The organism is Microbacterium sp. SL62, from assembly GCF_026672635.1.
GTDB classification, from domain to species: domain Bacteria; phylum Actinomycetota; class Actinomycetes; order Actinomycetales; family Microbacteriaceae; genus Microbacterium; species Microbacterium testaceum_A.
In genome coordinates this window covers 3,011,297-3,067,199 of sequence record NZ_JAPPRM010000001.1, presented here as the reverse complement: position 1 = coordinate 3,067,199, position 55,903 = coordinate 3,011,297, and the positions used below count along the sequence as shown (strand labels likewise).

Annotated in this window: 52 protein-coding genes, 1 tRNA gene and 1 pseudogene (2 of these 54 cut by a window edge); 36 read left to right on the top strand and 18 right to left on the bottom strand. The window is 70.3% G+C overall.

Annotation, left to right across the window (positions count from 1 at the left end; genetic code table 11):
• Nucleotides 1-41: the end of an XRE family transcriptional regulator gene (locus tag OVA26_RS14705; protein ID WP_268104617.1), read on the top strand. 1,438 nt of this gene lie to the left of the window's left edge; only the last 41 of its 1,479 coding nucleotides appear in the window; its start codon lies beyond the left edge, outside the window; its stop codon occupies nt 39-41.
• 330 nt (nt 42-371) lie between these two features.
• On the opposite strand, the gene OVA26_RS14700 is transcribed toward OVA26_RS14705, so the two are convergent.
• A complete protein-coding gene (locus OVA26_RS14700) occupies nt 372-1,013 on the bottom strand; it encodes an endonuclease domain-containing protein (RefSeq protein ID WP_268104616.1) in 642 nt (213 codons plus the stop codon).
• A 446-nt stretch (nt 1,014-1,459) separates the two neighbouring features.
• On the bottom strand, nt 1,460-2,083 hold the full coding sequence (locus OVA26_RS14695) for an amino acid deaminase (RefSeq protein WP_268104615.1): 624 nt from the start codon (nt 2,081-2,083) through the stop codon (nt 1,460-1,462).
• Between the two features lie 125 nt (nt 2,084-2,208).
• On the opposite strand from OVA26_RS14695, the gene OVA26_RS14690 reads away from it, so the two are divergent.
• Genes OVA26_RS14690 through OVA26_RS14665 form a run of 6 tightly spaced genes read left to right on the top strand, consistent with a single transcriptional unit; the run spans nt 2,209 to nt 7,163 of the window.
• Nucleotides 2,209-2,895, top strand: a complete 687-nt coding sequence (locus OVA26_RS14690; protein WP_268104614.1) for an HAD family hydrolase — start codon at nt 2,209-2,211, stop codon at nt 2,893-2,895.
• Nucleotides 2,896-2,920: 25 nt separating this feature from the next.
• On the top strand, nt 2,921-3,898 hold the full coding sequence (locus OVA26_RS14685) for a phosphate/phosphite/phosphonate ABC transporter substrate-binding protein (RefSeq protein ID WP_056230395.1): 978 nt from the start codon (nt 2,921-2,923) through the stop codon (nt 3,896-3,898).
• Entirely contained in the window at nt 3,895-4,713 is an 819-nt protein-coding gene (phnC, locus tag OVA26_RS14680) for a phosphonate ABC transporter ATP-binding protein (RefSeq protein ID WP_081349777.1), read from the top strand. The genes OVA26_RS14685 and phnC overlap by 4 nt, the downstream gene beginning before the upstream one ends.
• The gene (gene phnE / locus OVA26_RS14675; protein WP_268104611.1) at nt 4,710-5,504 is read left to right on the top strand and encodes a phosphonate ABC transporter, permease protein PhnE; all 795 of its coding nucleotides are present in this window, start codon (nt 4,710-4,712) and stop codon (nt 5,502-5,504) included. The genes phnC and phnE (OVA26_RS14675) overlap by 4 nt, the downstream gene beginning before the upstream one ends.
• Nucleotides 5,501-6,325: a phosphonate ABC transporter, permease protein PhnE gene (gene phnE / locus OVA26_RS14670; RefSeq protein ID WP_268104610.1), complete on the top strand. Its 825-nt coding sequence runs from the start codon at nt 5,501-5,503 to the stop codon at nt 6,323-6,325. Before phnE (OVA26_RS14675) ends, phnE (OVA26_RS14670) begins: the two co-directional genes overlap by 4 nt.
• Nucleotides 6,315-7,163 carry a MurR/RpiR family transcriptional regulator gene (locus OVA26_RS14665; protein WP_268104609.1) on the top strand — a complete coding sequence of 283 codons (849 nt, stop codon included), beginning with the start codon at nt 6,315-6,317 and terminating at the stop codon, nt 7,161-7,163. The genes phnE (OVA26_RS14670) and OVA26_RS14665 overlap by 11 nt, the downstream gene beginning before the upstream one ends.
• Before the next feature lie 123 nt (nt 7,164-7,286).
• Here OVA26_RS14665 and OVA26_RS14660 read toward each other — a convergent pair whose 3' ends face one another.
• Nucleotides 7,287-8,816, bottom strand: a complete 1,530-nt coding sequence (locus OVA26_RS14660; protein WP_268104607.1) for a PucR family transcriptional regulator — start codon at nt 8,814-8,816, stop codon at nt 7,287-7,289.
• 92 nt (nt 8,817-8,908) lie between these two features.
• Here OVA26_RS14660 and gabT point away from each other — a divergent pair, with 92 nt between their 5' ends.
• The 14 genes and pseudogenes from gabT (at nt 8,909) to OVA26_RS14590 (ending at nt 22,481) form a co-directional block, all read left to right on the top strand.
• Nucleotides 8,909-10,258 carry a 4-aminobutyrate--2-oxoglutarate transaminase gene (gene gabT, locus OVA26_RS14655; protein ID WP_200914195.1) on the top strand — a complete coding sequence of 450 codons (1,350 nt, stop codon included), beginning with the start codon at nt 8,909-8,911 and terminating at the stop codon, nt 10,256-10,258.
• A 93-nt stretch (nt 10,259-10,351) separates the two neighbouring features.
• A complete protein-coding gene (locus tag OVA26_RS14650; RefSeq protein ID WP_268104606.1) occupies nt 10,352-11,812 on the top strand; it encodes a flavin monoamine oxidase family protein in 1,461 nt (486 codons plus the stop codon).
• The gene (locus OVA26_RS14645; protein WP_268104605.1) at nt 11,809-12,681 is read left to right on the top strand and encodes a universal stress protein; all 873 of its coding nucleotides are present in this window, start codon (nt 11,809-11,811) and stop codon (nt 12,679-12,681) included. Before OVA26_RS14650 ends, OVA26_RS14645 begins: the two co-directional genes overlap by 4 nt.
• On the top strand, nt 12,678-14,240 hold the full coding sequence (locus tag OVA26_RS14640) for an APC family permease (protein WP_144786089.1): 1,563 nt from the start codon (nt 12,678-12,680) through the stop codon (nt 14,238-14,240). Before OVA26_RS14645 ends, OVA26_RS14640 begins: the two co-directional genes overlap by 4 nt.
• A gap of 22 nt (nt 14,241-14,262) precedes the next feature.
• Entirely contained in the window at nt 14,263-15,624 is a 1,362-nt protein-coding gene (locus OVA26_RS14635; RefSeq protein WP_268104604.1) for an NAD-dependent succinate-semialdehyde dehydrogenase, read from the top strand.
• A gap of 229 nt (nt 15,625-15,853) precedes the next feature.
• Nucleotides 15,854-15,926 (top strand) — tRNA-Trp (locus OVA26_RS14630).
• Between the two features lie 42 nt (nt 15,927-15,968).
• Entirely contained in the window at nt 15,969-16,244 is a 276-nt protein-coding gene (gene secE / locus OVA26_RS14625; protein ID WP_056230372.1) for a preprotein translocase subunit SecE, read from the top strand.
• A 60-nt stretch (nt 16,245-16,304) separates the two neighbouring features.
• On the top strand, nt 16,305-17,429 hold the full coding sequence (gene nusG, locus OVA26_RS14620) for a transcription termination/antitermination protein NusG (RefSeq protein ID WP_074695549.1): 1,125 nt from the start codon (nt 16,305-16,307) through the stop codon (nt 17,427-17,429).
• Between the two features lie 290 nt (nt 17,430-17,719).
• The gene (gene rplK, locus OVA26_RS14615) at nt 17,720-18,151 is read left to right on the top strand and encodes a 50S ribosomal protein L11 (RefSeq protein WP_013585556.1); all 432 of its coding nucleotides are present in this window, start codon (nt 17,720-17,722) and stop codon (nt 18,149-18,151) included.
• Nucleotides 18,152-18,162: 11 nt separating this feature from the next.
• Entirely contained in the window at nt 18,163-18,855 is a 693-nt protein-coding gene (gene rplA / locus OVA26_RS14610) for a 50S ribosomal protein L1 (protein ID WP_056230364.1), read from the top strand.
• 204 nt (nt 18,856-19,059) lie between these two features.
• Nucleotides 19,060-19,863 (top strand): amino acid ABC transporter substrate-binding protein, encoded by an 804-nt coding sequence (locus OVA26_RS14605; RefSeq protein ID WP_056230359.1) that lies wholly within the window; start codon nt 19,060-19,062, stop codon nt 19,861-19,863.
• Nucleotides 19,864-19,951: 88 nt separating this feature from the next.
• Nucleotides 19,952-20,617, top strand: a complete 666-nt coding sequence (locus OVA26_RS14600) for an amino acid ABC transporter permease (protein WP_268104602.1) — start codon at nt 19,952-19,954, stop codon at nt 20,615-20,617.
• Nucleotides 20,604-21,407, top strand: a complete 804-nt coding sequence (locus OVA26_RS14595; protein ID WP_326493373.1) for an amino acid ABC transporter ATP-binding protein — start codon at nt 20,604-20,606, stop codon at nt 21,405-21,407. Before OVA26_RS14600 ends, OVA26_RS14595 begins: the two co-directional genes overlap by 14 nt.
• A 29-nt stretch (nt 21,408-21,436) precedes the next feature.
• A pseudogene (locus OVA26_RS14590) lies at nt 21,437-22,481 on the top strand (NAD(P)H-dependent flavin oxidoreductase).
• A 1-nt stretch (nt 22,482) separates the two neighbouring features.
• Here OVA26_RS14590 and OVA26_RS14585 read toward each other — a convergent pair.
• Nucleotides 22,483-22,758, bottom strand: coding sequence for an acylphosphatase (locus tag OVA26_RS14585; RefSeq protein ID WP_268104601.1), 276 nt, complete (start codon nt 22,756-22,758; stop codon nt 22,483-22,485).
• Between the two features lie 55 nt (nt 22,759-22,813).
• Entirely contained in the window at nt 22,814-23,479 is a 666-nt protein-coding gene (locus tag OVA26_RS14580) for a LysE/ArgO family amino acid transporter (RefSeq protein WP_268104600.1), read from the bottom strand.
• A 69-nt stretch (nt 23,480-23,548) separates the two neighbouring features.
• Between OVA26_RS14580 and OVA26_RS14575 the strand changes: the two genes are divergently transcribed.
• Entirely contained in the window at nt 23,549-24,433 is an 885-nt protein-coding gene (locus OVA26_RS14575; protein ID WP_268104599.1) for a LysR family transcriptional regulator ArgP, read from the top strand.
• Nucleotides 24,434-24,435: 2 nt separating this feature from the next.
• Here OVA26_RS14575 and OVA26_RS14570 read toward each other — a convergent pair whose 3' ends face one another.
• The 4 genes from OVA26_RS14570 to OVA26_RS14555 all read right to left on the bottom strand — a co-directional run bounded on the left by OVA26_RS14570 (nt 24,436) and on the right by OVA26_RS14555 (nt 28,565).
• Nucleotides 24,436-25,455: an NADP-dependent oxidoreductase gene (locus tag OVA26_RS14570; protein WP_268104598.1), complete on the bottom strand. Its 1,020-nt coding sequence runs from the start codon at nt 25,453-25,455 to the stop codon at nt 24,436-24,438.
• A 170-nt stretch (nt 25,456-25,625) separates the two neighbouring features.
• Nucleotides 25,626-26,099 carry a MarR family winged helix-turn-helix transcriptional regulator gene (locus OVA26_RS14565; RefSeq protein WP_056230333.1) on the bottom strand — a complete coding sequence of 158 codons (474 nt, stop codon included), beginning with the start codon at nt 26,097-26,099 and terminating at the stop codon, nt 25,626-25,628.
• Nucleotides 26,092-27,786, bottom strand: coding sequence for an MDR family MFS transporter (locus tag OVA26_RS14560; RefSeq protein WP_268104596.1), 1,695 nt, complete (start codon nt 27,784-27,786; stop codon nt 26,092-26,094). Before OVA26_RS14560 ends, OVA26_RS14565 begins: the two co-directional genes overlap by 8 nt.
• Before the next feature lie 98 nt (nt 27,787-27,884).
• Nucleotides 27,885-28,565, bottom strand: a complete 681-nt coding sequence (locus OVA26_RS14555; RefSeq protein ID WP_268104595.1) for a YqaJ viral recombinase family protein — start codon at nt 28,563-28,565, stop codon at nt 27,885-27,887.
• A 102-nt stretch (nt 28,566-28,667) separates the two neighbouring features.
• On the opposite strand from OVA26_RS14555, the gene OVA26_RS14550 reads away from it, so the two are divergent.
• The 5 genes from OVA26_RS14550 to OVA26_RS14530 all read left to right on the top strand — a co-directional run bounded on the left by OVA26_RS14550 (nt 28,668) and on the right by OVA26_RS14530 (nt 36,558).
• A complete protein-coding gene (locus OVA26_RS14550; protein ID WP_268104594.1) occupies nt 28,668-29,069 on the top strand; it encodes a hypothetical protein in 402 nt (133 codons plus the stop codon).
• Between the two features lie 223 nt (nt 29,070-29,292).
• Nucleotides 29,293-30,279, top strand: coding sequence for a type IV toxin-antitoxin system AbiEi family antitoxin domain-containing protein (locus tag OVA26_RS14545; RefSeq protein ID WP_268104593.1), 987 nt, complete (start codon nt 29,293-29,295; stop codon nt 30,277-30,279).
• 380 nt (nt 30,280-30,659) lie between these two features.
• Nucleotides 30,660-31,148: a 50S ribosomal protein L10 gene (rplJ, locus tag OVA26_RS14540; protein ID WP_056230317.1), complete on the top strand. Its 489-nt coding sequence runs from the start codon at nt 30,660-30,662 to the stop codon at nt 31,146-31,148.
• A 49-nt stretch (nt 31,149-31,197) separates the two neighbouring features.
• On the top strand, nt 31,198-31,581 hold the full coding sequence (rplL, locus tag OVA26_RS14535; protein ID WP_056230314.1) for a 50S ribosomal protein L7/L12: 384 nt from the start codon (nt 31,198-31,200) through the stop codon (nt 31,579-31,581).
• Nucleotides 31,582-31,884: 303 nt separating this feature from the next.
• Nucleotides 31,885-36,558, top strand: a complete 4,674-nt coding sequence (locus tag OVA26_RS14530) for an ExeM/NucH family extracellular endonuclease (RefSeq protein WP_268104592.1) — start codon at nt 31,885-31,887, stop codon at nt 36,556-36,558.
• Nucleotides 36,559-36,610: 52 nt separating this feature from the next.
• Here the strand turns inward: OVA26_RS14530 and OVA26_RS14525 are convergent, their stop codons facing one another.
• Nucleotides 36,611-37,621, bottom strand: coding sequence for a LacI family DNA-binding transcriptional regulator (locus OVA26_RS14525; protein WP_056230310.1), 1,011 nt, complete (start codon nt 37,619-37,621; stop codon nt 36,611-36,613).
• A 238-nt stretch (nt 37,622-37,859) separates the two neighbouring features.
• Here OVA26_RS14525 and OVA26_RS14520 point away from each other — a divergent pair, with 238 nt between their 5' ends.
• The 3 genes from OVA26_RS14520 to OVA26_RS14510 all read left to right on the top strand — a co-directional run bounded on the left by OVA26_RS14520 (nt 37,860) and on the right by OVA26_RS14510 (nt 41,644).
• A complete protein-coding gene (locus OVA26_RS14520; protein WP_056230307.1) occupies nt 37,860-39,188 on the top strand; it encodes an ABC transporter substrate-binding protein in 1,329 nt (442 codons plus the stop codon).
• Nucleotides 39,189-39,317: 129 nt separating this feature from the next.
• The gene (locus OVA26_RS14515) at nt 39,318-40,670 is read left to right on the top strand and encodes a carbohydrate ABC transporter permease (protein WP_442786063.1); all 1,353 of its coding nucleotides are present in this window, start codon (nt 39,318-39,320) and stop codon (nt 40,668-40,670) included.
• The gene (locus tag OVA26_RS14510) at nt 40,667-41,644 is read left to right on the top strand and encodes a carbohydrate ABC transporter permease (protein ID WP_056230304.1); all 978 of its coding nucleotides are present in this window, start codon (nt 40,667-40,669) and stop codon (nt 41,642-41,644) included. The genes OVA26_RS14515 and OVA26_RS14510 overlap by 4 nt, the downstream gene beginning before the upstream one ends.
• 243 nt (nt 41,645-41,887) lie before the next feature.
• Here OVA26_RS14510 and OVA26_RS14505 read toward each other — a convergent pair whose 3' ends face one another.
• The gene (locus OVA26_RS14505; RefSeq protein ID WP_268104590.1) at nt 41,888-42,559 is read right to left on the bottom strand and encodes a DUF305 domain-containing protein; all 672 of its coding nucleotides are present in this window, start codon (nt 42,557-42,559) and stop codon (nt 41,888-41,890) included.
• On the bottom strand, nt 42,559-43,266 hold the full coding sequence (locus OVA26_RS14500; protein ID WP_268104589.1) for a DUF3105 domain-containing protein: 708 nt from the start codon (nt 43,264-43,266) through the stop codon (nt 42,559-42,561). The genes OVA26_RS14505 and OVA26_RS14500 overlap by 1 nt, the downstream gene beginning before the upstream one ends.
• A 231-nt stretch (nt 43,267-43,497) precedes the next feature.
• On the opposite strand from OVA26_RS14500, the gene OVA26_RS14495 reads away from it, so the two are divergent.
• The 3 genes from OVA26_RS14495 to OVA26_RS14485 all read left to right on the top strand — a co-directional run bounded on the left by OVA26_RS14495 (nt 43,498) and on the right by OVA26_RS14485 (nt 47,768).
• A complete protein-coding gene (locus OVA26_RS14495; protein ID WP_186316681.1) occupies nt 43,498-44,835 on the top strand; it encodes a multidrug effflux MFS transporter in 1,338 nt (445 codons plus the stop codon).
• A gap of 205 nt (nt 44,836-45,040) precedes the next feature.
• Nucleotides 45,041-45,739, top strand: a complete 699-nt coding sequence (locus OVA26_RS14490) for a phosphatase PAP2 family protein (RefSeq protein WP_268104588.1) — start codon at nt 45,041-45,043, stop codon at nt 45,737-45,739.
• Between the two features lie 10 nt (nt 45,740-45,749).
• Nucleotides 45,750-47,768, top strand: a complete 2,019-nt coding sequence (locus tag OVA26_RS14485; protein ID WP_268104587.1) for a helicase HerA-like domain-containing protein — start codon at nt 45,750-45,752, stop codon at nt 47,766-47,768.
• Nucleotides 47,769-47,837: 69 nt separating this feature from the next.
• On the opposite strand, the gene OVA26_RS14480 is transcribed toward OVA26_RS14485, so the two are convergent.
• Nucleotides 47,838-49,319 carry an MFS transporter gene (locus OVA26_RS14480; protein WP_268104581.1) on the bottom strand — a complete coding sequence of 494 codons (1,482 nt, stop codon included), beginning with the start codon at nt 49,317-49,319 and terminating at the stop codon, nt 47,838-47,840.
• Between the two features lie 131 nt (nt 49,320-49,450).
• Here OVA26_RS14480 and OVA26_RS14475 point away from each other — a divergent pair, with 131 nt between their 5' ends.
• The 3 genes from OVA26_RS14475 to OVA26_RS14465 are packed head-to-tail and all read left to right on the top strand — an operon-like array spanning nt 49,451 to nt 52,030.
• A complete protein-coding gene (locus tag OVA26_RS14475; protein WP_056230282.1) occupies nt 49,451-51,064 on the top strand; it encodes an SDR family oxidoreductase in 1,614 nt (537 codons plus the stop codon).
• A 58-nt stretch (nt 51,065-51,122) separates the two neighbouring features.
• A complete protein-coding gene (locus OVA26_RS14470; RefSeq protein WP_268104580.1) occupies nt 51,123-51,605 on the top strand; it encodes a MogA/MoaB family molybdenum cofactor biosynthesis protein in 483 nt (160 codons plus the stop codon).
• On the top strand, nt 51,602-52,030 hold the full coding sequence (locus tag OVA26_RS14465) for a molybdenum cofactor biosynthesis protein MoaE (RefSeq protein ID WP_268104579.1): 429 nt from the start codon (nt 51,602-51,604) through the stop codon (nt 52,028-52,030). The genes OVA26_RS14470 and OVA26_RS14465 overlap by 4 nt, the downstream gene beginning before the upstream one ends.
• Before the next feature lie 35 nt (nt 52,031-52,065).
• On the opposite strand, the gene OVA26_RS14460 is transcribed toward OVA26_RS14465, so the two are convergent.
• The 5 genes in view from OVA26_RS14460 to moaA are tightly spaced (at most 14 nt apart) and all read right to left on the bottom strand, a layout consistent with a single transcriptional unit that may run on beyond the window.
• Nucleotides 52,066-52,302 (bottom strand): MoaD/ThiS family protein, encoded by a 237-nt coding sequence (locus OVA26_RS14460; RefSeq protein WP_268104578.1) that lies wholly within the window; start codon nt 52,300-52,302, stop codon nt 52,066-52,068.
• On the bottom strand, nt 52,299-52,778 hold the full coding sequence (gene moaC, locus OVA26_RS14455; RefSeq protein WP_268104577.1) for a cyclic pyranopterin monophosphate synthase MoaC: 480 nt from the start codon (nt 52,776-52,778) through the stop codon (nt 52,299-52,301). Before moaC ends, OVA26_RS14460 begins: the two co-directional genes overlap by 4 nt.
• Nucleotides 52,775-53,998: a molybdopterin molybdotransferase MoeA gene (locus OVA26_RS14450; RefSeq protein ID WP_268104575.1), complete on the bottom strand. Its 1,224-nt coding sequence runs from the start codon at nt 53,996-53,998 to the stop codon at nt 52,775-52,777. Before OVA26_RS14450 ends, moaC begins: the two co-directional genes overlap by 4 nt.
• A 14-nt stretch (nt 53,999-54,012) precedes the next feature.
• Nucleotides 54,013-54,795 (bottom strand): HesA/MoeB/ThiF family protein, encoded by a 783-nt coding sequence (locus OVA26_RS14445; protein ID WP_074695581.1) that lies wholly within the window; start codon nt 54,793-54,795, stop codon nt 54,013-54,015.
• Nucleotides 54,792-55,903, bottom strand: the 3' portion of a protein-coding gene (gene moaA / locus OVA26_RS14440; RefSeq protein ID WP_268104574.1) for a GTP 3',8-cyclase MoaA. It continues 109 nt past the right edge of the window; 1,112 of the gene's 1,221 nt are visible here — the last part of the coding sequence; its start codon lies off the right edge, out of view — the gene reads right to left on this strand; its stop codon occupies nt 54,792-54,794. Before moaA ends, OVA26_RS14445 begins: the two co-directional genes overlap by 4 nt.

Sequence of the window (55,903 nt, the reverse complement as noted above, 5' to 3'; positions counted from 1 at the left end):
AGATGTACGAGTTCCTCGAGGCGCACGCGCCGCGCGAGTGAGGGGGCCGGGGCCGTCGTGTGGGCGCCGGGTCCGGCGCCGTCGTGCGGGCGCCGAGGTCGTCGGCTGGGGCTGAGCGTGCACAACGGCGGGCCGTTTGATCGACACGCCGGGGACGGATGCCGTGGGGCGGCGTGTCTGCAGAAGAGGCCGCCGTTGTGCTCAGGCTGGCGGCGGCGGGTCGAGGCTGCGCTTGCTCTCCTCGATGCCCGGTCAGGGGCCGCCCGTGCACAACGGCGGGAGTCATCGGCGACTCACCGTGATCGGATGCCGGTGCGGGGCGTGTCGCGGAATCCCCCCGCCCTTGTGCTCGGGTTGCGCCGATCAGGGGGTTACGGCCGCCGGTGCAGACCGCGGTCCACGTACGCCAAGATGGCCTGCTCCACCGTCGGCCAGTCGTGGATGACGAGGGCGTAATCGAACCGCAGTGAGACGAATCCCCATATGGCGGCGTGAGCGTCTCGTCGCAGGTCGCGGTGCCTGTTCGACGGTCCGTCGTGGTTGCCCGCTCCGTCGATCTCGACGATGAGCGCGTCTCCGATCAGGAGGTCGACTCGACCGACGGAGATGATGCGCATCTGAGTGCGCACCCGAAGATTCCGGTGTCGAAGTCGCCATCTGACCAGGGACTCCAAACCGCTGTCGGCGTCCGACCGGGCGAAGGCGAGCGCTTCTCGGGCGACGTCATTCGTGTGGTGTCGGAGCCAGTCCATTCCTGAGTTCGACAGTTTCTTCAGCCGGAGGGCGGATTCCACCGCCGCGAAGAAGGCCTCGACACCGTGACACCTCAGCATCTGGCGAAGCACGCGCGGGATCGATGGGAGTGCGAAGGGGTGCTCGGCGGGGCCGTCGTCCCAGTGCGCGACGCAGGCGCAGTCGGCGTGGACGTACCCGTGTCCGTTCCCTCCCATCCATACGTGGATCGAGTGGTCGTCGGCGAGGGTCCACAAGCCGAGATGTCGAGCAGCGGTCACGCAGCCCGGGCGTCCACCATGGCGGGCCGCGGCGACGACGGCCGCGCATGCACCTCTGTCTGCGTATACCCCTCGGCGCAGGTGCTCAAGATCGCCCGATTCGACTGCTGCGGCGATCTCTCGGCGGGACCGCCCTCGCGCGCGCAGGCCCGCCAGTGTCTCGATTCCCCGTCCCGGTGCGCACATCCGTACAGACTGGATCGTGCAACACCCGCCGATGTCCGTGGGGCGCGAACCTGTGGACGGATCGGGCCCTGGGGAGAAGCCGCAGCACCCGCAGCGCCACAGGTGCTCGCCCGCACCAGGCGCGGCATCCGGGGCGCAACGGCGGGGGGATTCGGCGGCGCGCCGTGTGTGGGCCGATTATGCTCGGCGTGTCGGTATTCGCCCCGCGGTTGTGCTCGCGCGGGTCGGGTCAGGCATCACAGCCGAACGGGACCCTCCCCTCACACCGCGTTCCACCGCAGCCGCGGCGTCCCGAGTCCCGACCGCACGAGGGCCGCATCGGCCACCGGGAACATCGTGACGATGAGCCCGTCGACCGCGTAGGCGAGAGCGGTGGTGCCGTCGGGGAGCGCGTCGCCGAGGGCGATGCGGCTCGAGCGGCCCTCGACGACCTCGCCGATCGCGTCGGGGCGGGAGAGGAGGGATGCCGCGGCCGCGGTGACCCGAGAGAGCAGGGTGTCCGACCCGGCCCAGGGTGAGAACGCCCCGCGGGAGAGACCGCAGGCGAGGGCGAGGTCGTCGGTGAGCCACCGCTCGCGCTTGAGACCGTACGGGGTCGGTGTGGTCGACAGCAGGTAGCCGTAGACGTGCAGCAGGCCGGCGTTGCCCACCGGCCAGGCGGCCTCGAGCCCGGCCCGCGCGTGCAGCTCGTCGAACAGTGCCCGGGGGAGCACCGCCGCTCCGACGTTCTCGTCGACGATCGTCGAGCGGCCCCACGCGGCGAATCGGCCGGCGGCGGCGTCGTCGGCGAGCGACGCCGCGAGCCAGGGGAGCGAGGCGATCGCCGCCGAGGGGTGCTCGGCCGCGACGACGGCGGCGACGTCGAGGGCGGCGGTGGAGGTCACGGTTCCCACGCTAAGCGGGCTCCGGGGGCGCACAGCCGCCGTTCATCCAGCGTTTACACGACGTGGACATCCCGTCCACATTTGGCGTGCACGATGGACGCAACGTCCACGACAGGAGTTCCCCCGTGCCCCGCCCCGTCCTCATCTTCGACTTCGACGGTACCGTCGCCGTCGGCGACGGCCCCCTGCTGGCCTACGCCCGCGCGGTCGCCGCCCACACGGCATCCGCCGACGCCTTCGTCTCTGCCGTCTCGGCCCACCTCGCCGCCCCGATCGCCGACGTCATCGACGGGTACGACGCCGTTCGCCGCCTCGCCCTCGACGCCGGGGTCGACGACGACGCCCTGGCCGCGGCGTACACCCTCAGCCGCACGCAGCTCGGTAGCGCAGACGCGCCGGTGTCGACCGCGGCGGGGCTGGCGGAGTTCCTGGCGCAGGTGGATGCCGAGCGACTCCTCGTCACGAACGCTCCCGCCACCCGTCTCGACGCCGCCCTGTCCGGAATCGGACTGGCCGGCCTGTTCGACCGCGTGGTCACCGACGCCGCCAAGCCCGCCGGACTCGACGCCCTGCTCGACAGCCTCGGCGAGGGCGTGCCGGTGCTCACGGTCGGCGATGTCTGGCGCAACGACCTCGCCCCCGCCCACGCCCGTGGTCTCGACACGGCGCTCGTCGGCGGCTACGTCGATGCCGCCGCCACCCCCACCTTCCGTGCCGACACCCTCGACGAGCTGCTGCCGGCGCTCGCCGCGTGGGTCGACGCCGCCCACGTCGACGCTCCCCCCGCCGCACACCTCCCGTCCCACGCCTGAATCCCACCCGAACCGCAGAGGAATCATGAACACTCGTCGCTCCCGTCTCGTCGCGGCCTTCGCCACCGCCGCTCTCGCCTCGATCGCCCTGGCCGGCTGCTCCGGTGCCGCCGGCGCCGACTCGGCCGCCCCCGCCGCCGACCCGAGCTCCCTCGTGCTCGCGCTGGTTCCTTCGCAGGACCAGGCCAACCTCGTCGACACCGCGAAGCCCCTCACCGACATGCTCACCGAGAAGCTCGGCATCCCGGTCACGGGCGTCGTGTCGAAGGACTACCAGGCCGCCGTCGAGGCGATGGGCGCGGGCCAGGCGCAGATCGGCTTCCTGCCCTCGCTGCAGCTGTGGCAGGCGAACGACCGCTACGGCGCCTCGGTCGTGCTGCAGACCGAGCGCAACGGAAACATCACCTACCCGGGCCAGTTCATGACGAACGACCCCGACAAGTACTGCGACACCCCCGTCGTCGAGCGCGACGGCATGTCGTTCTGCAACGGCGCCGACGCGCTGCAGGGCCCCGCGGGTCTCGACAGCATCACCAAGATCGCCGGTGCCAAGGTCGCCGTGCTCGGACCCGGCTCGCCCGCCGGGTACATCTACCCGATGCTCGCGCTGAAGGAGGCCGGCGTCGACATCGACAGCGGCTTCCAGAAGGTACCGGTCACGGCCAACGACGCGTCCGTCCTGGCGGTCTACAACGGCGACGCCGAGGTCGGCTTCAGCTTCTGGGACGCCCGCACGCTCGTGAAGAAGGACAAGCCCGACGTGGGCCAGAAGGTCGTCGTGTTCGGCCTGACCAACGAGATCCCCAACGACGGTGTGGCCGTCTCGAAGGATCTGTCGCCCGAGCTGCAGAAGAAGATCTCGACGGCGCTCGCCGACTACTCCGCGACCGACGAGGGCTCCGCCGCCCTGAAGGCCGTCTACTCGATCACCAAGCTCGCCCCGGCCGACCCGTCGTCGCTCGACGTCGTCGCGCGCGCCGCCCAGCAGCTCGGACTCCAGTGACGACCGGATCGCTCACCCCGGGCGTCGAGGCTCTCGCCTCGGCGCCCTGGGGCATCCGTCTCGCCGGGGTCTCGGTGCGCTACCCCAACGGCACGGTGGGACTGAAGAACGTCACCCTCGACATCGCGCCCGGCGAGCTCGTCGCCGTGGTGGGACTGTCGGGCTCGGGCAAGTCGACCCTCATCCGCACCATCAACGGCCTGGTGCCCGCGACCTCCGGTGTCGTCGAGGTCGGCGGCCGACGCGTCGACAACGCCTCGGGGCGTCGCCTGCGCGAACTGCGCGGGCACATCGGCATGGTGTTCCAGAGTTTCAACCTCGCCGGCCGCACCACAGTGCTCAATAACGTGCTGGTCGGTCGCCTCGCGCACACCCCGCTCTGGCGCACGCTGTTCGGTGCGTACCGTGACGCGGATCGCCGGCTCGCTTTCGAGGCGCTCGACCGGGTCGGGCTGCTGCCGAAGGTCTGGGACCGCGCATCGGCGCTCTCGGGAGGCCAGCAGCAGCGCGTCGCGATCGCCCGCGCGCTCACGCAGCAGCCGCGTATCGTCCTCGCCGACGAGCCGGTGGCGAGCCTCGACCCGCCGACGGCCCGCGGGGTGATGGACGACCTGCGCCGCATCAACGTCGACCTCGGCATCACCGTGCTGGTCAACCTGCACCTGCTGGATCTCGCCCGCGAGTACGGCACGCGCATGATCGGCATGCGCGCCGGAGAGGTCGTCTACGACGGCCCCGCGGCATCCGCCACCGATGCCGATTTCGCGCAGATCTACGGACGCTCGGTGACCGCGGCCGACAGGCTCGAGCGATGACCGTGCTCACCGTTCCGCCTCGTCCGAAGGGGCGATGGATGCCGTGGACCGCCGCGGGCGTCGTCGTCGCGGTGACCGTGTTCATGTGCCTGCCGGTGGTCGGGGTGGGCCTCGACGTCGGTGCGATCGCGCGCAACTGGCAGCAGGGTGCGCTGCGGGTGGGCGAACTTCTCACCCCGGACTGGTCGTTCTTCCCGCGCACGGTCGGTCCGATCCTCGAGACGCTGCAGATGGCGGTCCTCGGCACCGCGGTCGGGGCGGCGATCTCGCTGCCGGTGAGCTTCTGGGCGGCCCGGCCGACGAACCCGTTCACTCCGACGCGGGCGCTGGTGCGCGGCATCCTGAACGTGATCCGCGCCGTGCCCGAGCTCGTCTACGCGGCGGTCCTCGTCGCGATGGTCGGGGTGGGCGCCCTCCCGGGCATCCTGGCGCTCGTGCTGTTCAACGTCGGCATCATCGTCAAGCTCGTGTCGGAGTCGATCGACGCCACCGACGCCGGCCCCCTCGAGGCCGGTCGTGCCGCCGGGGCGACCCAGACGCAGATCAACCGCGCGATCGCTCTGCCCGACACCTGGCCCGCGTTCGTCTCGCAGACGCTCTACGTCTTCGAGCTCAACGTCCGCGCCTCGACCGTGCTCGGCCTCGTGGGGGCCGGCGGCATCGGGCTGCTGATCGATGCCGTGCGCACCTTCTACCGCTACGACCAGCTGTCGCTCGTCATCGTCGAGATCCTCGTGATCGTCGTCGTGCTCGACACCGTCAGCGACGCGATCCGCCGGAGGCTCGTATGACCGCCCTCGCCCCCTCGCGGCCCGTGAGCCTCGCGCTGCCGCCGCGCCGTCGGAAGCCCCTGCGCACCCTGTCGTGGGTCGTCGTCACGGTCGTGGTCATCGCCGCCTTCTGGTCGGCCGACATCACGTGGTCGCGGCTCGGGGAGCTCCCCGCCGAGATCGTGCGTTACCTCGGCCTGATGTTCCTCTCGCCCGCGTGGGAGAAGCTGCCCGAGGCGCTCTGGCAGACCTGGCGCAGCGTCGAGATGGCGTGGATCGGCACCGTGCTCGGCATCCTGATCGCGACCCCGCTCTCGCTCGTCGCCGCGCGCGGCTTCGGCCCGGCGGCCGTGCGCGTCGTCCTGCGCTTCGTCTTCTCGCTGGTGCGGGCCGTGCCCGAGCTGGTCTTCGCGATCATCATCCTCTCGGTCACCGGTCTGACCCCGCTGACCGGGGCGCTCGCTCTCGCGATCGGGGGGATCGGCACCCTCGGCAAGTGGGGCTACGAGGCGGTCGAGAACGTCGCCCCCGGCCCCATCGAGGCCGCGCGGGCGGCGGGCGGCTCGACCGCCCAGGTGCTGCGCTGGGGAGTGTGGCCCCAGGCCTCGCCGACGTTCCTGTCGTTCTGGCTGTACCGCTTCGAGATCAACGTGCGCGCCTCGGCCGTGCTCGGCCTGATCGGCGTCGGCGGGATCGGCGACATGCTCACCTCGTACACCCAGTACCGTGAGTGGTCGACGGTCGGCATGCTGTTGATCGTCGTGGTCGTCGTCACCGTCGCGATCGACGCGGTCTCGGGCCGCATCCGCCGCCGCATCATGGAGGGCCCGCGTGTCCGCTGAGATCCCCGTGACCGCCCGCATCGCCGCCGTGCGCAACTCGCTGCAGCCGAGCGAGCGCCGGGTCGCCGACCTCATCGTCGATGATCCGGATGCCGTGATCGAGCTCACCGCGCAGCAGATCGCCGACCGCGTGGGGGTGGGTCGCTCCTCCGTCGTGCGCGCCTGCCAGACCTTCGGCTACCGCGGGTACCCGCAGCTGCGGGTGGCGCTCGCGGCGGAGCGCGGACGCCGCGTGGTGCCGCCGGTCGCCCAGGACGGAGTGCTCGGCGGCATCCGCTCCGCCATCGACCGCATCGCGGACGATCTTCGCGCGGCCACCAGCCTGCTGGACGCCGACGGGGTCGATGCCGCCGTCGACGCGGTCGTGGGGGCCCGTCGCCTGCTGGTGGTGGCGAGCGGGTTGTCGGCTCCGGTCGCAACGGATCTCGCGATGCGCCTGACGGCGGTGGGGCGCCCGGCCGAGACCCTGGGCGATCCGATCGGCCAGCAGATCGCCGCGCGCCACCTCTCGCCCGATGACGTCTGCGTCGTGGTCAGCGGTTCGGGGGCGAACGAGGCGAGCCTGCGCGCGGCCACGGCTGCACGCGCGGCCGGGGCGCGAGTGATCGCCCTGACCTCGTTCGTCGCCTCGCCGCTCACCGAGCGCGCCGACCTCTCGCTGGTCCTCGCCTCGGGCGGGACGTTCCGCGACGAGCTGGAGCACACCTCGCGCATCGCGCACGCGGTCTTCGCGGAGGCGTTCGTCGACGCCGTGGCCCGCGCCCGCGCAGGCGTCGCCGACCTCGCCCGCGAGCGCGTGCTCGAGATCCTCTCCGACAACCTCGGCGACGCCGGCTGACACCCGCTTCCGCGTCACGGCGGTGCGGGTCGCCCCGTCGTGCGGATCGGGCGGGCGACGCGCGGGCCCGGGGGTGCCGGCATCCGGCGTATCGGGCGTCAGCTCCGTACGACGGAGCCCGCGCTACTTGGCCAGCCGCAGCGCCGCCCACAGCTCGGCGCGCGCGGAGAACGACGACAGGTCGCGATCGAGCACGCGCTCGGCCTGGGCGACCCGGGCGCGCACGGTGTGGCGATGGATGCCGAGGGCCTGCGCGGTCGCCTCGTGCGAGCAGTCGTGGGCGAGCCAGGCGTCCAACGTCTCGAGCAACGCGGACCCCTGCGCCTCGTCGTAGGTCCGCAGCGGAACCAGGGCACCCGCGGCGACGGTGCGCGCCGCCTCGGATCCGAGGGCGGCCAGAAGACCCGCGCGCGCGGTGTCGGCGAAGTCGGCGACGCCGGGAGTGGCGAGCCGGTCGCGCGCGGTGCGCGCCTGGGTCAGGGCGGCCGAGAAGGCGTCGTAGCCGGTGGGCGCCGAGCACCCGACGACGATCTCGAACCGGTCGGCGACCTCGGCCAGCGCGTCGCGGGCTGCGGCGGGCACGACGATGACGAGCCCGTCGTCACCGCGACCGAAGAACATCTCGCCGCGACGCTCCTGCGCGCGCAGCTCGAGCCACTCGGTGAGGGCAGTGGAACGAGTGGATGCCGCGGGCGTCACCGCCACCACGACGGGGGCGGCCGGCAGCGGGCCGAACAGGTCGCGGCCCGCGCGCCGGGCCAGCGCGGGATCGTCGGTCGCGAGCGACTGCACGAGCCCGGCGCGAAAGGTGCCGATGGCGCGGCCGAGTCCGTCCTGCTGCTCGAGGGCGAGGGCGGCCATCGCGACCACGGCGGTCACGACGCTGCGCGCCTCGTGGTCGAGGTCGTCGGCCGCGAGCGCGAGCACACCGCGGAGGTGCCCGCCGCGGCCCAGCGTCTGCAGGCTCACCGAGGTGTCGTTCGGGCGCACAGTGGAGGCCGCGCGCGTGCCGCGGCGGAGCATCGTCGTGACCTCGGCGGCGACGACGTGGAGGGCGGGCGCGCCGAGTCCACCCGCCGGGTGCTCGGTGCTCAGGGTGCCGGCCGCGTCGAAGAGCCCGACCCAGCAGTCCAGCTGTCGAGACAGTTCGGCGAGCGTCGCCGAGAGGCCGTCGGGGCGCAGGGCGGCGAGCGAGACCGCGCGCTGCGCCGCGAGAGACCAACTGCGCCGGGCGTAGGACTCCGCGGCGATCGCCTCGGCGCCGGCGCGGGCCACGGCAATGAAGGGGGTGCGGTAGGGAACTTCGAACAACGGCACGCCCGCGGCGAGGCAGGCCGCGGCGAGGCCCACCGGGATCCCGTCGCGCACGACCTCGGTGCCGAACCCCAGGGCTCGAACGCCCCGGGCGAGCAGTCGTGACACGTACGCGGTGTAGTCGTCCGTGTCGGCGAACTGCGTCCCCGTCGTGAGCAGGACGAGCCCCTCGCTGAGGAACGGGGTGGGGTCGACGAGGTCGCTGGAGTGCACCCACCGAACGGGGCGATCGATGCTTCCGGCCGGGAGTTCGTCCTCGCCGGCGACGAGGCGCAGTCGCAGGTCACGGCGCGCGAGGAGGGCGCGCAGACTCGGCGGCGCGACGGCGGTGTCGACCATGTCAGCTCCTGTACGACTCGTATATGACAGTGCCTGCGACTGTACAGGGGGGAGAGTGCGCGGCGCGTCGCGGCGTCCGTAGCATCGCCGCCATGAGCCTCGACACCCTTCCCCTCGTCGGCGGTCCGACCCTTCCGCAGGAGCGCCGCCTCGTCACCGCCATCCCCGGCCCGCGCTCGCAGGAGCTGCTCGAGCGCAAGGCCGCCGCCGTAGCATCCGGAGTCGGCCACACCGTGCCGATCCAGGCCGTCGCCGCCGGTGGGGGAGTCGTCGTCGACGCCGACGGCAACTCGCTCATCGACCTCGGCTCGGGCATCGCCGTGACCAGCGTCGGCAACGCCCACCCCGCGGTCGTGAAGGCCGTGCAGGATCAGGTGGCGGCGTTCACCCACACCTGCTTCATGATCTCGCCGTACGACTCGTACGTCTCCGTCGCCGAGGCGCTCAACCGCCTCACCCCCGGCGACCACGCCAAGAAGAGCGCGCTGTTCAACTCCGGCGCCGAGGCGGTCGAGAACGCCGTCAAGATCGCCCGCAAGTTCACCGGTCGTCAGGCCGTCGTCGCGTTCGACCACGCCTACCACGGCCGCACCAACCTCACGATGGCGCTGACGGCCAAGAACATGCCGTACAAGAGCGGCTTCGGCCCCTTCGCCGCCGAGGTCTACCGCGCTCCGCTGTCGTACCCGTTCCGTGACGGACTCTCGGGACCGGATGCCGCGGCCAAGGCCATCTCGCTGATCGAGAAGCAGGTCGGTGCCGAGAACCTCGCCGCTGTCATCATCGAGCCCATTCAGGGTGAGGGCGGTTTCATCGTCCCCGCCGACGGCTTCCTCAACGCGATCGTCGACTGGTGCCGTGACAACGGCGTCGTCTTCATCGCCGACGAGGTGCAGTCGGGCTTCGCCCGCACCGGCGCGATGTTCGCCAGCGAGCACTTCGGCATCGTGCCCGACCTGGTCACCACGGCCAAGGGCATCGCCGGCGGTCTGCCGCTCGCGGCGGTCACGGGCCGCGCCGAGATCATGGACGCCACGCACACCGGCGGCCTCGGCGGCACCTACGGCGGAAACCCGATCGCCTGCGCCGCCGCCCTGGCCTCGATCGACGCCTTCGAGAACGAAGGGTTCGTCGAGCGCGCCCGCGAGATCGGCGAGCTCCTGCTCGGCCGCCTGCGCGAGATGCAGCAGAGCGACCCGCGCATCGGCGACGTCCGCGGCCACGGCGCGATGATCGCCGCCGAGTTCGTCGACCCCGCGACCGGTGCGCCCGACGCGGCCCTCACCTCCGCGGTGGCCAAGGCCGCCATCGCCGAGGGCGTGATCGTGCTCACCTGCGGCACCTACGGCAACGTCATCCGGTTCCTGCCGCCGCTGTCGATCGGCGACGACCTGCTGACCGAGGGTCTCGACGTCGTCGCCGCGGCCCTGGCCCGCAGCTGACAGCCGTCCCGACGGTGGCGGAAGACCCGAGAGCCCGCCGCCGTCGGGGCCACCCCGAGTTCGCACAGACGCACGACAAGTAAGGACGCTTTCATGGACGAGATCACCCGCGACGTGGTCGTCATCGGAGCCGGCGCCGCCGGCCTCACCGCCGCAAACGACCTGCGCAAGGCCGGCCTCTCGGTCGTCGTGCTCGAGGCTCGCGACCGCGTCGGCGGTCGCCTCTGGACCGACGTCATCGACGGCGCCATGCTCGAGCTCGGCGGCCAGTGGGTCTCGCCCGACCAGCAGGCCCTCATCGACACCGCCGCCGACCTCGGCCTGCCCCTGTACAGCCGCTACCGCGAGGGCGACAGCGTGTACGTCGGTCCCGACGGTGAGGCGAAGCGGTTCACCGGCGAGATGTTCCCCGTCGCGCCCGAGACCGAGAAGGTCATCGACGAGGTCACCGCGCGCCTCGACGCCATGGTCGCCGAGATCGACCCCGACCGGCCATGGGCGCACCCCCGAGCCGCGGAGTGGGATGCGATCTCGTGGGACGCGTGGCTCCGCCAGCAGACCGACGACGACGAGGCGATCCGCAACCTCGCGTTCGCCACGGGCTCGGCGATGCTCACCAAGCCCACGCACACGTTCTCGCTGCTGCAGTCGCTGCACATGGCGGCATCCGCGGGCTCGTACTCGAACCTCGTCGACGCCGACTTCATCCTCGACAAGCGCGTGGTCGGCGGTCTCCAGCAGGTGCCCGAGCTGCTCGCCGAGCGTCTGGGCGACGACGTCATCCTCAACCAGCCGGTGCGCCGCATCGTCTGGGGTGCCGAGGCGCCGACGCCCGCTCGCTCCGCCGACAGCGCGACGGGGCAGCGGGTCGACGACCTGCGCGCCCTGACCGCGCGCGTCGACGCGGCGAAGTCCTCGACCGACGGCGTCACCGTGATCGCCGACGGCGTGACGGTCCGCGCGCGCTTCGCGATCCTCGCCCTCGCGCCGGTGCTGTACTCGCGCATCTCGTTCGAGCCCCCGCTGCCGCGCCTGCAGCACCAGATGCACCAGCACATCTCCATGGGCTTCGTCATCAAGGTGCACGCCGTCTACGAGACGCCGTTCTGGCGCGAGAAGGGCCTGTCGGGCACCGCCTTCAGCCCCTACGAGCTCGCCCACGAGGCCTACGACAACACCAACCACGGCGACGAGCGCGGAACCCTCGTGGGCTTCGTCTCGGACCACAACGCCGACGACCTGTTCCGGCTCAGCGCCGAGGAGCGCCGCGAGCGCATCCTCGAGTCGCTGTCGCACTACTACGGCCCCGAAGCGAAGAACCCCGTCGTCTACTACGAGAGCGACTGGGGCACCGAGGAGTGGACCCGCGGGGCGTACGCCGCGAGCTTCGACATGGGCGGTCTGCACCGCTACGGTGCCGACCTCCGCGAGCCCGTCGGCGCGATCCACCTCGCGTGCAGCGACATGGCCGGCGCCGGGTTCCAGCACGTCGACGGCGCCATCCGTCAGGGCCGCCGCGCCGCCGCCGAGATCCTCGAGCGGACGCGCGGATGACCGCGCGCCGTGTGGTCGTCGGGTACACCGCGACCGACGCCGGTGCCGACGCCCTCGCGCTCGGGGCGCGTCTGGGCGCGGCCCTCGACGCCCCCGTGCACGCGGTGGTCGTGCTGCCCTCCGCCGAGAACAACGTCTCGATCCCGACCGATGCCGGCTACGAGCGGCTCGTGCAGGACACCGCCCGCGGCTGGTTGCGCGAGGCCGTGGCGCCGTACCCCGGCATCCGCGGTCACGTCCGCTTCGCGCAGGCGGTGTCGGACGGTCTCGTCGCCGCCGCCGAGGAGTTCGACGCCGGCGTGATCGTCGTCGGTACCGGCGGGGGAGGGCCGCGCGGTCGACACCGCCTCGGCACCACCGCCGAAGAGCTCGTGCATTCAGCGCCCGTCCCGGTCGCCCTCGCCCCCGAGGGCGCGCGCGACGTCGACCCGGGTGTGGGGCTCCCGCGCATCACCGCCGCGATCGGCACGCGCCCCGGGGCGGACGTCCTGCTCGAGACGGCGGCATCCGTCTCCCGCCGGGCGAAGGCACCGCTGCGACTCCTCTCGCTCGCGGGCGTCGATCTTCCGGGGCGCGTCGACGCGTCGCTGACCCGGCTGACCGGTCAGGCCCACGCCGAGAGCGTGCTGGAGGCGGTCCGCGCCGCCCTCCCCGCCGAGATCGAGGCCGAGGCCCTGGTCGGAGCCGGATCCGACATCGAGGACGCGGTCTCTCGCATCGGCTGGATGCCGGGCGAAGTCGCCCTGGTCGGCTCGAGCCGTCTCGCGCAACCGCGTCGCCTCTTCCTCGGTTCCACCGCCGGGCGCATCCTGCGCGCCCTTCCCGTCCCCATGATCGTGGTGCCCCGCACCTCGGAGGCTTCCTCATGACCACCCCTCGCAACGACGCGAGCCCCGCACCCGACAGCGCCGTCACCACCGGCATCTCCAACAAGGGGCTCCGCGTCGGCTCGATCGGCATGATCGGCGCCGTCGTCATCGGCATCTCGACCATCGCGCCCGCCTACACGCTCACCGGAGCGCTCGGCCCGACCGTCTCGGCGGTCGGCTTCCAGGTGCCGGCGATCATCCTCGTCGGGTTCATCCCGATGCTGCTGGTGGCCCTCGGCTATCGAGAACTGAATTCGCGGATGCCGGATGCCGGCACCTCCTTCACCTGGGCGGCTCGAGCCTTCGGCCCCTGGGTCGGGTGGATGGCCGGGTGGGGCCTGATCGCCGCCACGGTCATCGTGCTGTCGAACCTGGCCGGCATCGCCGTCGACTTCCTGTTCCTGCTGATCGCACAGGTCACGGGAAACCCCGAGATCGCCGAGCTCACGCGGGTCGTCCCGATCAACATCGCGGTGTGCCTGCTGTTCATGCTGCTGGCGACGATCGTGTCGTACCGCGACCTGCAGACCACGCAGCGTCTGCAGTACGGTCTCGTCGGTTTCCAGATCCTCGTGCTGCTCGTCTTCGCCGGCGCCGCGGTCGTCGAGATGATGAACGGCAACGCCTTCGATGCGAGCCCGGTGCAGCTGTCGTGGTTCAACCCCTTCGAGGTCGACTCGTTCAGCGCGTTCGCCGCCGGGCTCTCGCTGTCGATCTTCATCTTCTGGGGATGGGACGTCATCCTCACCATGAACGAAGAGACGAAGGACCCCGACAAGACGCCCGGTCGGGCCGCCACCGTGACGGTGTTCCTCATCGTGGCGCTGTACCTGCTGATCGCCGTCGCGCTGCTGATGTTCGCCGGCAACGGCACGGGGGAGCTGGGCCTGGGCAACGAGGACATCCAGGAGAACGTCTTCTTCCACTTGTCGGGGCCGATTCTCGGGCCGCTCGCGTTCCTCGTCTCGCTCGCGGTGCTCACCAGCTCGGCATCCTCGCTGCAGGCGACCTTCGTGGGCCCGGCGCGCACGCTTCTGGCCATGGCGCACTACGACGCTCTTCCCAAAAAGTTCGCCAAGGTCAGCCCGCGCTTCTTCACCCCCGGCTACGCCACCATCGTCTCGGCGATCGTCGCCTCGGTGTTCTACGCGGTCATGCGCGTGCTGAGCGAGAACGTGCTGACCGACACGATCACGGCCCTCGGCGCGATGATCTGCTTCTACTACGGGCTCACCGCGTTCGCGTGCGTCTGGTACTTCCGCAAGCAGTGGTTCGACTCGGTGCGCAACGTCCTCCTGACGCTGCTCGCGCCCCTCGTGGGCGGCGTGATCCTCGCGGTGCTGTTCGTGACCACCCTCATCGACAGTGCCAGCCCCGACTACGGCTCGGGCTCGGAGATCGGCGGTGTGGGTCTCGTGTTCGTGATCACGGTCGTCATCATCGTCGCGGGCCTCGTCCTCATGGTCGCGCAGCGCATCGCCAGCCCCGGCTTCTTCCGGGGTGAGACCCTGGGTCGCGAAGCGCCCGCCAGCGCCCGCCGCCGCCGCATCACGTCCTGACAACGAAACGAAAAGGAGCACCATGAGCGACTACGCCGTCGTCAATCCCGCCACCGGTGAGACCCTCGCCGAGTACGACACGCTGAGCGATTCCGGGGTCGAAGAGGCCATCGCCTCCGCCCACGACGGATACCGCGTCTGGTCGCGCACCGCCCCGGCCGAGCGCGCCGAGGCCCTGCGCCGCGTCGCTCAGTTGCACCGTGATCGGCGTGACGATCTCGCCGCGATCATCGTGCGCGAGATGGGCAAGCCGCTCGAGGCCGCCCTCGGCGAGGTCGACTTCGCCGCCGACATCACCGAGTACTACGCCGACAACATCGACAAGATCACGGGCGACAGCCCTCTCGACATCCTGGGCGAGGGCACCGCGGTCATCCGCCGGTCGCCGCTGGGCGTGCTGCTCGGCATCATGCCGTGGAACTTCCCGTACTACCAGGTCGCCCGGTTCGCCGCCCCGAACCTCGCGGTCGGCAACACCATCCTCCTCAAGCATGCGCCGCAGTGCCCCGAGTCGGCCGAGGCGCTCCAGGCGATCTACCGCGACGCCGGGCTCCCCGAGGGCGCGTACGTGAACATCCGCGCGACCAACGACCAGGCGGCGACCATCATCGCCGACCGTCGCGTGCAGGGTGTCTCGGTCACCGGTTCCGAGCGCGCGGGTGCGGCGGTCGCCGAGATCGCGGGCCGCAACCTCAAGAAGGTCGCGCTCGAGCTCGGCGGGTCCGACCCCTTCATCCTGCTGTCGACGGATGATCTGGATGCCGCTGTGCAGTCGGCCGTCGACGCGCGCCTCGACAACAACGGGCAGTCGTGCAACGGCGCCAAGCGCTTCATCGTGATCGACGAGCTCTACGACGCCTTCCTCGAGAAGTTCACGGCGGCGCTGGGCGAGGCGAAGGTCGGCGACCCCTTCGCCGACGACACCGTGCTCGGCCCTCTGTCGTCTCTCGCGGCGGCGGAGCGCCTCGACGAGCAGGTGCAGCGCGCGGTGGCCCAGGGGGCGACCGTGGAGGTCGGCGGAACCCGCGACGGCGCCTTCTTCCCTGGGACCGTCCTCACCGGCGTCACGAGCGAGATGGACGCGTACGGCGAAGAGTTCTTCGGGCCCGTCGGTACCGTCTACCGCGTCTCGAGCGAGGACGAGGCGGTCGATCTCGCGAACGACACCGGCTACGGCCTCGGCTCGTACGTCTTCACGACGGATGCCGAGCAGGCTCAGCGCATCGCGGATCGCATCGAGGCCGGCATGGTCTACGTCAACGTGGTCCTCGCCGACTCGCCCGAGCTGCCGTTCGGCGGGGTCAAGCGCAGCGGCACCTCGCGCGAGATGGGTCTGCTGGCGGCCGACGAGTTCGTCAACAAGAAGCTCATCCGCACTGCGTGATTCCTGGGCGTCTCCCGACACGGTCCTTCGTGTCGGGAGACGCCGACTCTCCTGCGCGCGGTGTCCCTCGAGCGGCCTCGGTTCGCCAGCCCGGAGGACATGACATAGACTGGGGAGTGCAGTCGAAATCTGCATTCTTTCGCCGTGCCCCCGGGCACGTGGCATTCCTCCCCGAGGGATTCCAGGCGGAAAGAGGGCCGGTTTCGAATCCTGGATCCCTCGGGATCTTAGGGCGGTAGCTCAATTGGCAGAGCAGCGGTCTCCAAAACCGCAGGTTGCAGGTTCGATTCCTGTCCGCCCTGCGCACAGCGCACGCTGGCACAGACACAGACCTAGGTGGTTCGATGACGCAGGACGAGGCGAAGGGCGAGATCGTCGCTGAGCGCGGCGCGCCCCGCGAGAAGAAGCTCAACTTCTTCGCGCGGATCGCCCTCTTCATTCGTCAGGTCTTCGCGGAACTGCGCAAGGTCGTCACGCCGACGCGGCAGGAGCTGATCAAGTTCACCGCCGTCGTCCTCGGGTTCGTCGTCGTCATGATGGCGATCGTCTACGGCCTCGACGTGTTGTTCGTGTGGATCACCACCGCCGTCTTCGGCGTCCCCGGTACCGCCGGCGCCTGACCGGCGTCTGGGCGGACGCGCGGCGCCAGGAGCGGCCGCCACTGAACGGAAGAGATCACAGTGTCTGAAAGATATGTCGACGACGCCGACTGGGCGACGGCCGCTGAGCAGTCCAGTGAGGACGACGAAGCCCAAGAGGGCAACGTGCTCGAGTCCCAGGAGCGCGCCTCCGACTCGGCCGAGCACACGGCCGTGCACATCGTCGACGACGAGACCGACACCGACGACGCCGACCTCGGCGACATCGACATCACCGACCCGGAGGCGGACGCGATCGTGAACGACGCTCTCGAGATCGACGAGACCAGCGAGGCCGAGGCCGCCGCCGAGGTCCTCACCGACGCCCTCGCCGAGGAGCAGGCCGAAGAGGCCGCCGAGGCTGCCGACGAGGTCACCCCCTACGACGGCCCCGACGTCAACGGCGAGCCCGACGCTCCCGTGCTCGACGAGGACTTCGTCGACGAGGTCTCCGCCGCGGCATCCGTCGTCGACGAGGCCGAGGCAGCCGAGTCGCCGGCCGACGCCGCGACCGATGTCGACGCCGACGACACCGACGAAGACGCCGACCCGTACGAGGCGTTCCGCGCCGAGCTGCGCTCGCTCCCCGGCAAGTGGTTCGTCATCCACTCCTACGCCGGCTTCGAGCGCAAGGTGAAGGCCAACATCGAGCAGCGCAAGTCGACGCTCGAGGTCGAGGACGACATCTACCAGGTCGAGGTCCCCATGGAGGACGTCGTCGAGATCAAGAACGGCCAGCGCAAGATGGTCAACCGCGTGCGCATCCCCGGCTACGTGCTGGTGCGCATGGACCTCAACGAAGACACCTGGTCGGTCGTCCGTCACACTCCCGGTGTCACCGGCTTCGTGGGCAACGCCCACAACCCGACGCCGCTGCGTTTCGAAGAGGCCTTCAACATGCTGAAGAGCCTCGTCGAGGTCAAGGAGTCCGCTCCCGTCAAGGGCGCCGCGGCCAAGGGCTCGGCCACCACGGCTCGCGTCATCCCCGCCGAGGTCGACTTCGAGACCGGCGAGACCATCACGATCAAGGAAGGCTCGTTCGCGGGCCTGCCCGGCACGATCAGCGAGATCAAGCCCGAGAGCGGCAAGCTCACGGTGCTCGTGTCTCTCTTCGAGCGCGAGACCCCGGTCGAGCTGTCGTTCGACCAGGTCACCAAGATGATCTGACGCCACCCGCGTCTCTCACGAACGCCCCGCACGGCTCCGGCCTGCGGGGCGTTCGTCGCTCCCGCGCTCCCGCCCCGCCGTCGCTCCCGCGCCCTCGCGATGGTGGGAGTGGGTTGGCGGTGGGGGAGCGCGGCGGGCGCGGGAGCGGGGGAGGGAGGGATGCCGAAACGCCGGGCGTCGCGTACAATGGCAAGGTTGCGTGCGTCAGTGCGCAACGACCGCTGTCCGGAACCGCCGGATGTGCGGGAGAGAGGGAGCCGCGAGGCCCCCGCTCGAGAGAGGAAAAGGATATGGCACCCAAGAAAAAGGTGACCGGCCTGATCAAGCTCCAGATCAAGGCAGGCGCGGCCAACCCCGCGCCGCCGATCGGTCCGGCGCTCGGTCAGCACGGCGTCAACATCATGGAGTTCTGCAAGGCCTACAACGCGGCGACCGAAGCCCAGCGCGGCAACGTCATCCCCGTTGAGATCACGGTCTACGAAGACCGCAGCTTCACCTTCATCCTGAAGACCCCGCCGGCGGCGGAGCTCATCAAGAAGGCAGCCGGACTGGCCAAGGGCTCGTCCACGCCGCACACGGTCAAGGTGGGCAAGCTCACCAAGGACCAGGTTCGCGAGATCGCCACCACGAAGCAGCCCGACCTGAACGCGAACGACATCGAGGCCGCCTCGAAGATCATCGCCGGCACCGCCCGTTCCATGGGCATCACGGTCGAGGACTGAGGGAGATAACAATGGCTACCAAGTCCAAGGCATTCCGCGCCGCAGCTGAGAAGATCGCGGCCGACACGTTCTACACCCCGACCGAAGCCGTCGCCCTCGCGAAGGAGACCGGCTCGAAGAAGTTCGACTCGACCGTCGAGGTCGCGCTGAAGCTCTCGGTCGACCCCCGTAAGGCCGACCAGATGGTCCGCGGCACGGTCATCCTCCCCCACGGCACGGGTAAGACCGCGCGCGTCATCGTCTTCGCCAACGGCCCCGCGGCCGAGGCGGCTCTCGCCGCCGGCGCCGACGAGGTCGGTGGAGCCGAGCTCATCGAGAAGGTCGCGGCCGGCTACACGTCGTTCGACGCCGCCGTCTCGACCCCCGAGCTCATGGGCCAGGTCGGTCGCCTCGGTAAGGTCCTCGGACCCCGCGGCCTCATGCCGAACCCCAAGACCGGCACCGTGACCCCCAACCCGGCCAAGGCCGTCGAGGAGATCAAGGGCGGAAAGATCGAGTTCCGCGTCGACAAGCACGCCAACGTGCACTTCGTCGTCGGCAAGGCGTCGTTCACCGCCGAGCAGCTCGACGAGAACCTCGCCGCCGCTCTCGAGGAGATCGTCCGCCTCAAGCCCTCGAGCTCGAAGGGTCGTTACATCCAGAAGGGCGCCGTGTCGACCACGTTCGGCCCCGGCATCCCGCTGGACGTCAACGTCATCGTCTGACATCCGTCACCGAAAACCCCGCCGTGCCCTGTGCCGGCGGGGTTTTCGCGTGTCCGAGGGGCGCCGCGCCTGCACGATCGTGCAACACGGCGTCATGCGGGAAGGTCCGTGCGCCCGATCGTGTTGTGCTGGAGGGCGCGCTTCGCGCCGACACTCCCGCGCCCGCACCGCGCGGTCCCCACATCACACACGTCTGGAACAGCCATGCCCCGTCGCCGTCTGACCGTCCTCGCCGCCACCCTGGGTCTGAGCGCCCTCGCTCTGACCGCCTGCAGTGGCGGCTCCACCGCAGCGAACCCCGACGCGGGAGCAGACCTCGGCCTCGTCTCGGGCGGCACGCTGACCGTGGCCACCGAGGGGACCTACCGTCCCTTCTCGTACCACGAGGGCGCGGGGGAGCTGACGGGCTTCGACGTCGAGATCGCGAAGGCGGTCGCCGACAAGCTCGGCCTGCAGGTGAAGTTCCAGGAGACCCAGTGGGACGCGATCTTCGCGGGCCTGGACGCCGGTCGCTTCGACGTCATCGCCAACCAGGTCTCGATCAACCCCGAGCGCCAGGAGAAGTACACCTTCAGCTCGCCGTACACCGTCTCGCGGGGTGTCATCGTGACCACCGACAGCGACAGCGCCATCTCGAGCTTCGCCGATCTGTCGGGCAAGACCACCGCCCAGTCGCTCACGAGCAACTGGTACGAACTCGCCACCTCGAGCGGCGCCCAGGTCGAGGCCGTCGAGGGCTGGGCCCAGGCGGTCGCCCTGCTCAAGCAGGGTCGCGTGGACGCCACGGTCAACGACCAGCTGACCTACCTCGACTACGAGAAGACGAACAGCCCCACGGGCCTGAAGATCGCGGCGACCACGGAGGACTCCTCCGAGAGCGCCTTCGCGTTCAAGAAGGGTCAGGACAAGCTGGCGGATGCCGTCGACGGTGCACTCGACGAACTGCGCGCCGACGGCACCCTCGCGTCGATCAGCGACAAGTACTTCGGGGCCGATGTCACGAAGTAACCCCTCGGAGTAAACCCCCGCGGATCATCCGCCTTCCCGCCGTAGCGTGGGAGGCGGATGATCCGCTCGCGCGTGAGGAAGGAGGCCCATGAACGACATCTGGACCCTGCTCGTCGACTCGTTCTGGCCGATGGTTCTGGCCGGGATCACGGGCACGATCCCGCTGTCCCTGGCCTCGTTCGCGATCGGTCTCGTGATCGCGCTGGCGATGGCGCTGCTGCGGCTGTCGCGGAACGCGGTGCTGTCGGGCGTCGCCCGGTTCTACATCTCGATCATCCGCGGCACGCCCCTGCTGGTGCAGCTGTTCGTGATCTTCTACGGTCTTCCCTCGCTCGGCCTCACGATCGATCCCTTCCCCGCAGCCGTCATCGCCTTCTCGCTGAACGTCGGCGGGTACGCGGCCGAGGTGATCCGCGCCGCGATCCTGTCGGTCCCGCGCGGGCAGTGGGAGGCGGCGCACACGGTGGGGCTCTCGCCGCGCAAGACGCTGACGCGCATCATCCTCCCGCAGGCCGCTCGCGTGTCGGTGCCGCCCCTGTCGAACACGTTCATCTCGCTCGTGAAGGACAGCTCGCTGGCATCCCTCATCCTCGTCACCGAGCTCTTCCGCCAGGCGCAGGCCATCGCGGCCTTCTCGTACGAGTTCATGGCGGTGTACCTCGAAGCCGCGCTGATCTACTGGTTGTTCTGCCTGGTGTTGTCGTTCGGGCAGAACGCCCTGGAAAAGAGGCTGGACCGCCATGTCTCCCACTGACACTGCCCCGCTGCTCGCCGTCTCGGGCCTGCAGAAGAGCTTCGGCACGAACCGCGTGTTGGACGGCGTTGACCTCGAGGTCCGCCGCGGCGACGTGCTCGTCCTGATCGGGCCCTCGGGCTCGGGAAAGACCACGGTCCTGCGCTGCCTGAACGGCCTCGAGACCCCGGATGCCGGTGTGGTGGCGTTCGACGGGGGACCGGTCGTGGACTTCTCGCGCAAGGTGTCCAAGAGCGACCGCACCGCCCTGCGCGATCGCTCGGCGATGGTCTTCCAGCACCACAACCTCTTTCCCCATCTGACGGTCATCCAGAACGTCATCGAGGGCCCCATCCAGGCGCACGGCGTGCCCAAGGCCGAGGCGATCGCCCGCGCCGAGACGCTGCTGGCGCGCGTGGGTCTGTCGGAGAAGCGCGACGCGTATCCGTCCGAGCTGTCCGGTGGCCAGCAGCAGCGCGTGGGCATCGTGCGCGCTCTGGCCCTGCAGCCCTCTCTGCTGCTGTTCGACGAGCCGACGAGCGCCCTCGACCCCGAGCTCGTGGGCGAGGTCCTCACCGTCCTGCGCGAACTCGCGAACGAGGGGTGGACGATGGTCATCGTCACCCACGAACTCGGCTTCGCCCGCGAGGTCGCCGACGAGGTCCTGTTCTTCGACGAGGGGGTCATCGTCGAGCGCGGTGCTCCGTCGGAGCTCCTGCGCCAGCCGAAGAAGGAGCGCACGCAGCGCTTCCTCAACCGGCTGCTGCGTCCCCTCGACGGGCCCGACCCCTCGGACGCCGATCACGCGTGACCTCCTGTCGGGCGGAGTAGCGTCGAGGCATGAGCCGCCTCGAGACCCTGCTCGGCATCGATCTCCCTCTCGTCCTCGGTCCCTTCGGCGGGCTGTCGTCGATCGCGCTGACGGCGGCGGTGAGCGACGGGGGAGGGCTCGGCTCATACGGCCTCTACGGGTATGCGCCCGGTCGCATCCGCGAGACCGTGGCGCAGCTGCGAGCGGCTACGCCGCGTCCCGTCGCGGTCAACCTGTGGCTCCCGCGCGGTGACGAGGTGGGTCCCGCCGACCTGGACGTGCGGCCGTTCCTCGACGCCGCGGCACCCCTGTTCGCCGCAGCCGGGGTCGAGGTGCCGGAACCCCCGGCATCCTTCCTCCCGCCGATCGCCGCGCAGCTCGACGCGGTCCTCGAGGCGCGTCCGGACGTGCTGAGCGTCGTCTTCGGGATTCCGGATGCCGACACCCTCGACGCCGCGAGGGAGCGCGGGATCCGCGTGATCGGCACCGCGACCACGGTCGCCGAAGCCGTCGCCCTCGAGGCGGCGGGTGTCGATGCCGTCGTCGCGACGGGTTCGGAGGCGGGAGGACACCGGGTGTCGTTCCTGCGGGGGGCGTCGTCGTCACTCGTCGGCACGTTCGCTCTCGTGCCGCAGGTCGTCGACGCCGTGGACATCCCCGTGATCGCGGCGGGCGGGATCGCCGATCGTCGCGGGGTGGCAGCGGCCTTCGCGCTCGGGGCGGAAGGCGTGCAGGTCGGGACCGCGTTCCTGCGCACCCGTCAGTCGGCGGCCACCGCGGCGCACCGCGAGGCGATCTCGGCGGCGGCCGACACCGACACGGTGCTCACGCGCGCCATGAGCGGGCGGCTGGCGCGTGGCATCCCGAACCGTGCCATGCGCGAGATCGAGGCCTCGGGCCTGATCGCCCCCTTCCCGGCGCAGAACTGGCTCACCGGGGTGTTCCGCGCCGCGGCGACGGCGCGCGGTGACGGCGATCTCGTATCGCTGGTGGGCGGGGCAGTCGGCGGGTCTGTCCCGTTTGGACGACGCCGCGGACGTCATCGACGAACTGCGGGCGGGCCTGCCCGGCTGACTCAGGCCGTGGGGCGGATCTCGAATCCGGATGCCGACTCCCCGGTGCCCTCGATCACGTCGACGTCGTCGACGCGGGCTCCGGCCGGTCCGTCGTGCGCCCAGGCGATCACCGTCTCGACGGCGTCGGGGTCTCCGGCGAGGAACGCCTCGACCGAGCCGTCGCGGCGATTGCGCACCCACCCGCCGACACCGAGCCGCTCGGCCTCTGCCCGGAGGGAGTACCGGAAGCCGACACCCTGGACGCGGCCGCTCACCGTCATCGTCGCCGTTCGCATCGGCCCATTCTCCCCGAGCGGCGGCCGATCCGCCGAGCGAGCGGTCTCAGCGGTCTCAGTGGGGGAGCACGAGCGAGACGGCGATCGCGCACATCACCACGGCGATGACGCCGTCGAGGACGCGCCACGCGCGGGGAGTGTCGAGCCAGCGGCCGAGGTACCGGGCCCCGTAGCCGAGCGCCGAGAACCACACGAGGCTCGCCGCGCACGCACCCGCCGCGAAGGCCCAGCGTCCGTCGCCGTGCGTCGAGGCGACCGATCCGAGCAGGAACACCGTGTCGAGGTAGACGTGCGGATTGAGCCAGGTCAGGGCGAGGCAAGTGAGCACGGCGGTGGCGAGGGTCGTTCGCGCCGGGCGCGTGCGTACTGTCGTGTTCCCGGCATCCCGAGCCGGAGGGGATGCCGGGGCGCCGGCGTCGAGGTGCAGTGTCGCGCCGCTGGGGCGCAGGGCGCGCCGGGCGGCGAGGAGGCCGTACCCGAGAAGGAACGCCGCCCCCGCCCATCGCACGACGACGATGAGCCACGGCACGGCGTTCAGCACCAGGCCGATGCCCGAAACCCCCAGCAGGATCAGAACCGCGTCCGAGACCGCGCAGACGGCGACGACGGCGAGCAGATGCTCGCGGCGGATGCCCTGTCGGAGGACGAAGAGGTTCTGCGCGCCGATGGCGATGATGAGCGAGAAGCCGAGGCCGAGGCCGGCGAGCAGAGGAGTGAGCACGTCTCGACGCTAGGGGGCTGATGTGCCGTAGGCCAGCTCAGGATTCTTCAGGAGCATTAGCATTCCTTCATGTCGATTCCCCTCGATCTCGCCCGCACCCTCGCGATCGTGGTCGAAGAGGGGACCCTGGATGCCGCAGCCCGACGCCTGCACGTCACCCCCTCGGCCGTGAGCCAACGCGTGCGGGCTCTCGAGGGCCAGCTTGGGCGGGTGGTCCTCGTGCGCAGCAAGCCCGTGCGCACCACCGAGGCCGGCGACGCGGTCGTGCGCCTGGCCCGACAGCTCGCCCTGCTCGAGCACGATGCCCTCGCCGCGATCGGCGCCGAGGGTGGGGCGGTGGCATCCGTGCCCCTCGCCGTCAACGCCGACTCGCTCGCGACCTGGTTCCTCCCGCCGCTGGCGCGCGTGGCGGAGCGGCGCGCCGTCGTCTTCGACCTCCACCGCGACGATCAGGACTTCACGGCGGGGCTGCTCGAGTCGGGGACGGTGATGGCCGCGGTGACCTCGCGCGAGGCCCCCGTCGCCGGGTGCCGTGTGCGTCCGCTCGGGGTGCTGAGGTACGAGGCGGTGGCCACCACCTCGTTCGCCGCGAGATGGTTCGCATCCGGCGTCGACGTCACGGCCCTGAGTGCCGCCCCCGTGGTCGACTTCGACCGGCGCGACGACCTGCAGACGCAGTGGCTCGCGCGCCGCGGGGTCCCCGCGGCGGCCCCGCCCCGGCACCGGGTCCCGGCATCCCAGGATTTCGCGACGGCCGTCCAGCTGGGACTCGGGTGGGGACTGCTTCCCGGATTCCAATCCGACGCGGCGCTGAGCGCGGGCGAGCTCGTGCGACTCGGCGACGACCCGATCGACGTCCCGCTCTACTGGCAGCAGTGGAACCTCACCTCGCCTCTGCTCGACGAGGTGGCCGACGAGGTGGTCGACGAGGGGCGCCGGATGCTCGCGGGCTGAGGTCAGTCGTCGCTGACGCTGAGTACGATCTTGCCGCGGGTGTGCCCGCGTTCGAGCTCGGTGTGCGCCGCGGCGGCGTCGTCGAGTTCGAAGACGTGCTCGACGTACACGCGCACCGCACCGGAATCGAGGAGGCGGGTGATCGTGGCGAGAGCCCCGCCGTCGGGGATCGTTTTGTAATCGGTGGAGCGGATGCCGCGCTCCGCGGCCGCCTCGCGGAAGCCGGGCCAGGCTCCGGTGGGCACCTCGATGAGGAGTCCGCCCGGGCGCACCACCTCGAGGGACCGCGTCCCCGTGTCGTCGGAGACGTTGCCGATCAGGTCGATCACGACGTCGACGTCGTCGACGACCTCTTCGAACCGTACGGAGGTGTAATCGATCACCTCGGCGGCCCCGAGCTCTCGAAGCCAGTCCAGGTTGCGCGGGGAACCCGTCGCGATCACGTGAGCCCCGAAATAGGCGGCGAACTGCACCGCGAAGTGGCCGACACCGCCGCTTCCCGCGTGCACGAGGATGCGCTGGCCCTGGTGCGCGAGGGCCGTCTCGACGACGATGCCCCACGCGGTGAGCGCGGCCACCGGAACCCCGGCGGCCTCGACGTGCGAGAGCGACGCCGGTTTGCGCGCGAGCGAGAGGGTGGGCACCACGACGTACTCGGCGTACGACCCGCTCGTGCGCGGCACGGTGGCCATGCCGTAGACCTCGGTGCCGACGGGGAAGGGGTGCGCGTCGAACGGTGCCCGCACGACCACGCCGCTCACGTCGAGACCCAGGACGGCGGGCCACGACGAGATCGCCCCGGACAGACCGCGCCCGGCGCGGGTCTTCGCGTCGATGGGATTGATCCCGGCGGCGACCACCCGGACCAGCACCTCGCTGAGCACCGGAACGGGCACGGCGACCTCCGCCATGCGGAGGGCGTCGGCCGCGCCCGGGGCGTCGAGGACCACCGCACGCATCGTCTCGGGCACCGGGGGGACGGGCTGGAGGGCGGTCTCGGGACGCGTCGATCGGAATCTCATCGGGCGCTCTCTCTCGCTGCGGTCGCTCCGCGGCGACCTCGCCGCGGTTCCCCACAGTCAACCCCGGGATTGTCTCGGCGGCGTTACGCCTCGGTCACCGTGTCGCGAAGCCCGAGTCCGCGGCATCCATCCCCGTCGTCCCGTGCGCAACAGTGAAGCCGCGGGCGCGGTCAGTCGCGGACGGGAACTTCGCCGACGGCGAGAGCGTGCAGCAGCGTGGAGAGGTGGCGGATGTCGTCGATCGTCCAGTCGGCGATCGCGTCGAACAAGCGACTCTCGTGAGGGGCGCGAGCTTCCGCGAGGCGCGCGTGGCCGACCTCGGTGACGGCGATGAGCCGCGAGCGGCGATCGGTGGGGTCCGGCGTGCGGGTGACGAGGCCGAGGTCTTCGAGCTCGGTGATCGAGCGGCTGAGGAACCCCTTGTCGGCGGCCAGGCGCTCGGCCAGGGCCGAGAGGGTGAGCGGACCGAAGCGGCTGACGACCGAGAGGGCCTTGAACGTCGCCGGCAGCATTCCCGGGCTCACGCGTTCCGCCGCCTCGGAGACGAAGCGGCGGAACACGGTCATGAGCTCGGAGAACGACGATTCCAGGGCCTGTACGGCCTCGCGGCGCTCGTCGTCCTTATCGCTCGTCACGTCAGCCATCCTCTCCCATCTCGGCCTCACGGCGTGCACGGCGCGGGGAGCCGGCATCCTGTGTCGGGATGGTGCCGGTGGCGGAGAGCGTCGCCATGGCCTCGGGGACGGACACGGTGGCGAAGTCGGCCTCGCTCGCGGCGACGCGCTCGGTGGTCGTCATGCGGGTCAGGGGGCGGTTCGGCAGGAACAGGATCGCGATGAGGCTCACCACCGCGACGGGCACCGCGATGAGGAACGAGTGCGCGATCGACTGGGCGTAGATGTCCTCGACGATGACGCGCACCCCCTCGGGGAGAGCCGAGACCTGGGGGATGGCTCCCGACTGCAGGTTCTGCGCGACCGCGGCTCCGTCGGCGCCGAGGGCCACGATGGCGGCCTTCAGGTCGGCGGCGCGGTCGGTGAACAGGCTCGTCGCCATGCTCGCCAGGGCCGCACCCATCACCGAGACGCCGATCGTGCCGCCGAGGCTGCGGAAGAACGTCACGCCCGAGCTCGCGGCACCCATCTGCGACGGGTTGGCGGTGTTCTGCACGATGAGCACGAGGTTCTGCATCGTCATGCCGACACCGGCGCCCAGCAGGGCCATGTAGAGCGAGACGAGGGCGAAGTTGGTGTCGTAGTGGATGGTCGACAGCAGGAACGTGCCGGCGATCAGCAGCACGCCGCCGGCGATGAGGAACGGCTTCCAGTGGCCGAAGCGCGAGATGAGCGCACCGACGACGATCGACGAGATGAGCAGGCCGCCGATCATGGGGATGGTCATCACGCCGGCCTCGGTGGGCGTGGCGCCACGTGCCATCTGCATGTACTGGCTGAGGAACACCGAGGTGCCGAACATCGCCAGGCCCGTCGCGATCGACGCGATCGTGGCGAGGGTGAAGGTGGCGTCGCGGAACAGCGTCAGCGGCACGAGGGGCTCGGAGGAGCGCAGCTCGACGACCACGAAGAGGATCGCGGCCACGACGGCCCCGCCGACCATGAGGACGGTCTCGGTGCTGGCCCACTCGAAGGTGCTGCCGGCGTTGGTGACCCAGATGAGCAGCAGCGACACGGCGGCCGAGAGCAGCACGATGCCGAGGTAGTCGATCTTGACCGTGCGGGCGGCACGGGCGGGCAGGTGCAGCGTGCGCTGCTGGATCAGCAGGGCGGCGACGGCGAAGGGGAGGGCGACGAAGAAGTTCCAGCGCCATCCGAAGGCGTCGGTGATGACACCGCCGAGCAGGGGGCCACCGACCGTGGCGACGGCCATCACCGCGCCGAAGAGGCCCATGTACCGGCCGCGCTCGCGCGGGCTGATGATGTCGGCCATGATCACCTGGCTGAGGGCGGCGAGTCCGCCGGCGCCGAGACCCTGCACCGCGCGGAAGCCGATCAGCATGTCGGTGTTCTGCGAGAAGCCGGCGGCCGCGGTGGCGAGCACGAAGATCGCGATGGCGATCTGAATGAGGACCTTGCGGTTGAACAGGTCGGCGAGCTTGCCCCAGATCGGGGTGGAGATCGCGGTCGTGAGCAGGGTCGCGGTGATGACCCAGGTGTACGCGTTCTGGTCGCCCGACAGGTCGTGCACGATGACCGGCAGCGACGTCGAGACGACGGTCGAGGCGAGCATCGACACGAAGGTGCCGAGCAGCAGGCCAATGAGGGCCGGGAGGACGCGCCGCTGGGCGGGCGCCTCGAGAGAAGAGGTTGTCATGCGGGAGCTCCACGAAAGGGGACGGATGCCGCGACGACGATGGCGCGATTAGTTGACTGATGTCAACGATACGCCTAATGATTGACTTGCGTCAACCATTAATCGAGGAGAGCGAGAGCGCGATACCTCTCCGTGGGCTCCGGACGGGCCGGTTCGGGGCGCGGCCGGCGCGCCTCCATCGTGCGGCGGTAGAGCTCGTCGATGAGCGAGGTCGCGAGGCCCACGAGCTTGGCGATCTCGCGGTCGTCTCGATCGATCCACTGGCACCGCGGTTCGTCGTGCAGGGGGACGAAGCCGTCGTGCTGCTCCCAGGCGACGAGGGTGCGCTCGGCGCCCAGCACGTGCTGCTGCCACCAGATCTGACGCATGTAGGTCTTCGGGATCGAGCGCCACGCCTTGTTCGTCGTCTTGATCTCGGCGAGCACGATGCGGCCCTCGCCGTCGACGACGACACCGTCGGGGGTTGCGAGATGACGCTTCTCGACGACCGCGTGATACAGCGCGGAGGAGGGGCGGATGCCGTGGGTCGCCGCCACCCACGCGGCGATCTCGGGCTCGCGACGCCGACCGTGAGCCGTGAAGGCGTTGCCCGAGAAGTTCGAGCCCATGAGCTTGGCATCCGCTGCCCGTGCGATGGCGTTGGGGCTGGTCAGCGTGGCGACGTCGGTCGCGGTGATGCCCCGGCTGCGCGCGCGGATCCAGGCGACGCGATCGCGCGAGTCCGCGACGATGCGGGCGTCGAGGTCGGCGCTACGCGATGCGACGAGCTCGGGGGACATGCGTTCGACCCTAACCCCGCTCGCCCGTGGAGCGCATGCGAGGCGCGGCGCGTCGGCATCCGGGGTCTTGTGCGACAGGTAAGGGTGACCTAAGTTGTCTGCATGGGTTCGGAATCGTCCTCTCTGCGCCGCCCCGACGGGGGACTCTGGCGCGACCTGGAGGGGGCCGTCCTGCTCGGCGGCGACGCCCGGAACGTCGCCGAGATGCGTCGGATCGCCGCGGCGCTGTCGCCCCATGTGCACGCGACAGTGCTGGTCGAGGTGTGCGGCACGGCGGAGATTGGACCGTTCGACACCGGGGCCGGCCGGGTGAGCTGGCTGGACCGGACGCTCGACGGCGAACTGCGCCCGCGCGGCGAGCGGCTGGCACAGGCGATCCACGCGTGGTGCGCCGAGTGGGCCTGCGGAGACGCCCCCCTCTGCACGGTGTGGCTCGGCGCCCGCACGCCCTCGCGCATCGTGCGCATGACCCGCGCCCTGCTGCCCGAGCCCCGCGTCTCCTGACCCGGCGCCCCGCTGGGGTGTCGTCGCCGTCGCCGGGCCGCCGCCGCCGCCGGCAAGCGGTCGCCGAGGACGCATTCGTCTGCCGACGACGTACCGCTTCGTCCCTCAACGGGTGCGTCCTGGGTAATCGAATGCGTCTTCGGTGGCGTGCGCCGCTCCTGCACAGGGACGGGCCTGTGGAGAGCGCGCCCGGAGGGATCGTCGAGGAGGGCAGGGTGGGCGGATGCCTGTGGAGTCGAAGGTCGTCGTCGCGCGACGGTCCCTGTTCACGCGCGCCGAACTGCGCGATCGTGGAGTGTCGGAAGCGGAACTGAAGACGGGCGGCGACCGGGCGGCGTGGACGCGCATTCAACCCGGCGTGTACGTCGCGCGCGACGAGTGGGCATCTGCGCGGCCCGTCGACCGCCATCGCCTCGCCGTGCTGGCGGCGCTCGACAGGGCACGCGGTGCGGAGGGCGTCGTCTCCCACCTTTCCGCTGCGGTGCTCCATGGTCTTCCGCTGTACCGATTCCGGGAGCAGCGCGTGCAGATGGTGGTCCCCCGCTCTGCGCACCCGCCCAGCGGGTCATACGTCCGCCGGCACACGGATGCTCTGAGCGAGGACGACGTCGTCGAGGTCGACGGCATCCGGTGCACCTCGATCCAGCGGACGGTGTTCGACGTCTCTCGGACCGAGACGCGTGAGATGGCCCTGTCGTGTGTCGACGGGGCTCTTCGTCGCTTCGCGGTGGAACGCCGGCGGTTTCGTGCCGATGTGCAGGACGACTGGCGTGAGCGCCTGCGGGAGCGGGTCGCCCGCGCGCGGGGGCAACGGGGTGTGCGTGACGCGAGCTGGGTCGTCGAGTTCGCCGACGGTCGTGCGGAGCTGCCCGGAGAGAGCGTGAGTCGTCTCCAGTTGTACCGGCTCGGCTTCCGTGACCTCGATCTGCAGGTGGCCGTCGCCGGGCCGCGAGGTTCGGACTACTTCGTCGATATCGGGCTGCGTCAGGTCCGCACATTCTGGGAGTTCGACGGAGAGGTGAAGTACCGCGACGTCGCGATGAGGCAGGGGCGCTCGATCGAGGACGTGGTGCTCGACGAGAAGCGGCGCGAAGACTGGATCCGGGGCGTCACGCAATGGCGGCTGTGCCGCGGGGGCTTCGCGGACATCGCGACACCGGAGACGCTTGCTGCGCGCCTGTCCGCTTTCGGTGTGCATCCGCCGCGGTGACTCCCCGGCGGTCGGCGACGCCGCCGTCAGGACGCACTCGTCTGACGAAGGTGCATTCGTTTGCGGGCGAACGGGTGCGGCCTCGACGATCGGGTGCGGTCCCGACGCTCGGGTGCCGTCACGGGCGGGCGGCGAGGGGCGCGGAGTGGCGAGGGCGTGGGGGATCGGGTACAGTGGGGTTCAAGCCAAAGACCGTCGGTCATCGTCGTGCTCGCACGTCGATCGAAGCGTCTGCTGAAAAGCAGGGGACCTACGCAGGTAAACGAATCTCTCCCGAGCTCCGTGCGCCTGCGCCGGAGCTCTTCTTTTTGTCCAGACCCCGGTGTCTTCGGCTGGCGCCCCGTCATCGCGGAGCGCCTCGTACCCATCAAGGAGTGACCATGGCGCAGAAGGATGCATCGGTCGCCGAGCTCACGAAGAACTTCGAGAACTCGAACGCCGTCCTGCTGACCGAGTACCGCGGTCTGACGGTTGCCCAGCTCAAGCAGCTGCGCAACAACATCCGTCAGGACGCGGACTACGCCGTGGTGAAGAACACGCTGACCAAGATCGCCGCGAACAACGCGGGGATCACGGCGCTCGACGACGACCTCAAGGGTCCGTCGGCCGTGGCGTTCGTGCACGGTGACTTCGTCGCCACCGCTAAGGCTTTGCGTGACTTCGCCAAGGCGAACCCGCTTCTCGTGATCAAGGGCGGCGTCTTCGAGGGCAACGCCCTCAGCGCCGCCGAGGTCGACAAGTACGCCTCCCTGGAGAGCCGCGAGGTTCTGCTGGCAAAGGCCGCGGGCATGATGAAGGCGACGATGGGCAAGGCTGCGGCCACCATCGACGCCCTCCGCGAGAAGCTGGAGACCGCCGAGGCTGCCTGAGCCCCGCACGGTCTTCACCCCACAAACCCCACCTATTAGGAGAAACATCATGGCGAAGCTCACCACTGACGAGCTGCTCGACCAGTTCGCTGGTCTGACCCTTGTCGAGCTCAGCGAGTTCGTGAAGGCGTTCGAGGAGAAGTTCGACGTCACCGCTGCCGCTCCGGTCGCCGTTGCCGGCGCTGCCGGTGGCGCGGGCGCCGCAGAGGCCGAGGAAGAGAAGGACTCGTTCGACGTCATCCTCGAGGCTGCCGGCGACAAGAAGATCCAGGTCATCAAGACGGTCCGCGAGCTCACCTCGCTCGGCCTCGGCGAGGCCAAGGCTGTCGTCGATGGTGCTCCCAAGGCCGTGCTCGAGGGCGCGAACAAGGAAGCCGCCGAGAAGGCCAAGGAGGCCCTCGAGGCTGCCGGCGCCACGGTGACCCTGAAGTAATCTCGCTTCGAGCGGTCGCTTCATCGCGATAAACGAAGGCCCGGATGCCATGGCATCCGGGCCTTCGTCGTTTCTCGTGAGCGTCGGGAGCGGTCGGCCGATCGGGGGCCCGGCGACCGGACGGGTGTGAGACCCGGTTTCATGCGACGAGACACCGATGTTCACCTGATCGAAATAAAGAAGTCTGGGAAAAGGGTATGGGGATCGTTTACGGTCGTTGAGACCCCCCGTCGATTCCCCCACCGCCGACGTCGCCTTGCGCGCGCCGGTACTTGGAGACCCATGCCTTCCGATGCTTCGCGCGTGTCCGCACGCCGTTTCACCACCGCACTGAGCGCCGCCCTCGGCGTCGCCCTCTTCGGCTCAGCGATCGTGCCGCTCCCGGCTTCGGCCGCCGTCGGCTCGAAGGTGGTGATCAACGAGGCCTACCTGAAGGGCGGGAGCGCCGGCGCCTTCTTCAACCAGAAGTTCGTCGAGCTGTACAACGCGGGCGACACCGCGCAGGACCTGAGCGGGTGGTCGCTCCAGTACCGCTCCGAGTCGAGCTCCTCCGTTCCCACCGCAGCGAATACGCAGCGGCTCAGCGGCTCGATCGATGCCGGCGGCTACTATCTGATCGGCTTGCCGGGCAACGGAACGCCCCCAGCCGGCGCGGCTCTTCCCGCCACCGACCTGACGAGCACGCTCAACCCGGGGGGCACCTCCGGTCAGCTCTTCCTCGCCAACGTGCCCGAACCCCTAGCCGTTCCGTCGGGCTCCGTCGCGGACGCTCAAGTCGTCGACTTCCTCGGATATGGCAACGGCATCTCGTTCGAGACGGCTCCCGCGATCGTCGACGGGGCCAACAGCAAGCCCAACGCTCTCGTCCGCACCGATTTCGTCGACACCAACGACAACTCGAAGGACTTCACCAACACCACGACGGTCACGCCGCAGGGCTCCGGCCGGACCACGCCCACCCCCGACCCGTCGGGCTCGGCATCGCCGTCGCCCTCGCCGTCCGCCTCGGTGACACAGACGCCCCCGGTCACGCCGGGCGCGGTCGTCCCGATCAGCGAGATCCAGGGCACCGGAGCCACCACGCCGCTCGCCGGCCAGACCGTCACCACGCGCGGCATCGTGACCGCCGCGTACCCGACCGGCGGCTACAACGGCTTCTTCATCCAGACCCCGGGTACCGGTGGCGAGATCGATCCGAAGACGCACACGGCATCCGACGCGATCTTCGTCTACGGCTCGGCCGCGACCGCCACGGTCGCGATCGGTCAGCACGTCGAGGTGACGGGAACCGCTAACGAGTTCTCGGGCCAGACGCAGATCTCCGCCGAGCCCGCGGGGGTGAGCGTGCTCACCGAGCAGGCCGCCGCCGTGCAGCCCGCCAAGATCTTGTGGCCGAAGACCGACGAGGAGCGCGAGCGCTTCGAGGGCATGCTCCTCGCGCCGCAGGGCGACTTCACCGTCACGAACTCGTACTCGACCAACCAGTACGCCGAGGTCGGCCTCGCTGCCGGCACCATGCCGCTGCGCACCCCCACCGACGTCGCGCGGCCGGGCACCCTCGATTACGACGGAGCCGTCGCCGACAACGCCGCCCGCGGCGTCGTCCTCGACGACGGTGCGTCGATCAACTTCCTGAACGACGCCAACAAGGGCATCCCCCTGCCGTACGTGTCGCTGACGAAGCCCGTGCGCGTGGGCGCTGCGACGACGTTCACGAAGCCGGTCATCCTCGACTACCGCAACAACACCTGGAAGTTCCAGCCGACGCAGCAGCTCACGGTGGACAACGCGAAGGACGTGCAGCCGGCGACCTTCGCGAACACCCGCACCACGGCACCCGCGCCGGTCGGCGGCGATCTGAAGATCTCGAGCTTCAACGTCCTGAACTACTTCACCACCACCGCCGCGAGCGTCAACTGCACCTCGGTGTACAAGGACCGCGCGGGCAACCCGGTCACGGCGAACACGTGCCCCGCTCCCGGCCCTCGCGGCGCCGCGAACGACGAGAACCTCACGCGCCAGCAGGACAAGATCGTCGCCGCCATCAACGGTCTCGGTGCCGACGTCGTCTCGCTCGAAGAGATCGAGAACTCCGCGAAGTTCGGCAAGAACCGCGACGCGGCGCTGTCCACCCTGGTCGGTGCCCTCAACGCCGCGCTCGGTTCGGAGCAGTGGGCCTTCGTCCCCTCGCCCGCGGCCCTGCCCGCGACCGAGGACGTGATCCGCACGGCCTTCATCTACAAGAAGGGCGTGGCCGCTCCCGTCGGCGACAGCGTCATCCTCGACGACGCCGCCTTCCGCAACGCACGCCAACCGCTCGCGCAGGCGTTCGCCCCGGTCGCGTTCCCGGATGCCAAGATCCTGGCGATCGTGAACCACTTCAAGTCGAAGGGCGACAGCGACCCCAAGGCGACGGGCGACAACGCCAACGGCATCCAGGGTGCGTTCAACGGCGATCGGGTGCGTCAGGCGGAGGCCCTCGGGAACTTCGCGAAAACCCGCTCGGCCGCGGTCGGCACCGACGACGTCTTCTTGCTCGGCGACTTCAACTCGTACTCGCAGGAAGACCCGATCCAGAAGCTGCGCGACTTCGGCTTCGAGCCGCTCGAGGCGGGCACCGGAAAGTACTCGTACTCGTTCAGCGGTCAGTCGGGTTCGCTCGATCACGTGCTGGCCTCGCCCTCTGCGCGCGAGCTGGTGACGGGCGCCGACATCTGGAACATCAACGCCGTCGAGGCCCTGGCCCTGGAGTACAGCCGCTACAACTACAACGCGCTGAACTTCTACGACACGACGCCGTACCGCTCCAGCGATCACGACCCGGTCATCGTGGGTCTCGACCTGTCTCCGACGACCCAGGTGAACCTGGTCGGCATCAACGATTTCCACGGTCGGATCGACGCCAACACCGTCCGGTTCGCCGGGACCGTCGAGCAGGTTCGCGCGCAGTACGGCGAGAAGAACTCGCTGTTCATCTCCAACGGCGACAACATCGGCGCCTCGGTGTTCGCCTCGTCGTACTTCGGTGACAAGCCGACCATCGACGTGCTGAACGCACTCGACCTCAGGGCCTCGGCCGCGGGGAACCACGAGTTCGACAAGGGCGCGAACGACCTCACCGGTCGTGTCGACGGTCTCGCCGACTTCCCGTACCTGGCCGCGAACGTCTTCACGGACGGCAAGCCTCTGCTGCAGGAGTACGCGATCTTCGAGGTCGACGGTGTGCGCGTCGGCGTCATCGGAGCCATCACGGAGTCGACCCCGACGCTGGTCACGCCCAGCGGCATCCAGGGGATCGAGTTCCGCGAGCCCGTCGCCGAGGTGAACCGCGTCGTCGCCGAGATCGACGACCAGGTCGACGTGATCGTCGCCCAGTACCACGAGGGCTCCGGTGCCGGTCAGGCCACGACGACTCTCGAGCAGGCCGTCGCCGCCGGGGGACCGTTCGCGAAGATCGTGAACGAGACCTCTCCCGAGGTGGATGCCATCTTCACCGGCCACACGCACCAGCTGTACGCGTGGGACGCGCCGATCCCGGGCCGTGAGGGCACGCGCCCGATCGTCCAGACGGGCAACTACGGCGAGAACGTCGGTCAGATCGTGCTCGACGTCGATGCGCAGGGCGACGTGGTCAATCACACCGCGCGGAACGTCGCGCGCCTCGGAGGCAAGGACGCGGCCGTCAACGCGGCTCTCGACGCGGAACTCGTCCGCACTTACCCTCGTGTCGCGAAGGTGGACGGGATCGTGAAGGCGGCCCGTGCCGAAGCCGACGTGGTCGGACAGAAGCAGGTGGGTTCGGTCAGCGCCGACATCACCACGGCCTTCAGCGGCGGCGCGTACGTCGACGGCGTCTACACCGGTGGCACGCGCGGCGACCGGACGAAGCAGTCGGCTCTCGGCGGGCTCGTGGCCGACGCGCTGCTGGACTCGCTGGACGACGCCGACCGAGGCGGTGCCGAGATCTCGTTCGTCAACGCGGGCGGCCTGCGCGACGAGCTGCTCTACGGGACCGACGGCGGTGTGATCACGCTCGCCGAGGCGAACGCGGTCCTGCCCTTCCTGAACAACCTGTGGACCACGACCCTCACCGGGGATCAGGTGCGTCAGGTCCTCGAGCAGCAGTGGGGCGACTTCTCGAAGCGCGCCGACAACGCGAACCTGTCGCTCGGTGTTTCGGAGAACCTCCGCTACACCTACGACGCGGCGCTCCCCGCGGGGCAGCGCATCACCGGAGTCTGGATCGACGGCGTCCCCGTCGACCCGGCGAAGGGGTACCGCGTGGGCTCGTTCAACTTCCTGCTCGGCGGAGGAGACAGCTTCTCGGTCTTCGCGAAGGGAACCGACACGCGCGACTCCGGTCTCATCGACCGCGACGCGTGGATCCAGTACCTGAGCGAGAGCCCGGGACTGACCCCCGACTTCACCGCGCGCGGCGTGCAGGTGTCGGGTGCCCGCGCCGCGGCACCGGGGACCGATCTCACGGTGACCGTGTCGAACCTCGACCTCACCTCGCTCGGCGCGCCGGCGAACACGACGCTCGACGCCTCGTTCGGCGCCGAGACGGTGTCGCCCCGCGCGACGGCCCGGACGATGGCCCTCGCCGCCCCGTCGGCGCGGATCGCGGCGCTCGCCGCGCCCGCAGCGACCAGCGTCGCGGTGGTCGACGGCTCGGCGACCGTCACCGTGGGCGTGCCCGCGGACGCCGTCGGGACCCTGCAGCTGCGCCTGACCGCGCAGCCCACCGGGACCGCCGTGGTGGTGCCCGTGCAGGTGACCGCAGCCGGTGACGGTGCGGGCACCCCCGGTGCGGGCGCGGGCCAGGGACAGAACGGGTCCGGTCAGGGCTCGGCGTCCGGCTCGCTGCCGACGACGGGCGCCGACACGACGTGGATGGGTGCGGGCGTGCTCGCCGCGCTCGCGCTGCTGGGGCTCGGCCTCGTAGCCCGCCGACGGGCCACGCGTCGCGCTGACTGATCAGTGAGAGAAACGGGACCCCGGATGCCACGGCATCCGGGGTCCCGTCTTTTCAGGACACGCGCGGGGGAGCGGTGGAGGCGCGGACGACGAGCCGGGTCTCGGCCTCGGTCCGCCAGGCCGGTTCGCCGGTCCCCTCGATCATCGACAGGAGCAGGCGGGTCGCCTCGACACCCTGCGCCTGCGGGAACTGCTCGATCGTGGTGAGGGAGAACATCTCGGCGTAGTCGTGACCGTCGATCCCGACGACGCTGAGCTCGGTGGGGACCGAGATTCCCATCCGCCGCGCGGCGATGATCACGCCGATCGCGACCTCGTCGCAGGCGGCGACCACGCCGGTGGGACGCGAGGCCGCGTCGGCCAGGAACGAGGCGGCGGCCGCGTACGCGTCGGTGATCGTGAGGGTGGAGGGCACGCTGCGGATGCGGACGGCCAGATCGTGGTCGTTCATCGCGTTCCGGTATCCGATCGAGCGCTCGTCGACGTCCTTGGCGGGAGCGTCGCTGCGGGGGGTACTGCCGACGAAGGCGATGTCGGTGTGTCCGAGTGCGATGAGGTGCTGCGTGATGATGCGCGTGATCGCGATGTTGTCGAGACCGAGGGTGGGCACACCGCTGAGGGCGTTGCCGATGCTCACCACCGGCTTGCCGATGTTCGCGAGGCGTTCGAGGTCGGCGTCGTCCGGCTCGAGGGCGACGGCGATGATGCCGTCGAACCGCTTGCGGGCCAGGTACGTGGAGTACAGGCTCTCGCGGTCGTTGGATCCCGGCTCCGCCACGTAGAGGGTGACGTCGTAGCCGAGGGGGATGAGGGTGCGTTCGACCCCTTCGACGATGGACCCGAAGTACCAGCGGTTCACCTTCGGCACGATCAGGGCGATCGTGCGGGTGCGCCCCGTCGCGAGGCTCACCGCGCTCGTGGAGGGGACGTAGCCGAGGGATGCCGCGGCGTCGGTGACGCGTTGACGAGTGAGGTCGGAGACATAGCCGCCGCCCGTGAGAGCGCGGCTTGCCGTCGACTTGGACACGCCGGCCAGGCGTGCCACATCGGCGATTCCGCTCATGCCGTGATCTTCCTCGTGATGCGTCGACGTCCGTGTCGACGTCGAAAAGAGTATCCGAGAATCACCCAAAGTGGAACCGGTCCCGGCCCGGTATGCCGGTGAGTTTCCGCGTCTTTCCGCTAGTTATCCGTTCGTGACCTGCGGCCGGTTGCAAGTCTTGTGGATTGGCTCTACGGTTGCCTGGAATCGGTTCCCGACGGGATCCGGTGCACCAAGACACTCAAAGAGGAGAGACCACATGGGTATGTCACAGCGGTACCGCCTGCTGGCGCCCGTCGGGCTGTTGGCGGTCGGTGCGATCGCTCTCGCGGGCTGCGCCGAAGGCGACAGCGGCGGCACGAGCGGTTCCGGAGGCGAGACGACCGTCCGCATCTCCGGCGGCATCACCGGTAGCGAGGCCGACCTGCTGAACCAGTCGTTCGACCAGTTCACCAAGGACACCGGCATCAAGGTCGTCTACACCGGCGACAAGAGCTTCGAGGGCAACATCGTCACCAAGGTGACCGGTGGCGACGCCCCCGACATCGCGATCGTCCCCCAGCCGGGTCTGCTCAAGACCCTCATCGGCACGGGCGACGTGAAGAAGGCGTCCGACACCGTGTCGTCGAACGTCGACCAGTACTGGGGCGAGGACTGGAAGTCCTACGGCAGCGAAGACGGAACGTTCTACGCCGCACCCATGCTCGCCAACCTCAAGGGCTACGTCTGGTACTCGCCGGCGAAGTTCAAGGAGTGGGGCGTCGAGGTCCCCAAGACGCTCGACCAGCTGATGACCCTCACGGCGACCATCCAGCAGAAGACCGGCGCCGCTCCGTGGTGCGCGGGCTTCGCCTCGGGTGACGCCTCGGGCTGGCCCGGCACCGACTGGATCGAGGACATGGTCCTGCGTCAGTCCGGCCCCGACGTCTACGACCAGTGGGTCGCCAACGAGGTCAAGTTCACCGACGCACCGATCAAGGAGGCCTTCGAGGCCACCGGCAAGATCCTCCTGAACCCGTCGTACGTCAACGCCGGCTTCGGTGACGTCAAGAGCATCAACTCGGTCGCCTTCGCCGACGTGGCCGCCAAGGTCGCCGACGGCAGTTGCCCGATGACCCACCAGGCGTCGTTCCTGTCGTCCAACTTCCTCACGGTCAAGAACGCCTCGGGCGGCGACGTCAAGGTCGCACCCGACGGTGACGTCTACGCCTTCCTGCTCCCCGGCGTGACCGAGGGCAAGCTGGCGGTCGAGGGTGGCGGCGAGTTCGTCACCACGTTCTCGGACGACGCGAACGTCCAGAAGGTCGCCGAGTTCATGTCGACCCCCGACTTCGCCAACGCCCGCGTCAAGCTCGGCGGCGTGATCTCGGCCAACAAGGGCGCCGACCCCTCGCTCGCCTCGAGCGAGTTCCTGCAGGAGGCCATGAAGGTCGTCCAGGACCCGAACACCACGCTGCGTTTCGACGCGTCGGACCTCATGCCGGCGACCGTCGGCTCGGGCTCGTTCTGGAAGGGCATGGTCAGCTGGATCGACGGTACGCCGACCGACCAGGTGCTGAGCGACATCCAGACCGGTTATAACAACTAACCGCCCGCTGCACCACCGATGGGCCGCCCGCCACGCGGGCGGCCCATCCGGGTCCATACTTCTAATCCGCCCGCACGCACCACACGGGCACTCAACGATGAGCACGAAGGCGTGTTCGGGAGGGACGTCATGACCGATATCAAGAACGCGGAGAAGGCGCCGACGGCGTCACCTCCGCCGGGCGGACGAGCCGAGCGGCAGACGCGCGGCTCCGGCGCACGCAATCGGACCACCATGCTCGTGGTCCTCGTAGGGCTCATCCTCGCGGTGGCGCTCTTCCTCTTCATGGTGACGCGGGCCCCCGCCGACACCAAGCCGACCACCATCGGCTTCAGCCTCAACAGCTTCTTCATCTGGCTTGGTGGCCTCAGCCCCCTCGTCCAGATCCCGCTCGTCGTGGTCGCGTTCGGCGCGGTCGTCGGGCTCCTGCTGCTGCTCATCGAGTACGCGCCCCGCTCCGGCAAGGGCTACTTCTGGCTGCGGCTCATCGCCTGCTTCGGCATCCCGATGCTCGCGTTCATGCTGCTGCGCCCGTACCAGAACGCCGTCATCTACGTCCTCGGCATCGCGATCCTCCTCGGGGCGATCCTCTTCTACGCCGACTACCGCTCGCGCCAGGGCGCGGGCTACCTGTTCCAGCTGATCCTGTTCGCGGCCCCCGCCTCGATCCTGCTGCTGCTCGGCCTGGTCTACCCGGCGATCACCACCTTCTTCCAGTCGTTCTTCGACAAGACCGGTGACAACTTCGTCGGTCTCGAGAACTACATCTGGACCTTCACGAACCCCGAGGGCTTCTGGTCTGTCATCAACACCCTCATCTGGGTGCTGCTGGCTCCCACCATCGCCACCGCGATCGGACTGGCCTACGCGGTCTTCATCGACCGCGCGGCGGGCGAGAAGTACCTGAAGGTGCTCATCTTCATGCCCTTCGCGATCTCGTTCGTCGGGGCCGGCATCATCTGGAAGTTCGTCTACGACTTCCGCCAGGGCGACCAGATCGGCGTCTTGAACGCGATCGTCACGGCCTTCGGCGGTCAGCCGGTCTCGTGGCTGGCCGCGTCGCCCCTGATCAACACCCTCCTGCTCGTCGTCGTCTTCATCTGGAGTCAGACGGGCCTGGCGATGGTCATCCTCTCGGCCGCCATCAAGGCGGTTCCGCCGGAGCAGAACGAAGCCGCCGAACTCGACGGGGCGAGCGCCTGGGAGCGTTTCATCAACGTCACCGTCCCCGGCATCCGGTCCTCGCTGATCGTCGTGCTGACCACCATCGCCATCGGCGCCCTGAAGATCTACGACATCGTCGCCGTCATGACCGGTGGGCGTAACGACTCGACCGTCCTCGCCTTCGAGATGGTCAATCAGCAGCAGCGTTTCCAGAGCTACGGGCACTCCGCGGCGCTGGCCGTGGTGCTGTTCATCTTCGTGCTGCCGCTGATCATCTTCAACGTGCGCCAGATCCGGAAGCAGAGGGAAGTGCGATGACCACCTCGACCGTGGTGATCGAACCCACCACCGACACCCGCTCCGCCCGCCAGGTGGCACGCGACACGCGCAAGCACGAGGCGATGGCGCGCAAGCGCCTCACCTCGAAGGGCGCGACGATCGCGGCCGTCGTGATCGCCTTCTTCTGGACGATCCCGACCTTCGGCCTCTTCGTCACCTCGTTCCGCCCGGGTTCCGACACCCAGTCGTCGGGGTGGTGGACGGTCTTCACCGACCCGTCGTTCACCCTGGAGAACTACCGCCTCGCGCTGACGTCGGGAGGGACCGCGCTCACGCTCGCGCAGTCGTTCCTGAACTCGTTGGCGATCACGATCCCGGTGGTGCTGTTCGCCCTCGCGGTCGCGTCGCTCATCGCGTACGCGTTCGCGTGGATCGATTTCAAGGGCCGCAACTTCTTCTTCATCTTCATCTTCGCGCTGCAGATCGTGCCGCTGCAGATGGCCCTCGTGCCCCTGCTGAGCCTGTTCTCGCGCGGTCTGACGATCAACGAAGTCACGATCTTCCCGGGCTTCGACCTGCGCGGCGTGGAGCACAGCTTCGCGACCGTGTGGATCGCGCACGTGATCTTCGCGATGCCGCTGGCCATCTTCCTGCTGCACAACTTCATCGCCGAGATCCCGGCCGAGGTGATCGAGGCCGCTCGTGTCGACGGAGCCGGCCACGGGCAGATCTTCTTCCGCCTCATCCTGCCGCTCGCGGCTCCCGCGCTCGCCTCGTTCGCGGTGCTCGAGTTCATCTGGGTGTGGAACGACCTGCTGGTGGCGACGATCTTCGCGCCATCGTCATCGTTGCCCCTCACCCAATCGCTCAACTCGCTGTCGGGTACCTGGGGCGACCAGTGGTTCCTCCAGTCGGCGGGAACGTTCATCTCGATCCTGGTTCCGCTGATCGTGTTCTTCCTCCTGCAGCGCTTCTTCGTGCGCGGCCTGCTGGCGGGTGCCACGAAGGGCTGAGCCCGTCACGACCCGAGGGGCGCGGCATCCGGAAGGGCGCCGCGCCCCTCGGCGTTCCCGGCGGGGCGCGGCGCCCGCCGCCGCTCAGATTCCGGGGCGCTGTGCGCCGACACGGACCCCGCGGCCCACAGAGCGAGCCCGCGGATGAACGCGATCCGCGCGTATGACGGGTTCTTCGTCGCGGGTGGCGTTATGCGTGGGGGCCAGAGGGGGCGGATGCCGTGTGGCGGGGGAGCGTTCGCGTCAGGCGCTGCAGGAGAGGCGCGACTGGATGTCGCGCATGGCGTCGAGCTCGGCCGACTGGCCGGTCACGATCGCGCCGGCGACCTCTTTCACACGCGCGTCGGAGCCGAGCTCGATGACGGCCTGAGCCATGGGGATGGCGCCCTGGTGGTGGCGGATCATCAGCTCGAGGAACAGGCAGTCCGCGGGGCGCCCCTGATCGCTGCGCAGCTCGTCGAGCTGGGCGTCGGTGGCCATGCCCATCTCGGAGAGCAGCTGCTCCTGCGTGAGCGCCGCGGTGTCTCCGTGGCTGTGCTCGCCGGACTTCTCCATCCACGTCATGAGCGGCTGACTCGAGGACTGGGGGAGGCCCCACTGCACGAGCCATCCGTACATCTCGCCGCGCTGGCCCGATTGGGCGGTGGCGATGTCGTACGAGAGCGTGCGGAGCTCGTCGTCGTCGGTCTTGCGGTAGATCTCCATCGCCATGAGCACGGCCTGTGTATGGTGCACCTGCATGTCGCGGGCGAAGCCGGCTTCGGCCGAGTTCTCGCCCGGGTGCGGGGGCGCCGCCGTCGCGCCGAACGCCGTGAAGCGTCCGATCGCGAAGGCGACGGCGATCACGGCGACCGCGACGAGGGCGACGACGACCCAGCGGACCGCGGGACGCGCGACCGGGGCGTCGTCGCTCATCAGGCCTTGCCCGGACCGTCGAGGGCGCCCGAGCACGCGGCGTTCGGCTCGGGGGCGTTCTGGCTGCGCCAGTACTCCGTGAAGAACTCCGTGATGCGCGGGTCGTTCGGGTCGTCGAGTGTGAGCTGGTGGTTCCACGCGCTGACCGCGATGGGGGTGTCCATGTCGGGGTAGGGCGAGAGCAGGGCGTAGCTCGAGGGCATGACAGCCTTGAGGGCGTCGATGCCGGCCTGGTCGACCCGCGCGGGGTCGTAGGTGATCCACACGGCGCCGTGCTCCATCGAGTGCACCGCGTTCTCGTTCTGCTGGGGCTGCGTGTAGACGCCGCAGTTGAGCCAGATCGGGTTGTGCGGTCCGCCGGCGGGCGGGTTCTGCTCGTACGTCACCGCGCCCTGCACGTGGTCGGAGCGGTTCTGGAACGTCTCGACGCCGCTGATCTCGCGGCCCGTGCTGTTGCCGGCCTGGTAGCTGGTCGGGGGAGCGGGGGCGAAGGCGAACGAGGCGATGACGAGGCCGATTACCGCGACGGCGGCCGTAGAACCCACGACCCACCACACGAGCTTGCCGCGCTTACGCTTCGCGACCTGCTTCTGGTACTCGGCCAGCTTCTCCTGGCGCTTCTGCTCACGCTGCTGCTTGACCGTGAGGTCGATCTGGGCCTGCTTGGCCGGGTTGCCGCTGGCTCGTTTGTCGGAGGGGGAGGTCATGCGCTGTGTTCTGTCTCTCTTCGGGGCGGGACACATCGGCATCCGCCGACGCCCCCAGCCTATGCGGGTGAATGGGCCGATGGCCTGGGAGGAACCCGCGAGCCCGGGATGGTGGGGTGCGGGTGGTCACGGTAGTATGACGATGTCGAATCGATTCGAGGTTCGACGATCCCCCTCTTTTCTCAGCCCGATTCCGTCGGGCTGTCCGTGTTGCGAAACGAAACCAGACGCGTGCTCGATACTGCCTCCCACCCCGTCATCCCCTCGTCGTCCCGCCCCCCGCAGACGAACACCGGCGCGATCCGCGCGATCGGCAAGAACCCCGCCACGGCGCCGATCGTGCTGCACCCGGGCGACGCCATCCCGGCATCGCGGCGCTTCCTGTACATCCTCGTGCTCGGCGCGCTCACCGCCCTGGGCCCGTTCACGATCGACCTGTACCTGCCCGCGTTCCCCGTGCTCGAGGCCGACTTCCAGACGACGGCGGCCGCGATCCAGCTCACGCTGACCGGCACGATGATCGGCTTCGCGCTGGGGCAGCTCATCGTGGGACCGCTCAGCGACAAGGTCGGCCGCCGCCTGCCGTTGCTCTCGGTCACGGCGCTGCACGTGGCCGCGAGCATCTTCGCGGCCTCGGCGCCCACTCTCGAGACCCTCTCGATCGCCCGCGTGCTGATGGGCGCGGGCGCGGCCGCCGGTGGAGTCGTGGCCGCCGCGATCATCCGCGACCTGTTCGGTGGCCGCCGCCTCGTGGTCATGCTGTCGCGCATGGCGATGGTGTCGGGGGTGGCGCCCGTGCTCGCACCACTCGCCGGCTCGGCCCTTCTGCTCGTGATGAATTGGCGCGGCATCTTCGTGGTGCTGGCCGTGTACGGCGCCGTCATGCTCGTCTCGGCGATCCTGTTCGTGCCCGAGACGCTCCCGCCCGCCCGCCGCGGGGGTCCCGGCGCCACCACCGTCTGGCAGCGCTACGCGAGCGTCTTCCGCGACCGCGTCTTCATCGGCGTGCTCATCATCGGGGCGATGACCTTCAGCGGGCTGTTCTCGTACCTGTCGGCATCCTCGTTCCTCTTCCAGGTGACCTATCAGTTCAGCGCGCAGGGATACGGCGTGCTGTTCGCGGCCAACTCGATCGGCGTCGTCGTGGGTGTGCAGGTGGCTTCGCGCCTCGCCGCCCGCTTCGGGCCGCAGTGGGTTCTCGCCGTGTCGACGGCGGTCCTCGTGCTCGCCGGCGGCGCGATCGTGCTGACCGACCAGCTCGGCCTCGGGCTGTGGGGAACCATCGTGCCCCTCTTCTTCTTCATGACCGCGTGCGGTTTCACCTTCCCGTGCGCTCAGGTGCTCGCGCTCGATCGTCACGGCAAGGCCGCGGGGACCGCGCAGTCGATCATCGGCGCGGCGAACTTCGGTGTGGCCGGCATCATCTCTCCGCTGGTGGGCCTGCTCGCCACCGGTTCGGGCATCACGGCCACGACCATGGCCTCGGTGATGCTGGGCTGCGCCGTCATCGGCGTGCTGTCGCTGTGGATCCTGGTGCGTCCGCGCACGGTCGAGCGTCTCGCGCCCTGATCGCCGCGGCGGCCCGGCCGGGTCCTCGGCCCGGCCAGCGCGAGCAGCGAGCCGGGAGGGATCGCGATCGCCGCAGAGCGGGATGGCGCCGACGCGGTGGCCGTTGCCGGGCTCGCGCGGCGCACACAGTAGCAGAGCCATCCCCGGGGGACGCGCGCGGCGTCCACCCATTCCGTCGTCGTCGTGGAGACGGCATCATGAGGCGATGGACGCCTCCGCGATCGACGACGTGCTCGACACGCGCCCGCAGCGCTTCCGCGCGACGGTGGGCGTGGTGCTCATCGCCCTCGCGTGCGCGCTGGGCGCGTGGGTGTTCTTCCGGGGGCCGAGTCCCTTCGCGATCGACGTGTGGTGGAACCAGCTGTTCGCATCCACGCCGTCTCAGCCCCTGCTGGTCTTCGCGATCGCGATGGACGCCGTCGGAGGCCATCTCACCGCGGTGCTGATCGTGCCGGTGCTCGGTGCGCTGGTGCTGTACCTGTCGCGTCGACGCTGGTCGGCCCTGTATTTCCTGACCGCCTCGGTGGGAAGCGCCCTGCTCGTGCAGGTGGTCAAGCACACCTTCGGTCGCGCGCGGCCGGAGGACATCCTGATCGTCAGCGATTACGGATCATTCCCCTCGGGGCATACGGCGAACGCGGCGACGATCGCGGTCGTCGCGGCCGTGCTCTTCCCGCGCCTCTGGGTGCGGATCGTCGGTGTCGCCTGGGTCGTGCTCATGGCCTTCAGCCGCACGTACCTGCACGCGCACTGGCTCTCGGACACCGCGGGCGGCGCGCTGATCGGCGCGGGTGCGGCGCTGATCCTGGCGGCGGCGTTCTCGCGACTTCGGGCGCGGGACGAAGACCGTCTCGCGATGCGGCGGGCGCGCAAGGCGGATGCCAGGGCGGCGGCCGCGTCGTAGGCTGTCGCGCATGAGCGAGCCCGGCGACGTGCCCTCCGTACCCTCCGACGAGCCCACGACGGCCGACGCTGAGGTCGCGCGGCTGCGCGCCGAGGCGGAGGCGGCCGAGGCCGAACTGCGACTCGCGCGGGCGCGAGCCGACCTCGCGGCGGCGGAGGCCACCGCGGCGGCGGCGCGGGCTCGAGCGGCCGGGGGAGCGGCGCCCGGCCCCGCGCCGGTCGTGCCGCCGGAGGAGCGCGATGCCCCAGCCCCAGCCCCGGCCCCAGCCCCGGCCCCGGCCGCGCCCGCATCGGCACCCGTGAGCGCCGCCGAGCCCCCGGCCCCGGCCCCGACCGAAGCCCCGGCCCCCACCGAAGCCCCGACCCCCACCGAAGCCCCGACCCCCGCAGCCCCCGTCGAGGGCCCGCTCTCCGCCGCCCAGGTCGACAAGATCGCCGCGGGGTACGCCGCCACCGGAGCCGCCCTCGACCTGGGCGTGCTCGTGAACGGCGGGCCGGTGGCATCCGTCCCCGTCCGCATCCCCCTCGCGATGACCAATCGGCACGGGCTCGTCGCCGGGGCGACGGGCACGGGCAAGACGCGCACGCTGCAACTGCTCGCCGAGCAGTTGTCCGAGAACGGGGTCCCGGTGTTCGCCGCCGACATCAAGGGCGACCTGTCGGGTCTCGCGGCCGAGGGCACCTCGAGCGAGAAGCTCCTCGCGCGTACCTCCGCCCTCGGTCAGGACTGGTCGGCGCGGTCGTTCCCGACCGAGTTCTTCGCCCTCGGCGACGACGTCGGTTCGGGGATTCCGGTGCGGGCGACCGTGTCGGGGTTCGGTCCGCTGCTGCTCAGCCGCGTGCTCGGGCTGAACGCGACGCAGGAGTCCAGCCTGGGTCTCGTCTTCCACTACGCCGACGAGAAGGGGCTGGCGCTCGTCGACCTCTCGGACCTGCGCGCGGTGCTCACCTACCTCACGAGCGACGAGGGCAAGGCCGAGCTCAAGGGGATCGGCGGGCTGTCGGCGGCGACCGCGGGTGTGATCCTGCGCGAGCTGGTCGCGTTCGCGGCCGTGGGCGCCGACAGCTTCTTCGGTGAGCCCGAGCTCGACGTCTCGGTGTTCCTGCGGACGGATGCCGCGGGGGCGGGCATCGTGAGCCTGCTCGAGGTGCCGAACGTGGCGGCGCGGCCCGAGCTGTACTCGACCTTCCTCATGTACCTGCTCGCGGAGCTCTACGAGGCGCTGCCGGAGGTCGGCGACGTCAACAAGCCCAAGCTCGTGTTCTTCTTCGACGAGGCGCACCTGCTGTTCCGCGACGCGTCGAAGGCGTTCCTCGAGGCGATCACGCAGACCGTGCGGTTGATCCGGTCGAAGGGCGTGGGCGTGTTCTTCGTCACGCAGACGCCCAAGGACGTGCCCGGAGACGTGCTCGCCCAGCTCGGCTCGCGCGTGCAGCACGCCCTGCGCGCGTTCACCCCCGACGACGCCACCGCGCTGCGCGCGTCCGTCCGCACGTACCCGGATTCGGGATACGACCTCGAGCGCGTGCTGCAGGAGCTCGGGACCGGCGAGGCGATCATCACGGTCATGAGCGAACGGGGAGCCCCCACGCCCGTGGCGTGGACGCGCATCTTCGCCCCGCGCGCTTCGATGTCGCCCATCCCCGCCGAGGCCATGGCGGCGGCGGTGTCGGCATCCCCCCTCTTCTCCACCTACGGCGCCCCGATCGACCGTGAGTCGGCGCGCGAGATCCTCGGCGCCCGCATGCAGGCGGCGGCCGAGGCCGAGGCTGCCGCTGAACGCGCGAAGAAAGAGGCCGCCGACGCCGCCGAGTACGCGAAGCAGAAGGCCGCGATCGACAAGGCGAACGCCGAGGCGCAGAAGAAGGCGCAACGCGAGTACGACCGCATCCTGAGGTCGACCGCCGCCCCGCGCAGCCGAACGAGCGCCCCCACCGCGGGCCTCGACGGTCTGCTCGGACGCGGGGCGACCAAGAGCATCGTGAACGGCGTCATCCGCGGACTGTTCGGCAACGGCCGACGCCGCTGAATCCCGGAGGACAAAAACGGGACGGGATGCCGATCACCCGGCATCCCGTCCCGTTCTCGTCGTCGGCGGTTACGGCCGGTTCAGCTCGAGGGGCATGGTGGACGTGTCGATCAGCGGATCGTCGTCCTGACGGGCGACGAGCGCCTTCGCCTCGGCCGGGGTCTCAACCGTGGGCACGGAACCGAGCAGGGGGCGCTTGGCCGTCTCGGGCATGGCCAGGAGCGCGACCAGCCCCATCGCGGCGAAGAACATGATGTAGAACGCCGGCATGAGCGTGTTGCCCGTCCAGTCGATCAGCGCCTGGCTGAACAACGGGGTCGTGCCGCCGAACAACGACACCGACACGTTGTACGCGATCGCCATCGCCCCGAAGCGCGAGGCGGTGGGGAAGAGCGCGGGCAGAGTGGATGCCGCGATGCTCGCGTAGAAGGCCACCGGCACCGCCGCGAGCACCAGGGCGATCATGACGGCCCACAGCTCGCCGATCTGCATGATCAGAAAGGCCGGAATCAGCAGGACCAGAGCGGACCCGGCGGCCGCGACGTAGATGGGTTTGCGGCCCACCCGGTCGCTGAGCCGGCCGAAGATCGGCAGCATGGCCGACATCAGCAGAAGGACGGGGATGGTCGCGACGGCCGAGCCCACATTCGAGATGCCGACTTCTTTCTCGAGGTAGACCGGCATGTAGCTGGTGAGGGCGTATCCCGCGGTGTTGGTCGCCGCGACGAGGGCGATCGCGATGAGCAGGGACTTCCAGTGGTGGCGCACGATCCCGGCGAGGCCCTGGCGGGACATCGGGTCGTCCTTATCGATCTCGTTCTCGGCCTCGGCCGCGTGCGTCTGCTCGAAGGAGGGGGTCTCGGGGATTTTCAGCCGGAACCAGATCGCGACGATGCCGAGGGGGATGGCGAGCAGGAACGGGATGCGCCATCCGTACTCGGTCATCGCGTCGGGGCCCGAGACGTTCGTGACGATGGCCGTGGTGATGGCCACCGCTCCGGCACCGGCGGCGAACCCGACGTAGGAGCCCACGTCGAGCCACGACGACCAGAAGCCGCGCCGCTTGTCGGGGGAGAACTCCGACACGTAGGTGGTCGCTCCGGCGTACTCCCCACCGGTGGAGAAGCCCTGGACCATCTTCAGCAGGTAGAGGGGGACGATCGCCCAGAGCCCGATCTGCGCCGAGGTGGGCAGGATGCCGATGAGCGCGGTGGCCGAGGCCATCATCGCCATCGTGAGGAAGAGCACCTTCTGCCGACCGATCCGGTCGCCGAGGGGGCCGAGGACGAAACCGCCGAAGGGGCGGACGAGGAAGGAGATCGCGAAGCCGAGCAGCGTGACGAGCAGGCCCCACGGGTCGGGCAGGTCGGAGGCGAAGACGGCGGTGAGCGTGACGGCGAGGTAGCCGTAGATGCCGAAGTCGAACCATTCCATGAAGTTGCCGACGACGGTGCCGCCGATGGCGGTGCGCACGCGCTTCTTGTCGACGACGATGACGTCGTCGACTTCGAGCCGGGGGGCTTCGGATGCCGAGGGGGATTTCTCGTTCATCCTTCTAGCGTTACCCCGATCCGCGTTTCGTTTCCAGTCCGGGGCATGCGCGGGGCGGTCGTGCTAATAAGGCGTCTCGGGCGGTCGTCAAGCCCCCGGCGATGTCGGACGTCCGGCGTACGGTGTCGGGCATGACCGAGCTCTCCGCCCCCACCGGCCGCGAACCCGCGCTCGTCGCCCAGCCCCGCTCCGACGGGACGGCTCCGAGGGCTCTGGTGCTCGGCGCCACCGGCTATCTGGGCGGCAGGCTCGTTCCCCGCCTGCTGTCGGCGGGCTACCGGGTGCGCGTGCTCGCCCGCGATCCGCGACGGGTCGAGGCCTTCCCCTGGGGCGACGAGGTCGAGACCGCCGCGGGGGATGCGACTGACGCCGAGGCCGTCCGTGCGGCGGTCGAGGGCGTCGACGTGCTCTACTACCTCATCCACTCCATGGGCAGCGCCCGCGACTTCGAGGCCACCGACCGCGTGGCCGCCCAGACCGTCGCCGACGCGGCGTCCGCGGCATCCGTCTCTCGCATCGTGTACCTCGGGGGCCTGCACCCCGATGACGCCACGCTCTCGGCGCACCTGCGATCGCGCGTCGAAGTGGGACAGATCCTCCTGCACAGCGGTGTGCCGACCCTCGTGCTGCAGGCGGGCGTCGTCATCGGGTCGGGCTCGGCGTCCTTCGAGATGGTGCGCCACCTCACCGACGTGCTGCCGTACATGCCCGCACCCAAGTGGGTGCGCAACCACATCCAGCCGATCGCCGTGCGCGACGTGCTGCACTACCTGCTCGGCGCGGCGCGCGTGGCCCCCAACGTCAACCGGGCGGTCGACATCGGCGGGCCCGACGTGCTGCGCTACGGCCAGATGATGAACGGCTACGCGATGGAGGCCGGATTGCCCCAGCGCGCGATCGCCTCGCTGCCGGTGCTCACGCCCCGCCTCGCCTCGCACTGGGTCAACCTGGTCACCCCGATCCCCAAGTCCATCGCGCGGCCGCTCGTGGAGTCCCTGCAGAACGACTGCGTGGTCAAAGACCGCGCCATCGACGACCTCGTGCCCCGCCCCGAGGGCGGGCTCATGCCGTACCGCGAGGCCGTGCGCCGAGCGCTGGGGCGCGTGAACGACGACGCGATCGAGACCAGCTGGCAAGACGCCGAGGTGTCGGGCGCCCCGAGCGATCCGCTGCCCAGCGACCCCGAGTGGGCGGGGCGACTCGTCTACACCGACATCCGCACCATGACGACGAAAGCGAGCGCCGCCCAACTGTGGTCGGTGATCGAGGGGATCGGCGGAGAGAACGGCTGGTATTCCTCGCCGCTGCTCTGGGCGATCCGCGGCTGGATGGACCGTCTGGTCGGCGGGGTGGGCCTCGCCCGTGGCCGTCGCAGCCGGTCGGTGGTCACCGTGGGCGACGCCCTGGACTTTTGGCGCGTCGAGGCGATCGAACCGGGGCACCTGCTGCGCCTGCGCGCCGAGATGAAGGTGCCGGGAGGCGCGTGGCTCGAGCTGCGGGCCACGCCCGAGGGCGACGGTGCGCGGTTCGACCAGCGGGCCCTCTTCTTCCCGACCGGGCTCGCCGGGCGGCTCTACTGGTTGTCGGTGCTGCCCTTCCACGGGCTGATCTTCAGCGGCATGGCCCGGCGCATCACCGCCGCCGCCGAACACGTGCAGCGCGACGACCTCGCCCCGAAGGCGAAGGCCGGACGCATCGCCCCCGAGATCGCCGAGGTCGAGACGACCGCGGCTCCCTCGGCCTAGGCCGATCGCGTCCCGAGACCGGGCCCACGCCATCGATCGCGCCCGTAGGCTGAGCCGCGTGCCCCATCACGCTCGCGTCCTGACCGTGTCCGATCGCTCGGCAGCGGGCCTCCGCGAAGACCGCGGGGGACCCTTGGCCGTGTCGTTGCTGCGCGAGGCGGGATTCGACTGCGCCGACGCGGTCGTGGTCGCCGACGGGGCCGACAGTGTCGCGACCGCCCTGCGTGCGTTGATCGCGGAGGGGACGGGGCTCATCGTCACGACCGGCGGCACGGGCATCGCCCCCACCGACCGCACGCCCGAGGGAACGGCACGCGTGCTCGACCGCGAGATCCCCGGCATCGCCGAAGAGCTGCGGCGCCGCGGGCTCGCGGACACGCCGATGGCCGTCATCTCGCGCGGCCTCGCGGGCATCGTCGACCCGGGCACCCTGATCGTCAACCTTCCGGGGTCGACCCGTGCCGTGGCATCCGGGATCGCCGTCATCGCCGAGCTCGCGCCCCACGTGCTCGACCAGCTCGCCGGAGGAGACCACTCATGAGCGCCGTCCGCATCGCCCGCCTGTCCGAGACGCCCCTCGACCTCGACGCCCACCTCGACGCCGTCGAGGACTCGTCGTCGGGAGCGGTCACCACCTTCGTCGGGCGCGTGCGCGACATCGACCCTGACGCTTCGGGCGCCGTCGTGGCGCTCGAGTACAGCGCGCACCCCGATGCCGAGCAGACCCTGCACCGCATCGCCGAAAGTGCGGCCGCCGGCACCGACGCGATCGTCGCGGTCAGCCACCGCGTGGGCCGGCTGGGCGTGGGCGAGGCGGCGGTCGTGATCGCCGTGGCATCCGGTCACCGCGCCGAGGCGTTCGAGGTGTGCCGCACGGTGATCGAGACGATCAAGACCGACCTACCCGTCTGGAAGCGCCAGGTCGAGGCCGACGGCACGACGGAGTGGAAGGGCCTGGGCGGCTAAGAGCCGCGGGCCACGCAGCCGGGGTCCGACAGTGCTCAGCCCCCGGCGAAGGGCGGGAGCACGTCGACGTGCGTGACCCCCGCGAGTGGGGCATCGTCGTCGTGGCGCGTGCCGTCGACGAGCACGGCGCAGCGATCCAGGATCTCGCCCAGAGCCGGGTGGTCGGCGACGACGGCTGCGCGCAGCGCCCTCAGAGACGGTTCGGCCCGGTCCTCGGCATCCGTTCCTGCCGCCTCCGCCGCGGCGGCGAAGTAGCGTACGCGCACGCTCATGCGTCTTCTCCGGGACGCACCCAGTCGCCCGACTTACCGCCGGTCTTCGACACGATGCGCACGTTCTCGATGACCGTGCCCTTGTCCATGCCCTTCACCATGTCGACGATCGCCAGCGCCGAGACCGAGACGCTCGTGAGGGCCTCCATCTCAACGCCCGTGCGGTCGGCGGTGCCGACGGTGGCTTCGATCTCGACGCCCTCGTCGGTGATCTCGAGGTCGACCGAGGCGCGGTGCACTCCGATCACGTGCGCGAGCGGGAGGAGGGCGGGAGTGGACTTCGCGGCCTGGATGCCGGCGATCCGGGCCACCGCGAGCACGTCGCCCTTGGGGGCCGTGCCATCGCGGAGGGCGGCGACCACCTCGGGGGCGCAGCGCACGAAGCCGCGCGCCGAGGCGGTGCGGACGGTGGGCTGCTTGAGGGTGACGTCGACCATGCGGGCGTGGCCCGCGGCATCCAGGTGGGTGAAGGTCATGGAATCAGCATGACATCGAGCGGGTCGCCCACCGACACGGTGGACACCTCGGCGGGGACGATCGCGAAGGCCTCGGCGCGCGCGAGGGAGGCGGCGAGGTGCGAGCCCGATCCGCCCGCCGTGGCGGGGCGCACGGTGCCGGCGACGAGGTCGATCGCCGCCGGGAGGTACTGGCGACGGCCGGGCGAGGTGGTCCAGGTCTCGGATGCCGTGAGCCGGGCGATCCGCCGGTCGATCACGGTGCGGCCCTGCAGGGCGAGGAGGGCGGGGCGCACGAACACCTCGAACGACACAGCGACGCTCACGGGGTTGCCGGGCAGGCCGAAGACGAGCCGGCCGTCATCGAGCGCGCCGAAGGCCTGGGGCTTGCCGGGCTGCATCGCGACCTTCTCGAACGCGATGCGCCCCTCGAGAGCCTGGCGCACGGGCTCGTAGGCCCCGGCGCTCACGCCCCCGCTGAAGACGATGACGTCGACGTCGGCCGCGTGATCGAGCAGGGCGTGGATGGCGTTCGCGTCGTCCTGCAGGCTCGACGTCACCGTGACCTCCGCGCCCGTCTCCGCGACGAGGGCCGCCAGCAGCGTCGAGTTGGAGTCGGGGGTCTGACCGCGCCCTGGGACGACCCCGGGGACGACCAGTTCGCTGCCGGTCGACACGACGGCGACCCGCGGGCGGCGGTGTACCTCGAGCTCGGCGACGCCTGCCGCGGCGGCCGCGGCCAGCGCGAACGGTCCCAGGCGCTCCCCGGCCGACAGGACGACCTCGCCTGCGCGGGTGTCGCCGCCGCGGCGGCGGATGAAGGCTCCGGATGCCGCGGGCGCGCGCCGCACCTCGACGGTGCCCAGCGAATCGGCGAGGCCTCCCGCGGTGTCTTCGAACGGCACGATCGCGTCGGCGTCGGTGGGCACGGGCGCACCCGTCATGATGCGCACCGCCTCGCCGGCACCGAACGACGGGTCGTCGGACGACCCGGCCGGCAGATCGGCGACGACGCGCAGGGTCACGGGGTTCTCGGCATCCGCCCCCTCGACGTCGGCGACGTGAACCGCGAAGCCGTCCATCGAGGAGTTGTCGAAGCCGGGCAGGTCGTGAGCAGTGCGCACGGGGGCGGCGAGCGTGCGGGCGGCCGCATCGGCGAGGCGCACGGTCCCGACGGGCAGGAGCGTGACGGCGTCGAGCACGCGGGCGCGGTGGTCCTCGACGGTGAGCAGCGGGGTCATCGGGGCCTCCGGGGTCAGGACGAAACGGCGGGGCGGGCGGCGGGCGAGAGTGGGATCACGTCGTGACGGGCGCGCAGGGCGTCGATCACGACGAGCCGGCCGAGCAAAGGCTCTCCCGCGCCGGTGACGAGCTTGATCGCCTCGGTGGCCAGCATCCCCCCGACCTGCACGCACAGCGATCCGAGCACGCCGACCTGGGCGCACGTGGGCGGCTCTCCGGCGGAACCGGTGGGGAAGAGGTCGCCGAGCACGACGGGCGCGTGCCCCTCGGGCGGAGTCGACCAGAACACGGTCACCTGGGCGGCCCACTCCTGCACGGCTCCCCAGACGAGGGGGATGCCGAGATCCTCGGTCGCGGCGGCGACGGCCTCTCGCGTGTCGAAGGTGTCGCTCCCGTCGATCACGAGGTGTGCGCCCGCGAAGAGCTCGGCAGCATTGTCGGAGGTCAGTCGTACCGTTCGTTCATGGACGACGGTGAGGGGCGACAGGTCGCGCACGGCACGAGCGGCGGATGCCGTCTTGGCGGTGCCGATGTCGGTGATGCGGTGCGCGAGCTGGCGCTGCAGGTTGGTGCGCTCGACGGTGTCGTCGTCGATGACGACGAGCTCGCCGACCCCGGCCGCGGCCAGCGCGAGCAGCACGGGCGAGCCGAGGCCGCCGGCTCCGACGAGCGCGATGCGCGCTGCGGCCAGGCGGCGCTGGCCCTCCTCGCCGATCGCGGCGAGCACGGCGTGACGAGCGGTGCGGATGAGTTCTTCGGGGGCGAGCGACGCCACCGGTTCGACGAGCGGCTTCATCCGCCGATCGCGCTCATCGTGCGCTCGGGCTGCACGAAGTCGGGGCGCGCGAGCCCTACGCGGTCGGAGCCGTGGGCGCGGGGCTTCGCCCACATGGCCTCGCGCCAGACCTGCGCGATACCGGCGTCGTCGGCTCCCGCACGCAGGGTCGAGAGAAGGTCGGTCTCTTCGTGCGAGAACAGGCACGAGCGCACCTTGCCGTCGGCCGTCACCCGGGTACGTGTGCAGGCGGCGCAGAAGGGTTCGGTGACCGAGGAGATGATGCCGATGTGTCCGGCGACGGCGGTCTCTCCGGGGCGGCGGACCTCCCACCGCTCGGCGGGGGCGGCGCCGCGTCCGCGTGGATCGGGGGTGAGAGAGAACGCCGTCTCGATCTCGGCGCGGATGTCGCGCGCGGCGATGACGTTCGTCGCCATCCACGATCGGTCTCCGTCGAGGGGCATGTCCTCGATGAAGCGCATCTCGAACCCGTTGGTCACGGCCCAATCGACGAGCGAGACGATCTCGGTGTCGTTGATGCCGCGCAGCAGGACCGCGTTGATCTTGATGGGCCCGAGGCCTGCGGCGCGCGCGGCCTGGAGGCCCGCGAGCACCTTGTCGAGGTGCGGGCGGCGGGTGAGCTCGGCGAAGGTCTCGGGGTGCAGGGTGTCGAGCGAGACGTTGAGGCGGGTGAGGCCCGCGTCCTTCAGCGCCTGGGCGCGGCGATCGAGACCCACGGCGTTCGTGGTCATCGAGATGGGCAGGTCGGGGTTGTCCTCGCGGATGCCGGCGATGATGAACTCGAGGTCCTTGCGCACGAGGGGCTCGCCGCCGGTGATCCGCAGTTCCTCCGCACCGAGGGACTGCACGGCGACGCGGACGATGCGGCGGATCTCGTCGGTCGACATCAACTGCGTCTGCGGGAGCCAGGGCATCCCGTCGGCCGGCATGCAGTACGTGCAACGCAGGTTGCACTTGTCGATGACCGAGACGCGTAGGTCGGTCGCGACGCGGCCGAAGCGGTCGAGCAGTCCGCCGGACTGCGGGGCGCCGGTCGCGGCGAGGGCCGTCGCGCCGGATGCCGGAGAGGGGGCGCCGGTCGCCGGGAGGGCGGTCGCGCCCGATGCCG

What these genes read in the sequence shown, in the direction of transcription:
- OVA26_RS14640 (WP_144786089.1), top strand. Translation starts at nt 12,678, where the DNA reads ATGACCACCCCTCGCAACGACGCGAGCCCCGCACCCGACAGCGCCGTC.
- OVA26_RS14510 (WP_056230304.1), top strand. Translation starts at nt 40,667, where the DNA reads ATGACCACCTCGACCGTGGTGATCGAACCCACCACCGACACCCGCTCC.
- gabT (WP_200914195.1), top strand. Translation starts at nt 8,909, where the DNA reads ATGAGCCTCGACACCCTTCCCCTCGTCGGCGGTCCGACCCTTCCGCAG.
- OVA26_RS14585 (WP_268104601.1), bottom strand. Translation starts at nt 22,758, where the DNA reads ATGCGAACGGCGACGATGACGGTGAGCGGCCGCGTCCAGGGTGTCGGC.
- OVA26_RS14490 (WP_268104588.1), top strand. Translation starts at nt 45,041, where the DNA reads ATGGACGCCTCCGCGATCGACGACGTGCTCGACACGCGCCCGCAGCGC.
- rplK (WP_013585556.1), top strand. Translation starts at nt 17,720, where the DNA reads ATGGCACCCAAGAAAAAGGTGACCGGCCTGATCAAGCTCCAGATCAAG.
- moaC (WP_268104577.1), bottom strand. Translation starts at nt 52,778, where the DNA reads ATGACCTTCACCCACCTGGATGCCGCGGGCCACGCCCGCATGGTCGAC.
- phnE (WP_268104611.1), top strand. Translation starts at nt 4,710, where the DNA reads ATGACCGTGCTCACCGTTCCGCCTCGTCCGAAGGGGCGATGGATGCCG.
- OVA26_RS14600 (WP_268104602.1), top strand. Translation starts at nt 19,952, where the DNA reads ATGAACGACATCTGGACCCTGCTCGTCGACTCGTTCTGGCCGATGGTT.
- phnE (WP_268104610.1), top strand. Translation starts at nt 5,501, where the DNA reads ATGACCGCCCTCGCCCCCTCGCGGCCCGTGAGCCTCGCGCTGCCGCCG.
- OVA26_RS14595 (WP_326493373.1), top strand. Translation starts at nt 20,604, where the DNA reads ATGTCTCCCACTGACACTGCCCCGCTGCTCGCCGTCTCGGGCCTGCAG.
- OVA26_RS14575 (WP_268104599.1), top strand. Translation starts at nt 23,549, where the DNA reads ATGTCGATTCCCCTCGATCTCGCCCGCACCCTCGCGATCGTGGTCGAA.
- OVA26_RS14515 (WP_442786063.1), top strand. Translation starts at nt 39,318, where the DNA reads ATGACCGATATCAAGAACGCGGAGAAGGCGCCGACGGCGTCACCTCCG.
- OVA26_RS14645 (WP_268104605.1), top strand. Translation starts at nt 11,809, where the DNA reads ATGACCGCGCGCCGTGTGGTCGTCGGGTACACCGCGACCGACGCCGGT.
- OVA26_RS14480 (WP_268104581.1), bottom strand. Translation starts at nt 49,319, where the DNA reads ATGAACGAGAAATCCCCCTCGGCATCCGAAGCCCCCCGGCTCGAAGTC.
- OVA26_RS14650 (WP_268104606.1), top strand. Translation starts at nt 10,352, where the DNA reads ATGGACGAGATCACCCGCGACGTGGTCGTCATCGGAGCCGGCGCCGCC.
- OVA26_RS14520 (WP_056230307.1), top strand. Translation starts at nt 37,860, where the DNA reads ATGGGTATGTCACAGCGGTACCGCCTGCTGGCGCCCGTCGGGCTGTTG.
- secE (WP_056230372.1), top strand. Translation starts at nt 15,969, where the DNA reads ATGACGCAGGACGAGGCGAAGGGCGAGATCGTCGCTGAGCGCGGCGCG.
- OVA26_RS14450 (WP_268104575.1), bottom strand. Translation starts at nt 53,998, where the DNA reads ATGACCCCGCTGCTCACCGTCGAGGACCACCGCGCCCGCGTGCTCGAC.
- OVA26_RS14565 (WP_056230333.1), bottom strand. Translation starts at nt 26,099, where the DNA reads ATGGCTGACGTGACGAGCGATAAGGACGACGAGCGCCGCGAGGCCGTA.
- OVA26_RS14465 (WP_268104579.1), top strand. Translation starts at nt 51,602, where the DNA reads ATGAGCGCCGTCCGCATCGCCCGCCTGTCCGAGACGCCCCTCGACCTC.
- OVA26_RS14505 (WP_268104590.1), bottom strand. Translation starts at nt 42,559, where the DNA reads ATGAGCGACGACGCCCCGGTCGCGCGTCCCGCGGTCCGCTGGGTCGTC.
- OVA26_RS14555 (WP_268104595.1), bottom strand. Translation starts at nt 28,565, where the DNA reads ATGTCCCCCGAGCTCGTCGCATCGCGTAGCGCCGACCTCGACGCCCGC.
- OVA26_RS14545 (WP_268104593.1), top strand. Translation starts at nt 29,293, where the DNA reads ATGCCTGTGGAGTCGAAGGTCGTCGTCGCGCGACGGTCCCTGTTCACG.
- OVA26_RS14550 (WP_268104594.1), top strand. Translation starts at nt 28,668, where the DNA reads ATGGGTTCGGAATCGTCCTCTCTGCGCCGCCCCGACGGGGGACTCTGG.
- OVA26_RS14525 (WP_056230310.1), bottom strand. Translation starts at nt 37,621, where the DNA reads ATGAGCGGAATCGCCGATGTGGCACGCCTGGCCGGCGTGTCCAAGTCG.
- OVA26_RS14660 (WP_268104607.1), bottom strand. Translation starts at nt 8,816, where the DNA reads ATGGTCGACACCGCCGTCGCGCCGCCGAGTCTGCGCGCCCTCCTCGCG.
- rplL (WP_056230314.1), top strand. Translation starts at nt 31,198, where the DNA reads ATGGCGAAGCTCACCACTGACGAGCTGCTCGACCAGTTCGCTGGTCTG.
- OVA26_RS14460 (WP_268104578.1), bottom strand. Translation starts at nt 52,302, where the DNA reads ATGAGCGTGCGCGTACGCTACTTCGCCGCCGCGGCGGAGGCGGCAGGA.
- OVA26_RS14685 (WP_056230395.1), top strand. Translation starts at nt 2,921, where the DNA reads ATGAACACTCGTCGCTCCCGTCTCGTCGCGGCCTTCGCCACCGCCGCT.
- OVA26_RS14560 (WP_268104596.1), bottom strand. Translation starts at nt 27,786, where the DNA reads ATGACAACCTCTTCTCTCGAGGCGCCCGCCCAGCGGCGCGTCCTCCCG.
- OVA26_RS14570 (WP_268104598.1), bottom strand. Translation starts at nt 25,455, where the DNA reads ATGAGATTCCGATCGACGCGTCCCGAGACCGCCCTCCAGCCCGTCCCC.
- OVA26_RS14635 (WP_268104604.1), top strand. Translation starts at nt 14,263, where the DNA reads ATGAGCGACTACGCCGTCGTCAATCCCGCCACCGGTGAGACCCTCGCC.
- OVA26_RS14485 (WP_268104587.1), top strand. Translation starts at nt 45,750, where the DNA reads ATGAGCGAGCCCGGCGACGTGCCCTCCGTACCCTCCGACGAGCCCACG.
- OVA26_RS14605 (WP_056230359.1), top strand. Translation starts at nt 19,060, where the DNA reads ATGCCCCGTCGCCGTCTGACCGTCCTCGCCGCCACCCTGGGTCTGAGC.
- rplJ (WP_056230317.1), top strand. Translation starts at nt 30,660, where the DNA reads ATGGCGCAGAAGGATGCATCGGTCGCCGAGCTCACGAAGAACTTCGAG.
- rplA (WP_056230364.1), top strand. Translation starts at nt 18,163, where the DNA reads ATGGCTACCAAGTCCAAGGCATTCCGCGCCGCAGCTGAGAAGATCGCG.
- OVA26_RS14475 (WP_056230282.1), top strand. Translation starts at nt 49,451, where the DNA reads ATGACCGAGCTCTCCGCCCCCACCGGCCGCGAACCCGCGCTCGTCGCC.
- OVA26_RS14500 (WP_268104589.1), bottom strand. Translation starts at nt 43,266, where the DNA reads ATGACCTCCCCCTCCGACAAACGAGCCAGCGGCAACCCGGCCAAGCAG.
- OVA26_RS14445 (WP_074695581.1), bottom strand. Translation starts at nt 54,795, where the DNA reads ATGAAGCCGCTCGTCGAACCGGTGGCGTCGCTCGCCCCCGAAGAACTC.